55 protein-coding genes (2 of these 55 cut by a window edge) are annotated in these 56,041 nt (G+C 68.0%); 26 read left to right on the top strand and 29 right to left on the bottom strand.

Annotation, left to right across the window (positions count from 1 at the left end; translation table 11 throughout):
- Window positions 1-691 carry the 3' portion of a DUF5131 family protein gene (locus ACIRG5_RS30060; RefSeq protein ID WP_402910639.1) on the top strand. The gene continues 59 nt to the left of window position 1, outside the view, so the window shows 691 of its 750 coding nt (coding positions 60-750); its start codon lies beyond the left edge, outside the window; it ends in the stop codon at window positions 689-691.
- 3 nt (window positions 692-694) lie between these two features.
- Here the strand turns inward: ACIRG5_RS30060 and tcmP are convergent, their stop codons facing one another.
- On the bottom strand, window positions 695-1,837 hold the full coding sequence (gene tcmP / locus ACIRG5_RS30055) for a three-Cys-motif partner protein TcmP (RefSeq protein ID WP_402910637.1): 1,143 nt from the start codon (window positions 1,835-1,837) through the stop codon (window positions 695-697).
- A 128-nt stretch (window positions 1,838-1,965) separates the two neighbouring features.
- Window positions 1,966-2,301 (bottom strand): hypothetical protein, encoded by a 336-nt coding sequence (locus ACIRG5_RS30050; protein ID WP_402910634.1) that lies wholly within the window; start codon window positions 2,299-2,301, stop codon window positions 1,966-1,968.
- A gap of 416 nt (window positions 2,302-2,717) precedes the next feature.
- Here ACIRG5_RS30050 and ACIRG5_RS30045 point away from each other — a divergent pair, with 416 nt between their 5' ends.
- The 4 genes from ACIRG5_RS30045 (at window position 2,718) to ACIRG5_RS30030 (ending at window position 10,035) form a co-directional block, all read left to right on the top strand.
- A complete protein-coding gene (locus tag ACIRG5_RS30045; RefSeq protein ID WP_402910632.1) occupies window positions 2,718-4,145 on the top strand; it encodes an AAA family ATPase in 1,428 nt (475 codons plus the stop codon).
- The gene (locus tag ACIRG5_RS30040) at window positions 4,142-6,916 is read left to right on the top strand and encodes a hypothetical protein (protein WP_402910629.1); all 2,775 of its coding nucleotides are present in this window, start codon (window positions 4,142-4,144) and stop codon (window positions 6,914-6,916) included. Before ACIRG5_RS30045 ends, ACIRG5_RS30040 begins: the two co-directional genes overlap by 4 nt.
- A gap of 2 nt (window positions 6,917-6,918) precedes the next feature.
- The gene (locus tag ACIRG5_RS30035) at window positions 6,919-8,286 is read left to right on the top strand and encodes an esterase/lipase family protein (protein ID WP_402910626.1); all 1,368 of its coding nucleotides are present in this window, start codon (window positions 6,919-6,921) and stop codon (window positions 8,284-8,286) included.
- A 645-nt stretch (window positions 8,287-8,931) separates the two neighbouring features.
- The gene (locus ACIRG5_RS30030; RefSeq protein ID WP_402910625.1) at window positions 8,932-10,035 is read left to right on the top strand and encodes an MrcB family domain-containing protein; all 1,104 of its coding nucleotides are present in this window, start codon (window positions 8,932-8,934) and stop codon (window positions 10,033-10,035) included.
- Between the two features lie 55 nt (window positions 10,036-10,090).
- Here ACIRG5_RS30030 and ACIRG5_RS30025 read toward each other — a convergent pair whose 3' ends face one another.
- The 5 genes from ACIRG5_RS30025 to ACIRG5_RS30005 all read right to left on the bottom strand — a co-directional run bounded on the left by ACIRG5_RS30025 (window position 10,091) and on the right by ACIRG5_RS30005 (window position 15,108).
- Complete coding sequence (locus tag ACIRG5_RS30025; protein WP_402910622.1) at window positions 10,091-10,951, bottom strand: tachylectin-related carbohydrate-binding protein; 861 nt, start codon at window positions 10,949-10,951, stop codon at window positions 10,091-10,093.
- Window positions 10,952-10,967: 16 nt separating this feature from the next.
- A complete protein-coding gene (locus ACIRG5_RS30020) occupies window positions 10,968-12,335 on the bottom strand; it encodes a hypothetical protein (RefSeq protein ID WP_402910619.1) in 1,368 nt (455 codons plus the stop codon).
- A 19-nt stretch (window positions 12,336-12,354) separates the two neighbouring features.
- Entirely contained in the window at window positions 12,355-13,404 is a 1,050-nt protein-coding gene (locus ACIRG5_RS30015) for a hypothetical protein (RefSeq protein WP_402910617.1), read from the bottom strand.
- 283 nt (window positions 13,405-13,687) lie between these two features.
- On the bottom strand, window positions 13,688-14,371 hold the full coding sequence (locus ACIRG5_RS30010) for an SDR family NAD(P)-dependent oxidoreductase (protein ID WP_402910615.1): 684 nt from the start codon (window positions 14,369-14,371) through the stop codon (window positions 13,688-13,690).
- Window positions 14,368-15,108 (bottom strand): inositol monophosphatase family protein, encoded by a 741-nt coding sequence (locus ACIRG5_RS30005; protein WP_402910612.1) that lies wholly within the window; start codon window positions 15,106-15,108, stop codon window positions 14,368-14,370. The genes ACIRG5_RS30010 and ACIRG5_RS30005 overlap by 4 nt, the downstream gene beginning before the upstream one ends.
- Before the next feature lie 116 nt (window positions 15,109-15,224).
- Here ACIRG5_RS30005 and ACIRG5_RS30000 point away from each other — a divergent pair, with 116 nt between their 5' ends.
- Window positions 15,225-16,064 carry an SGNH/GDSL hydrolase family protein gene (locus ACIRG5_RS30000; RefSeq protein WP_402910609.1) on the top strand — a complete coding sequence of 280 codons (840 nt, stop codon included), beginning with the start codon at window positions 15,225-15,227 and terminating at the stop codon, window positions 16,062-16,064.
- A 40-nt stretch (window positions 16,065-16,104) separates the two neighbouring features.
- On the opposite strand, the gene ACIRG5_RS29995 is transcribed toward ACIRG5_RS30000, so the two are convergent.
- From ACIRG5_RS29995 to pqqA, 6 genes are all read right to left on the bottom strand, one after another.
- The gene (locus tag ACIRG5_RS29995; RefSeq protein WP_402910606.1) at window positions 16,105-17,250 is read right to left on the bottom strand and encodes a PucR family transcriptional regulator; all 1,146 of its coding nucleotides are present in this window, start codon (window positions 17,248-17,250) and stop codon (window positions 16,105-16,107) included.
- 18 nt (window positions 17,251-17,268) lie between these two features.
- The gene (pqqB, locus tag ACIRG5_RS29990; RefSeq protein ID WP_402910603.1) at window positions 17,269-18,150 is read right to left on the bottom strand and encodes a pyrroloquinoline quinone biosynthesis protein PqqB; all 882 of its coding nucleotides are present in this window, start codon (window positions 18,148-18,150) and stop codon (window positions 17,269-17,271) included.
- Entirely contained in the window at window positions 18,147-19,226 is a 1,080-nt protein-coding gene (pqqE, locus tag ACIRG5_RS29985; RefSeq protein WP_402910600.1) for a pyrroloquinoline quinone biosynthesis protein PqqE, read from the bottom strand. Before pqqE ends, pqqB begins: the two co-directional genes overlap by 4 nt.
- A complete protein-coding gene (gene pqqD, locus ACIRG5_RS29980) occupies window positions 19,219-19,497 on the bottom strand; it encodes a pyrroloquinoline quinone biosynthesis peptide chaperone PqqD (protein WP_319980320.1) in 279 nt (92 codons plus the stop codon). Before pqqD ends, pqqE begins: the two co-directional genes overlap by 8 nt.
- Window positions 19,494-20,189 (bottom strand): pyrroloquinoline-quinone synthase PqqC, encoded by a 696-nt coding sequence (gene pqqC, locus ACIRG5_RS29975; RefSeq protein ID WP_093602629.1) that lies wholly within the window; start codon window positions 20,187-20,189, stop codon window positions 19,494-19,496. Before pqqC ends, pqqD begins: the two co-directional genes overlap by 4 nt.
- 88 nt (window positions 20,190-20,277) lie before the next feature.
- On the bottom strand, window positions 20,278-20,400 hold the full coding sequence (gene pqqA, locus ACIRG5_RS29970; RefSeq protein WP_063758378.1) for a pyrroloquinoline quinone precursor peptide PqqA: 123 nt from the start codon (window positions 20,398-20,400) through the stop codon (window positions 20,278-20,280).
- 290 nt (window positions 20,401-20,690) lie between these two features.
- On the opposite strand from pqqA, the gene ACIRG5_RS29965 reads away from it, so the two are divergent.
- Complete coding sequence (locus tag ACIRG5_RS29965; RefSeq protein ID WP_402910595.1) at window positions 20,691-21,725, top strand: PQQ-dependent sugar dehydrogenase; 1,035 nt, start codon at window positions 20,691-20,693, stop codon at window positions 21,723-21,725.
- A gap of 159 nt (window positions 21,726-21,884) precedes the next feature.
- Here ACIRG5_RS29965 and ACIRG5_RS29960 read toward each other — a convergent pair whose 3' ends face one another.
- From ACIRG5_RS29960 to ACIRG5_RS29950, 3 genes are all read right to left on the bottom strand, one after another.
- Window positions 21,885-23,033: a polysaccharide deacetylase gene (locus ACIRG5_RS29960; RefSeq protein WP_402910592.1), complete on the bottom strand. Its 1,149-nt coding sequence runs from the start codon at window positions 23,031-23,033 to the stop codon at window positions 21,885-21,887.
- A 70-nt stretch (window positions 23,034-23,103) separates the two neighbouring features.
- Window positions 23,104-23,811 carry a class F sortase gene (locus ACIRG5_RS29955; protein WP_402910590.1) on the bottom strand — a complete coding sequence of 236 codons (708 nt, stop codon included), beginning with the start codon at window positions 23,809-23,811 and terminating at the stop codon, window positions 23,104-23,106.
- Window positions 23,796-25,184: a collagen binding domain-containing protein gene (locus ACIRG5_RS29950; RefSeq protein WP_402910588.1), complete on the bottom strand. Its 1,389-nt coding sequence runs from the start codon at window positions 25,182-25,184 to the stop codon at window positions 23,796-23,798. Before ACIRG5_RS29950 ends, ACIRG5_RS29955 begins: the two co-directional genes overlap by 16 nt.
- 320 nt (window positions 25,185-25,504) lie before the next feature.
- Here ACIRG5_RS29950 and ACIRG5_RS29945 point away from each other — a divergent pair, with 320 nt between their 5' ends.
- The 3 genes from ACIRG5_RS29945 (at window position 25,505) to ACIRG5_RS29935 (ending at window position 27,141) form a co-directional block, all read left to right on the top strand.
- Window positions 25,505-26,311 (top strand): Bax inhibitor-1/YccA family protein, encoded by an 807-nt coding sequence (locus ACIRG5_RS29945; RefSeq protein WP_402910586.1) that lies wholly within the window; start codon window positions 25,505-25,507, stop codon window positions 26,309-26,311.
- 69 nt (window positions 26,312-26,380) lie between these two features.
- Entirely contained in the window at window positions 26,381-26,719 is a 339-nt protein-coding gene (locus ACIRG5_RS29940; protein ID WP_402910584.1) for a HEAT repeat domain-containing protein, read from the top strand.
- A gap of 11 nt (window positions 26,720-26,730) precedes the next feature.
- Complete coding sequence (locus ACIRG5_RS29935; RefSeq protein ID WP_402910581.1) at window positions 26,731-27,141, top strand: GNAT family N-acetyltransferase; 411 nt, start codon at window positions 26,731-26,733, stop codon at window positions 27,139-27,141.
- On the opposite strand, the gene ACIRG5_RS29930 is transcribed toward ACIRG5_RS29935, so the two are convergent.
- From ACIRG5_RS29930 to ACIRG5_RS29920, 3 genes are all read right to left on the bottom strand, one after another.
- Window positions 27,138-27,347, bottom strand: coding sequence for a hypothetical protein (locus ACIRG5_RS29930; protein WP_319980312.1), 210 nt, complete (start codon window positions 27,345-27,347; stop codon window positions 27,138-27,140). The two genes, ACIRG5_RS29935 and ACIRG5_RS29930, sit on opposite strands and share 4 nt — an antisense overlap.
- A 163-nt stretch (window positions 27,348-27,510) precedes the next feature.
- On the bottom strand, window positions 27,511-28,731 hold the full coding sequence (locus tag ACIRG5_RS29925) for an acetyl-CoA C-acetyltransferase (RefSeq protein WP_402910579.1): 1,221 nt from the start codon (window positions 28,729-28,731) through the stop codon (window positions 27,511-27,513).
- A 91-nt stretch (window positions 28,732-28,822) separates the two neighbouring features.
- Window positions 28,823-29,695: an SGNH/GDSL hydrolase family protein gene (locus ACIRG5_RS29920; protein ID WP_402910576.1), complete on the bottom strand. Its 873-nt coding sequence runs from the start codon at window positions 29,693-29,695 to the stop codon at window positions 28,823-28,825.
- A 118-nt stretch (window positions 29,696-29,813) separates the two neighbouring features.
- On the opposite strand from ACIRG5_RS29920, the gene ACIRG5_RS29915 reads away from it, so the two are divergent.
- From ACIRG5_RS29915 to ACIRG5_RS29905, 3 genes are all read left to right on the top strand, one after another.
- Complete coding sequence (locus ACIRG5_RS29915; RefSeq protein ID WP_402910573.1) at window positions 29,814-31,184, top strand: cystathionine beta-synthase; 1,371 nt, start codon at window positions 29,814-29,816, stop codon at window positions 31,182-31,184.
- A 92-nt stretch (window positions 31,185-31,276) separates the two neighbouring features.
- On the top strand, window positions 31,277-32,374 hold the full coding sequence (locus ACIRG5_RS29910) for an RDD family protein (protein WP_402910571.1): 1,098 nt from the start codon (window positions 31,277-31,279) through the stop codon (window positions 32,372-32,374).
- A 112-nt stretch (window positions 32,375-32,486) separates the two neighbouring features.
- The gene (locus tag ACIRG5_RS29905) at window positions 32,487-33,632 is read left to right on the top strand and encodes a cystathionine gamma-synthase (RefSeq protein ID WP_402910568.1); all 1,146 of its coding nucleotides are present in this window, start codon (window positions 32,487-32,489) and stop codon (window positions 33,630-33,632) included.
- 68 nt (window positions 33,633-33,700) lie between these two features.
- On the opposite strand, the gene ACIRG5_RS29900 is transcribed toward ACIRG5_RS29905, so the two are convergent.
- Both ACIRG5_RS29900 and hppD read right to left on the bottom strand, forming a co-directional pair.
- Window positions 33,701-33,946 (bottom strand): hypothetical protein, encoded by a 246-nt coding sequence (locus ACIRG5_RS29900; protein WP_093602603.1) that lies wholly within the window; start codon window positions 33,944-33,946, stop codon window positions 33,701-33,703.
- Between the two features lie 54 nt (window positions 33,947-34,000).
- Window positions 34,001-35,182 (bottom strand): 4-hydroxyphenylpyruvate dioxygenase, encoded by a 1,182-nt coding sequence (hppD, locus tag ACIRG5_RS29895; protein ID WP_402910564.1) that lies wholly within the window; start codon window positions 35,180-35,182, stop codon window positions 34,001-34,003.
- Window positions 35,183-35,256: 74 nt separating this feature from the next.
- Between hppD and ACIRG5_RS29890 the strand changes: the two genes are divergently transcribed.
- The gene (locus ACIRG5_RS29890) at window positions 35,257-35,766 is read left to right on the top strand and encodes an Lrp/AsnC family transcriptional regulator (protein WP_402910561.1); all 510 of its coding nucleotides are present in this window, start codon (window positions 35,257-35,259) and stop codon (window positions 35,764-35,766) included.
- A 29-nt stretch (window positions 35,767-35,795) separates the two neighbouring features.
- On the opposite strand, the gene greA is transcribed toward ACIRG5_RS29890, so the two are convergent.
- Both greA and ACIRG5_RS29880 read right to left on the bottom strand, forming a co-directional pair.
- Window positions 35,796-36,290: a transcription elongation factor GreA gene (gene greA / locus ACIRG5_RS29885; protein ID WP_177320718.1), complete on the bottom strand. Its 495-nt coding sequence runs from the start codon at window positions 36,288-36,290 to the stop codon at window positions 35,796-35,798.
- A gap of 186 nt (window positions 36,291-36,476) precedes the next feature.
- Entirely contained in the window at window positions 36,477-36,899 is a 423-nt protein-coding gene (locus tag ACIRG5_RS29880) for a DUF4307 domain-containing protein (RefSeq protein WP_360037976.1), read from the bottom strand.
- Between the two features lie 96 nt (window positions 36,900-36,995).
- On the opposite strand from ACIRG5_RS29880, the gene mca reads away from it, so the two are divergent.
- Complete coding sequence (gene mca, locus ACIRG5_RS29875) at window positions 36,996-37,865, top strand: mycothiol conjugate amidase Mca (RefSeq protein WP_319980303.1); 870 nt, start codon at window positions 36,996-36,998, stop codon at window positions 37,863-37,865.
- 2 nt (window positions 37,866-37,867) lie between these two features.
- Window positions 37,868-38,185, top strand: a complete 318-nt coding sequence (locus ACIRG5_RS29870) for a hypothetical protein (RefSeq protein WP_402910557.1) — start codon at window positions 37,868-37,870, stop codon at window positions 38,183-38,185.
- Between the two features lie 382 nt (window positions 38,186-38,567).
- On the opposite strand, the gene ACIRG5_RS29865 is transcribed toward ACIRG5_RS29870, so the two are convergent.
- Genes ACIRG5_RS29865 through ACIRG5_RS29850 form a run of 4 tightly spaced genes read right to left on the bottom strand, consistent with a single transcriptional unit; the run spans window position 38,568 to window position 43,739 of the window.
- Window positions 38,568-39,326 carry a DNA polymerase beta superfamily protein gene (locus tag ACIRG5_RS29865; protein ID WP_402910555.1) on the bottom strand — a complete coding sequence of 253 codons (759 nt, stop codon included), beginning with the start codon at window positions 39,324-39,326 and terminating at the stop codon, window positions 38,568-38,570.
- Window positions 39,323-39,937: a DNA polymerase beta superfamily protein gene (locus ACIRG5_RS29860; RefSeq protein ID WP_402910553.1), complete on the bottom strand. Its 615-nt coding sequence runs from the start codon at window positions 39,935-39,937 to the stop codon at window positions 39,323-39,325. The genes ACIRG5_RS29865 and ACIRG5_RS29860 overlap by 4 nt, the downstream gene beginning before the upstream one ends.
- Window positions 39,934-42,402, bottom strand: coding sequence for a polynucleotide kinase-phosphatase (locus tag ACIRG5_RS29855; RefSeq protein ID WP_402910551.1), 2,469 nt, complete (start codon window positions 42,400-42,402; stop codon window positions 39,934-39,936). The genes ACIRG5_RS29860 and ACIRG5_RS29855 overlap by 4 nt, the downstream gene beginning before the upstream one ends.
- The gene (locus ACIRG5_RS29850) at window positions 42,402-43,739 is read right to left on the bottom strand and encodes a 3' terminal RNA ribose 2'-O-methyltransferase Hen1 (RefSeq protein WP_402910549.1); all 1,338 of its coding nucleotides are present in this window, start codon (window positions 43,737-43,739) and stop codon (window positions 42,402-42,404) included. Before ACIRG5_RS29850 ends, ACIRG5_RS29855 begins: the two co-directional genes overlap by 1 nt.
- Before the next feature lie 55 nt (window positions 43,740-43,794).
- On the opposite strand from ACIRG5_RS29850, the gene ACIRG5_RS29845 reads away from it, so the two are divergent.
- From ACIRG5_RS29845 to ACIRG5_RS29830, 4 genes are read left to right on the top strand one after another with little or no spacing between them, the layout of a single operon-like run.
- The gene (locus ACIRG5_RS29845; RefSeq protein WP_402910547.1) at window positions 43,795-45,771 is read left to right on the top strand and encodes a thioredoxin domain-containing protein; all 1,977 of its coding nucleotides are present in this window, start codon (window positions 43,795-43,797) and stop codon (window positions 45,769-45,771) included.
- Between the two features lie 53 nt (window positions 45,772-45,824).
- Window positions 45,825-46,379 carry a hypothetical protein gene (locus tag ACIRG5_RS29840; protein ID WP_402910545.1) on the top strand — a complete coding sequence of 185 codons (555 nt, stop codon included), beginning with the start codon at window positions 45,825-45,827 and terminating at the stop codon, window positions 46,377-46,379.
- Between the two features lie 10 nt (window positions 46,380-46,389).
- Window positions 46,390-47,193 (top strand): hypothetical protein, encoded by an 804-nt coding sequence (locus ACIRG5_RS29835; RefSeq protein ID WP_402910542.1) that lies wholly within the window; start codon window positions 46,390-46,392, stop codon window positions 47,191-47,193.
- Window positions 47,190-47,723, top strand: coding sequence for a hypothetical protein (locus ACIRG5_RS29830; protein ID WP_402910540.1), 534 nt, complete (start codon window positions 47,190-47,192; stop codon window positions 47,721-47,723). The genes ACIRG5_RS29835 and ACIRG5_RS29830 overlap by 4 nt, the downstream gene beginning before the upstream one ends.
- 6 nt (window positions 47,724-47,729) lie before the next feature.
- On the opposite strand, the gene ACIRG5_RS29825 is transcribed toward ACIRG5_RS29830, so the two are convergent.
- Window positions 47,730-48,668, bottom strand: a complete 939-nt coding sequence (locus ACIRG5_RS29825; protein WP_402910538.1) for a DMT family transporter — start codon at window positions 48,666-48,668, stop codon at window positions 47,730-47,732.
- A gap of 47 nt (window positions 48,669-48,715) precedes the next feature.
- Between ACIRG5_RS29825 and ACIRG5_RS29820 the strand changes: the two genes are divergently transcribed.
- Window positions 48,716-50,068, top strand: a complete 1,353-nt coding sequence (locus ACIRG5_RS29820) for a PLP-dependent aminotransferase family protein (RefSeq protein ID WP_402910536.1) — start codon at window positions 48,716-48,718, stop codon at window positions 50,066-50,068.
- Here the strand turns inward: ACIRG5_RS29820 and ACIRG5_RS29815 are convergent.
- Window positions 50,065-50,217 (bottom strand): hypothetical protein, encoded by a 153-nt coding sequence (locus ACIRG5_RS29815; RefSeq protein WP_402910534.1) that lies wholly within the window; start codon window positions 50,215-50,217, stop codon window positions 50,065-50,067. The two genes, ACIRG5_RS29820 and ACIRG5_RS29815, sit on opposite strands and share 4 nt — an antisense overlap.
- Window positions 50,218-50,307: 90 nt before the next feature.
- Here ACIRG5_RS29815 and ACIRG5_RS29810 point away from each other — a divergent pair, with 90 nt between their 5' ends.
- The 5 genes from ACIRG5_RS29810 to ACIRG5_RS29790 all read left to right on the top strand — a co-directional run.
- On the top strand, window positions 50,308-51,837 hold the full coding sequence (locus ACIRG5_RS29810) for an ATP-dependent DNA ligase (RefSeq protein WP_402910532.1): 1,530 nt from the start codon (window positions 50,308-50,310) through the stop codon (window positions 51,835-51,837).
- A 121-nt stretch (window positions 51,838-51,958) separates the two neighbouring features.
- A complete protein-coding gene (locus ACIRG5_RS29805) occupies window positions 51,959-53,224 on the top strand; it encodes a GNAT family N-acetyltransferase (protein WP_402910529.1) in 1,266 nt (421 codons plus the stop codon).
- A 60-nt stretch (window positions 53,225-53,284) separates the two neighbouring features.
- Window positions 53,285-54,724: a GuaB1 family IMP dehydrogenase-related protein gene (locus ACIRG5_RS29800; RefSeq protein WP_402910527.1), complete on the top strand. Its 1,440-nt coding sequence runs from the start codon at window positions 53,285-53,287 to the stop codon at window positions 54,722-54,724.
- 4 nt (window positions 54,725-54,728) lie between these two features.
- A complete protein-coding gene (locus ACIRG5_RS29795) occupies window positions 54,729-55,682 on the top strand; it encodes an ATP-binding cassette domain-containing protein (protein ID WP_402910524.1) in 954 nt (317 codons plus the stop codon).
- Window positions 55,679-56,041, top strand: partial view of an ABC transporter permease gene (locus tag ACIRG5_RS29790; RefSeq protein WP_402910521.1) — the start only. 408 nt of this gene lie beyond the right edge of the window; only the first 363 of its 771 coding nucleotides appear in the window; its start codon is at window positions 55,679-55,681; the stop codon falls past the right edge of the window. Before ACIRG5_RS29795 ends, ACIRG5_RS29790 begins: the two co-directional genes overlap by 4 nt.

Here is a 56,041-nt window from a genome sequence, read left to right as displayed (position 1 = left end):
CTGCGACCGGGTTTCCCTGGGCTGCGACAACTGCTACGCGTTGACGCTGGCCAAGCGGCTGAAAGCAATGGGCGCCGACAAGTATCAGAACGATGGCGACCCACGAACCTCTGGACCTGGCTTCGGAGTTGCGGTCCACTCTGAGTCGCTCCAGGAGCCCTATCGCTGGCGCAACCCGCGGACTGTCTTCGTGAACTCCATGAGCGATCTCTTCCACGCGAAGGTGCCGCTGGGCTTTGTGCGCGATGTCTTCCAGGTGATCGCCGAGACCCCGCGCCACACCTACCAGGTGCTCACCAAGCGATCCGTGCGCTTGAGGAAGGTTGCGGACAAGCTCGACTGGCCTGCAAACCTATGGATGGGAGTGTCAGTCGAGAGCGCGGCCGTTCTGTCGCGTGTGGAAGACCTGCGAGCAGTGCCGGCAGAGGTTCGCTTTCTCTCCTGTGAACCGTTACTCGGCCCGCTCGGCGACATCAACCTTGATCGAATCGACTGGGTCATCGCCGGAGGAGAGTCTGGGCCTCGTTATCGCCCGATGGAGCTGGCTTGGGCGCGTGGCATCCGTGATGCTTGCCAAGACGTTGGCGTGCCGTTCTTCTTTAAGCAGTGGGGTGGAAGGACGCCGAAGGCGCTGGGGCGCGAACTTGATGGACGCCTCTGGGAGGAGATGCCCGGTGCTCTTGCGCTTTGAGGTCTAGCCGATTAGCCAGTCTCGGAGTTGCTTCGGCTTCGCATCCACTGCGACACCCTCATCCTGTAATTCGCGCATCGCCTTGCGCACTGTCTTCTCCAGCGCGGTCCCGTAGAAGCCATCGAACACCGCTGTGGTGTGGTCGACCAGCTTCTGCCTGTGGCCCTGTGCCGCCAGGGCCCTGAGGTTGTCCTTGATCTTGAGCAGCGATGTCTCGGTCTCGGACTCGATCTGGTCTGCAACCATGTCGAAGAGCATGCCTTCGACTTCTTCGTCGCTGGGGCCTAGGGCGTCGAGCCACTTGTGGCGGGCTCTCGCAGCGGCGTCTGCGAAGACCCAAAGCCCGTAGTTCATCCTCGTGAGGAAGACGAGGTGGTACACGGGTTGGTGGTGTGCCTTACGGCGTACCGGGGCTACAACGGCCTTCATCCGACATGCCTTAGCGATGCGTCGTGCGTACTCGTCAACGACTGCCTCGGCGGCTGACTCCCAGTCAGGGGTGGGTGAGGCAGAGTGCGCCTTCAGCGCCGTTTCTTGCCACCACTCACCGCCACACATCGCGTTCATCACAGGTACCGCGTCGTGATCTGTGAGTCCCTTGGCGACCGCACCGGCAGCTCGGCGAGTCAGCTCTGCGCTGATGTTGAGCAGGGCTTCGGTCCGCGGCCAGTCGGTGCGTCGGTCATGACCAAGGATCTTGGTCAACGTGTCGAACGGGAGGTTCGCTCCGCACGGGTCGAGGAACAAGAACAGCGGTGCGCCGGTCGCCCGCGCAAGCACCTGCCGAATGTAGTCCTGGATGACTCCGTGGTTTGCCTCGACCGTGACACCCCGCTGTCGGTACTCGTCGGCGACGGATGCCAAGAGAGTGAAGTCCTTCTTGGACCGCTCGACGAGGAACACCTCAACCTTTGTTGAACTTCTCGCTGATTCGGCAGCACGAAGCAGATGCTCGGCCGACGCGGGTCGGCCGTCCTCGTAGCGGCCGCGGCCAGCGAAGCCGTCCAGTAGTACGGCGCGTCGGTCAGGCACCTTGGATGCGGTCATCACGGCAAATGGGATGACGTAGCCGTCGAGGATCGCGTGTTTGAAGACGGACTGCGCTTTCGGGGTGTCGAGCAAGCCAGACGACGTGCCCTTCGACATGGCGCACCACCTTCACCCGGAGTACAGGCCGTTGAACACCTCTTTGACCATGACACGACGTCGGCGGTCTGTCGTTCGATCCCGCAAGGGATCGCCCGACAAGTGCAACCGATGCGTCGATTACTTGCTCACACGTTCGAGTGGTTCTGAATCGTCGGTGCTGTGCAGCTGTTCTGGGCGCGGCCCTCTTCCTTCCAACGGCGGAGCAGTTTCTGGCCGTAGTTGTTGGTTCCGGCAACGTGATCGAGTTCGGCACCGCTTGGCCACCGGCCATGGGCGCGCTGCGTCTGGAAGTAGGCCCGCATCTGGTCTTCAGCGGTTGGCTCACGGGTCTGGGCCATGTCCGAGCCGTCGTACTGGAGCGCGAACGCCCGGCCGTGGAGAAACGACGCGTACACCGCGCCTACTGCAACCAGTCCGGTGCACGAGCATTGGATCCAAAGCGACCAGTCCTGGCGCTTCATCGGGCGCCACCGTTACAGCGCCGACGGCGATGCGTCATCGGAACGGTGGCGGATATCTGCAGTTCACGCCAGGTGCGTGCAGGGAAGGAAGTAGGGCGCACCGTGTTGGGGGCACTCCGTTTCACCTCAATTGATCATCGCTGACCTGGCAAGGCCCAGCCAGGCATGATCTTGTTGCCGTTGGTTTCCACGTTGCGAAACAGCTGGCCGTTCTCGATGGCTGGGCGATTGCGTCAGGTGACTGGCGAGGCATTCGTTATGCCATCCAGGTAGTGACGGTTGGGCCATTTGGGTAGTTGTGGATACCAATTGCCCCAGATGATCTTACGCAGCGTAACAACCCTTGTGATGTGTTCGACCTTGTCGGCACGCGACGAACGAGGTTGTTCGTCCGTGCGAAGGCAAGGGGGTGCGTCGTGGCCCAGCCGCCCAGCCGGTTCGTGGCCGTGGGAGTCGGTGCGTACACGCTGATGGACGTGCTCGAGTATCCGGTGCCCGGCATCACGGCCATCTGCGAGTACCTGAAGACCGCCGGTTTCGATGGCGAACCGCTGACCGACCCGGACGAAGCGACCGTGCGCGATCACCTGTCGCAGATCCGCAGCGCCATGCAGGACGACGGCGGCGTGCTGATCGTCATGTGGACCGGTCATGGCGTGCCTGCCGCCGGCGACCTGTTGCTGCTGACCACGGAACATCGCGGTGATGGCTCCAATGGCTTGTCCGCCAACGAGGTTGCCCGCAAATGCGCCTTCTCGGGTGCCAACCAGATGTTGCTCATCCTCGACGCGTGTCACTCCGGTCTGGCGGTGCACAACGCCGCGGCCGTCGTGTCCGCGGTCTTCAACGAAGTGCAGCCGCGAGGCGACCGGATGTGGGCCGGAGTGCTCGTGTCGTGCTCGGCTGCCGGGGAGGCGACGGCCGGGGTGTTCGGCGGGCGGCTCCACTCCCTGCTGAGCAACGGCCCTGACGCGGACAATCCCGAGCTGCACCGGACCTGGAACGAGCGCAACAGGATGATCCCCGGTGACGAGCTCGGCTACGCGCTGCTCGCCGACTGGAACAACGAGGACCAGGTGCCCCAGTTCGTCCAGGTCGGTCGCCCAGGTGAGCTGGTGATCAATCCTCGGCACGACCGCAACGCCCCTTCCCAGGTCGTCGAACACCTGCTCAACGCCGCGTACGGCACGCTCCTCAAGACCGACCGCCGAGCCTGGTTCACCGGCCGCACCACGGAGGTGAACCGGGTGGTGGACTGGGTCACCGCGGCCACCCCTGGTGTGTACGTCGTGACGGGGTCGGCAGGGACCGGGAAGTCCGCGATCCTCGGCCGGGTCGCCTGCATGTCCGACCCCAAGGAACGCGGGAAGCTGGTCGAGTTCAGCCCACCGCGGGAGCACCGCGATCCGGGTGAGAACTCGGTGCACGCCAACGTGCACGCCAGGGGCCTCAACGCGGACCGGATCGCCGACCTGCTCAGCACGCAGCTGGTGGCCGGGGAACACATCGATCCGCCACAGGGGGAACGCCGCAGCGCTGCCGAGCTCATCGGTGTGGTGCAACAACTTGCGCGGCCTCTTGTCCTGATGGTCGACGGTCTGGACGAGGCGCGCGGCGAGGCGTTCACGATCGCGGTCGCGCTGCTCACCCCGCTCGCCGGCTGCTGCACGGTGATTGTCTCGACCAGGGAGCTCAAACCCGTTAATGGCGGCAAACCGCTCGTGACCACCCTGGCCCCGCTGCACACCCTGGACCTCGACGAGCCGGAGTTCCAGGAGAGCGGTAAGCAGGCTCTGCGCGAGTACATCGCCGCCCGGTTGCTGGAGGACGGTGCGAGCCGATGAATCCCGAAGCCGTCGCGGCCTACATCGCCGAGAAGATGTCGCCAACGGAGAGCAAACCGTTCCTGCTCGCCCGCGTCGTCACCGACCAGCTCAGGGAACACCCGGTCGACACCGGAACGCCGAACTGGCAGGACAACGTCAACCTGTCCATCGAGAGCGCGTTCGAAGCGGACCTGCAGTGGGTCGATCCGGACGGTCTCGCCGAGCCGATGCTCACCGCACTCACCTGGGGCTACGGCGCGGGCTTCCCGGAAGAGGAGTGGATTGCCGTCGCCTCCGCTCTCGTGGGCCGCGAACTGGGCAGGGCCGATGTCACCAGGGTGCTGTACCAGTTAGGGCGGTACGTCATCCAGGACAGTGAGGTGGGGTACGCGGTGTACCGCATCGCGCACCAGACCCTCGCCGACCACCTCAGGCCCCCTTTTCGACCGGACGAGCGGAAACCGTTCGACCTGATGGCAGTGCGAGTGGCAGCCGCATTGACCGAGCGGTACGCGCTTCTGCTCGATTCGGGGCTTCCGCCGACCCAGCCCCGGTATCTGCTGAAGTACGTATGGCGGCACTGTGCGGCGGCCGGTCAGGAAGGCCTCGACGGGTTGCGTTCACTCTCCGGCCGCTCACCGCTGCTGATCCCGGACCTTGCGCTGGCCAGCGCACTCGTCGCCGAGATGTTCACGCGCGTACATCGACCCGCGGATGCCATCGAGCCGTTGCTGAGTGCAGTAGAGCTGTACGAAGTGCTGGCGAAATCGGGCGACCACGCGCATGCGGCCGACCGTGCGAATGCCCTGGACAGACTCGGTCTGTTGCACCGGGATGTCGGCGCGCCCCTACAGGCCGTCGACTACGGCCTTCGAGCGGTGCTGGCCTACCGCGAGCTGGTCGAGACCGGGTCGGTCGCGGTCACGGCGACCGACACGCTGACGAAGACACTCGCGTCGCTTCACGAACGGCCTGAGGTGGGCCTTGCTCAGCTCGAACCGCTGCGGAAACCCCTCTACGCATCAGGCGCCTTGTCGAAGGCGCGCGCTGCCGGCGGCCACCACACCTACCTGTCGCACCTCGGGGACGCGCTGGTGCACCTCAGTGATCACTACAGCAGCGCGGGCAAGCCGCTCGACGGGCATGGCTGTGCCGAGGAAGCGGTGGCGACGGTCCGCGGCCTCCGCACTAGTCAGGGATACCTCCCATTGCGCGCCAAGGCGTTCAGCACGCTCAGCAGGCGATGTGTCGAGATCGGGCAGTTGGAGGAGGCGGTGCGGGTGGCCCGATCAGCTGCGGTGGTCTACGGCCGGCTGGCATCGGCGAACACCGCCTACCGCACTGACCTGGCGAAGGTGTTGTCCGAGCTGAGCGCCACCTACCAGGACCTCGGAGATGCGCACAGCGCGCTCAGGTACGCGCGGCGGGCCGCGGACATCCAGCAACAGCTGGCGGACGACGACTCGACATACCGGCCGCAGCACGCCGCGACACTGATCAACCTGAGCAAGGCCCAGGTATCGAACAACAAACAGGGGGTAAGGCCCGCCCAAGAGGCAGTCCGGATCCTCACCGCTCTGGCGGTCGAGAACCCGGTGCACCGGCCGAGCCTCGCCGCGGCGCTGCTACACCTGAGCAGCTGCTACCCCACGGAGAACCGGCGAGGGCTGCGGGCCGCTCAGGATGCGGTCATGCAGTACCTGGATCTGGCGACGGAGAACGTCGTGTTCGTGCCGAGCCTCGGCGACGCATTGATCAGCCTCGAGCGGTACGACTCTCCTGATCTGGTTGCGGCCGCATGGGACCAGGCCCTGGGCGAGTTCCACGGCGACCACGCCGCGACCCTGTTGCTGAGGCGCTGCACCGCGGCCGAGCCCGGCGCGTTGCACACGATCCCCTGGTTCCTCGCGGCGTTGAACAACGCGACTAGCCACCCACTCGTCGCACAACTCCACGAAGTGGCTCGGAGGCACCATGACATCGGTCGTGACAGCTGGGAAAGACGGTGGCGCGAGCATGCACGCGAGCCTGCGCCCGCCTGGCTGACCGTCGACCGGACGCTGTTGCGGGAAGCGGTCGAATGGGTGTTCACGCCGACATACGTGACGGAGAAGCAGTACCTGGCCGACCATCCGCGCCTGCTCAAGGCGGAGGCGGACATCGCGGTGGCCGAGGCCGCGCTCCAGGTCGACGAACAGGAAGCCGAACGGCTGCAAGCGGTGCGGGCGAGCGCGAACGTCGTGGGGGTCATGGCTGCCTACGAGCCGGTCCTGTTGGCCGGCCTCGTCGACACGTTCATCGCCGCACCGGTCGAGGTGCAGCGGCAACTGCTGGCTGAACATCGTGACCAGCTGCGGAGCCCCGAGGCGCAGTCGTTGATCGGAAGTCGGTCGCAGGCGGACTCCCGCGTTCTCGCCGAACGCGCGATGAGCCTGATCGTGCTGTCGGAGGACGAGGAACTGCTCGACCTCGCGTTCCAGGCGCTTTTCCTGCCCGCGGAGTTCCCGCGGGTGATGCACGAGCTGGCGCTCAGCCCTGAGATCACCGGAGAAGCCCTCGGCTCGATGGCTGTGTGCGGCCTCAGCTCCGCCATGACCGAGAACGAGCAGTCGATCATGGCCTGCTACCTGGTCGTCGCCATCATCCTCAGCGGTGGCGAGAACGACGCCTGGCGCGTGGTCGACGCGACGAACGGGAAGGAGCGTGCGCTCTGGCGTTCGCTGATACCCGAGATCGCCCACGTGCATCCCGAGATCGAACGCATGCGGGACTGGTTGGGAGTGGGTTGACCATGAGCAATGACCTCGTAGTCGTGTTGCCTGGCATCCTCGGCAGCACATTGCGCAGCAGGGACGGCCTGGTGTGGGCACCGTCCTCCGGAGCCGTGCTCAATGCGATCAAGACGTTTGGCAGGAGCATCACCAGGCTTCGGGTGTCGGACGGTGTCGGGGACGGTCCGGCGGATGACGGGGTCGAGCCGGTCGCGCTCATGCCTGACTTCCACGTGCTGCCCGGCGTCTGGACGCCGTTGAAGGGCTACGACAAGCTCGTCGAGCGCCTTGAGAACATCGGCTTCACCGAGCGGGCGGGCAACCTGGTCCTGTTCCCGTACGACTGGCGACTGTCCAACCGATACAACGCGGGACGGCTGAAGTCGGTGGTGCAGAACGCACTCGGCCGACACCGCGAGCGGCATCCGAACGCGAAGGTCGTGTTCGTCTGCCATTCCATGGGAGGGCTGATCGCGCGGTGGTATATCGAGAAGTGCGGCGGTCACGAGGTCACCGCGAAACTGATCACTATCGGCACGCCGTACCGCGGCGCGGCCAAGGCTCTCGGCCAGCTCGTCAACGGCACGGACCTCAAGATCGACCGGCTGAGTGAGGACTTCACGAACTTCGCGAGGAGCATGCCGTCGCTGCATCAGCTCATGCCGGAGTACGCGTGCATCGAGGGCCCAGAGCACTATCTGCGCACGACCGAGGTCGACCTGCCTGACCTCAAGACACTGATGGTCGCCGACGCCATGAAGTTCCACCAGGAACTACATGCCGCCGAGAAGGCCAGGCAGGCGAGCCTCGACAGCACACACGCGATCCTCGGGGTCAGGCAGCCCACGGCGACCACGGCGCAGCTCGTTGGTGGGCGAATCATCCCGCTGCCCACCTACAACGGCGAAGAGCTGTTCGGTGATGCGACCGTGCCGTTGGTGGGTGGCGCGCGGCCGGACGTCGACCTCGACTCATCGCGGTTGAAGCGGGTTGTGGAGCAACACACCAGCCTTCAGGCCGACCGCGCGGTGCTGGACGAGATCGAGGGCATCATCACCGCGAAGAAGATCCAGGTGATGGGCGTCGCCGATACGAAACCGCGGGTCACCGTGCCCGACTTGATGATGTACCCGGAGAAGCTGCCGGTCAGCATCGACATGGACGAGAAAGAGCGGCGCGGCCTCAAGATCACCGTCAAGGACGAGCACGGTGCGGACGTACGGGTGCGGACGCCGAGGGTCACCTCCACCCACATCGAGACCGAGTTCGACGGTCTTGCACCCGGTGCGTACACGGTCACGGTGGGTGGGCTGGCGTTCGGATCGCCGGTTGTCCCGGTGACCGGTGGCGTGCTCGTGGTTGATCCGCAAGAGTTGATCGCGGACTGAGCAGACAGGTCAGCGACCTTACTCATTTGTAGTGACTGTCATCGCTGCCGGCATCCAGCGCACGTTGCCGGCGTAGCCGAGGTTCGGTCAGATCGCCGCGGTTATCGCATCAGCGCGTATCGGAGCGCGAATGCCCAACCGTGACGCGCACGCCGCGCCTAGCGCGACCAGTCCGGTGCACGCGCATTGAAGCCAGAGCGACCAGTCTTGGCGCTTCTGGGGACGCCACCGCTACGGCGTCGACGCCGATGCGTGATCGGAACGGTGGCAGATACCTGCAGTTCACGGCGGGTGCGCGTAAAGGAGGGACTAGTGCGTACCGTGTCGGGGGCACCAATGTTCACCTCGTACGGACCATCCGCTGACCAGGCACGACCCGGTCAGTGGATGATCTTGTAACTCCCGGTGACGCGCGGCCGCTGTCAGGTTTTCCGCGGTCATCTGTGCCCAAGTGGTGCCGTGGGTCAGCGGCCATCACTGCCTGTGCTGGTGATCACAACTGCGGTGGAACGTCGTTGGCGAGTTACGCGGTGCGAGTGCTGCCAACCCATTCAGGTAACACCCGGACGGGTTACATGCGATCTTGTGGTCACTGATAGTCCAACGGTCGGCCTCGGTCGTCGTGAGGGTGGTGGCCCGTTCCCCATGCGTGAGCTTCTGCGCGATGTCCTGCTGCTGCAGTCCGAGTGGACTTCCAAGAACACGCCCGCGATGGAGAAGCGCGGTCGGTTGATCCGGCACGACGTGGCGAGCTGGCTTCGCGAGCGGTTGCCCGCGATCGAACGTGCGGCGCCGGTCGAGATCGACGACTGGGACGTGGAGGCGAAGGACGCCACGGGAGCCAAGTCCGAGATCCCGTGGGCTCGGGTGCATTCGGTCGGTCGCTCGCCATCCGCGACCAGGGGGTGGTACGTCGTCTACCTGTTCGGGGCGCAGGGCGATCGCGTCTACCTGTCGCTGATGCAGGGCGCGACACGTTGGGAGAACAGCGGATTCCCCACCCGTCCCCGGCAGGAGCTTTGGCAGCGGGCGCAGTGGGCGCGAGACGTGCTGGCGACCCGGTTGCACGCACGCGCGGACCTCGTCGAGTCGATCGAGCTCAAGGCACGCAGGTCGAATCTGGGGCGGGCGTACGAGGACGGAAACGTCGTCGCGTTCGAGTACTCGTTGGAGGAGCTGCCTTCTGACGATGTGCTCGCCGACGACCTGGTATTCCTCGTCTCAGCCCTCAGCGAGTTGTACGAGCTCGTGGAACAGGCTGTCGACCTTCCCGGCGAGACGGCTCCCGAGATCGCCGACGCCGAGGTCGGGGCCGAGCGGCTGGCCGGAAAGGCGCGGCGAGGGCAGGGGCTTCGGCTCGACGCGTCGGAGCGCATCGCGATCGAACGTCGAGCTGTCGCCGTCGCGACGCGGTACCTCGTGGAGCAGGGATACAGCGTCAAGGACGTCGGGGCCACCAAGTCCTACGACCTTGACGCCCGACGAGCAGGCGAGCGGTTGTACGTCGAGGTCAAGGGCACGACGACGGCGTGGACGGCCAGCTCCGAGGTCATCTTGACCAGGAACGAGGTCGATCTTCACCGGCGTGAGCATCCGAACACCATGCTGCTGATCGTCAGCCGCATCGCGCTCGACCGCTCGGTCGCTCCGCCGGTGGCGTCGGGCGGCGTGCTTCGGGTGATTCACCCCTGGCAGGTCGAGGAACCCAACCTGACGCCGATGTCCTACCGGTACCTCGTCGGAGAGTGACGCGAAAAGGCCCGCCCTCAGCGCACAAGCCGAGGGCGGGCCCAAGTCGGGCAGGTCAGTTCTTCTTCACCTGGTTGAGCCGCGTGATCACGGCCCCGCCGTCCTGCATCCCGAACGAGTTGCAGGCGGTGTCCCAGGGGAAGCGGCTGCACGCGTTGCTCTGCACGACGACGTCCTGCTCGCTGTTCCACCCGTTGCCGATGATCTTGGCGTTCTTCCACGCGTTGGTCACCGGGTTGTAGCTGTACCAGAGCAGGTTGCCGTTGTTCTGGTTCACGGCGTAGAACGTCTCGCCGCCGGCCGAGCTGAAGTTCTTCAGGTTCTGCCACCCCGTCGTGACGGGGGAGGCCGGCGTGAACCACGTGGCGGTCGCGGCGGACCAGAAGTTGATGTAGTAACGGTACATCGCGCCGGCGGCGTTGCGCGCGTAGACCACGCCACGGCTCGTTGCGACGATCGCGTTGTACTGGGTCAGGCCCGTGGCGAGCAGGGCGCCCTGCACCGCCCACTGCTGGGTGGTGAAGTTGAAGTAGTGCGCCTTGAGGTTGCCCGCGGCGTCGAGGGTGTAGATGACGCCGTCCTCGTCCACCGAGATCCGGTAGCGGGTGTTCGCCGCGGTGTGCGACCAGCCCTGGCCGAGGACGAGGTACTGGCTTCCGTTGAGGTCGTCCCAACCGGTTCCGTTGTAGTGCAACAGTCTCAGCTCACCGGTGGTGGTGATGCTGAACATCCAGCCGCTCGGGCCCGCGAGTACGCGGCCCTGCCAGCCGGCGCCGACCTGGTAGCTCTGGCCCCAGGCGAAGGTGCCGGTGGTCGGTGTCATGTGCTCGAACAGGAAGAGGTCGCCGGTCGTGCCGCACGGGTAGACCGGAGTCAGGCCGTAGCGGGCCGACAGTGTGGTGCTGGGTCCTGGCATGTCTTCGATCCACCCCTCAGAGGTTCAGCATGGCTGTGCTGGCGTCGAGGACGACGCGCTCGGTCGTCCCTGGTGCGGCGGGGCCGCTCGGGCTGAACTTCAGCGGTGCGGGCCAGGGGTAGAAGGTCGTCCACGTGGCCTCGCCGGAGATCTCGGGGTTGTCGATCCAACCGGCTTCGTAACCCCAGCGCACCGCGCCGCCGTCCTGCAGGATGCCGTTGGCCGCCACGTAGCCCTCGGTCTCGTTGGCGTAGGCCATCACCCACAGATTGCCCGGGGTCTGGTTCCGCAGCTTCACCGCGTATTCCGAGAGAACCTCGTGCGACATCGCGAAGATGTTGAGGCCACCCATCTTCCAGCGCTGGATGGGCATCGGGAACACACGGGGAAGGCCCACGCCCGCGATCTCCTCGAGCATGACCTCGGCGTGGCGGTAGGCGAAGTCGCTCGGGGGGAGGTTGTCGAGCCGGTCGCTGTAGCTGTTGCGAGCGCGGATCACCGCGGCCGGGTCGCCGAGGTCCACGGTGAGCGGGAGGCTGAGCTCCTCGTAGTACGTGCTGATCGGGCCGGTGACGGCGGTCCAGCCGCCCGAGTTCACCATCGCCACGACCGCGTTGCCGAGGATCGTGCCGAGGTTCGTGACCTGGCCGGGGCTGTGCGGGTCGTTGGGTTCCTGGTCACCGGCGGCGCCCTGGAAGAACAGTGCCTGCACGCCGAGAGCGTTGCTGATCACGTCGGTGGCGGCACCGGGGAAGTCGCTGCAGAAGTACCTGTCGTTGCCCCGTGCCACGGCGTGGCAGGCGTATCCGAAGAGGACGGTGTGCAGGCCGTTGTCGCTCGTGCGGCGGGCGATCAGCGCGTTGATCGTGGAGAGGACGTTGGGCTCCCCGGTGCGGTTGTAGCCGATCGACGCGTTGCCTTCCTTGTACCACAACGTGACCTGCGTGCGGGCCATCGCGAGGGTCTGCTCCACGAGCTCGATCATCTGCGCGATGAAGACGTCGGTCGTGTCCTCGATCGCGCTGACGTCCGCGGGCGTGAGGCTCATCATCACGTAGGGATTCGGCCGTGTGGTGCCGATGAACGGGCCGGAGTGGGTGTGGCTGCAGATGATCAGGAAGTTGCCGTCGTGGTCGTCCACCAGCGGCGTCACGCCGGACCTGATCGCCTGGTGGACGTATCGCGGGATGCTGACGACGTCGATGCGGAGCATGACCTTGGGCCCGGCGCCGTCGTCGATGACGATGCACTGGGCGCGCAGCCTGCGGTCGACCAGGCCCTGGTTGCCGCGCGGCGCGCCGCCGTAGCCGGCCATCCAGAGGCTCGGGTAGGGCGGGTAGGCCGGGGTGTAGTCCAGGGTCTTCACGGACATGGAGATGGGCATCGTGGATTCCCTCCGGCGCTCAGGCGGTTTCGACGAACGCGACGGAGGTCGGCGTGTTCGAGTTGGGGGTCGACAGCGAGCTGTCCGGCTTGCCGGAGTCCGTGTCCGCTGAGATGACCTTGCGGTTCTTCTTGTCCAGCACGAACGCGCGCCCGCCGTCCTTGCTCATCGTCAGAGGACCGTTCGCCTTGCCGTTGCCCTCCTTGGTCCTGACCTTGTTGGAGTTGATGTTCACCGTCACCAGCTGGGAGTCGGTGGCGCGGCCCGTGTAGAGGCTCACCACCGCGAACGTCCCGTTCGGATGCACGGCCAGACCGCAGGGCACGCCTTCGAGCTCGGTCGAACCGGTCTTCCCGCCGCGCAGGTCGAACGTGATCAGCTCACGCGACGACGCCACGTACAGGCTCTTGCCCTTGGGGTCGATGGCGAGCTGCAACGCCGACTTCTCGGTCTTGAACGAACCCGACACGGCGTCCTTCGCGGTGTCGATGATCGTGATGCCCTTGGCCCGCTCGTCCCCGACGAACAGCTGCTTGCCGTCCGGCGTCAGCGCCAGCGTGCGCGGCAGCAGACCTGCCTTGATCAGCGCGCGCACCTCGCCGGTCGCCGTGTCGACCACGGCCACGTGGCCGCTGGAGCCCCCGGCGCCGCTGGACCCGGTCGCCACGTAGACGGTCCTGCCGTCCGGCGAGACGACGAGCTCGTTGGCGAACCCGCCGACCGCGACCTCGCTGGTCACCCGGCCGCCGTCGACGTCCACGACGCTCAGTCCCGGCCCGAAGACCGTCCCCACGTAAGCGCGCAGACCGTCGGGCGAACCCACGATCCCGTTCGGCTGGCCGTTGACGGCGACGATCCTCTGTTCGCCGGTCAGGCTCGGGTCGGTCAGCTGCAGGATCCCGTTGCCGAGCCGATCCACACTGCCGATCAGAAGCGTCTTGCGGCCGGCCGCGGGTGCCGCGTTGGCGGCTCCGGCGAACAGGCTGTGGCCGACGACGCCCACGGCGGCACCGCCGAGTGCGGCGGTCAGGAGCGTGCGTCGGGAAACTGCTCGGTACTCAGATGTCATGTCGTCCGTCCCCCTCTGGTCCAGTGCGACTGGTTGAGGTTTCGACGGGAAGGACGTGCCTGTTATCACTCTGGGTAGGCAAATTTTGACATGTGACCGAGTTGAGACATTTCATAGCCGATGGATACGGACCGTGTGCACTGAGTTACTTATCGCTTGTGACCTGGTTTTTTATCGCCTATCGATGAACACTTCCGGTGGGGTCTTTGTGCCCTGTCGGTTCTGTACGAACTGATGTAAAACGCGTGCGCGGCTACTTAGTGTGACACGAAGGTGACTGCGGTCACCAGGTCGGCCGTGCGGTCACTCCTCCGTCCACCACGAGGTCGTGCCCCGTGATCCACCGAGCCAGGCCGCTGGCCAGGAACACGCACGCGTCGCCGACGTCCTCCGGTGTGCCGAGACGGGTGAGCGGTGCCGCCGCACGCCACCGGGCAACGCCCTCCGGCCACTGCTCCTCGATGCCCGGCCGCGCGATCAGGCCGGGCGAGACCGTGTTGATCCGGATGCCACGCGGCCCGTACTCCAGCGCGGCCGCTCGCGCGTGCATGATCAGACCGGCCTTCGAGGCCGCGTAGTGCGCGTGGCCGGGAGCGGGTCGAGTGCCCTCGATCGACGCGATGTGCGTGACGGAGCCGCCGACCGGGAGGTGCGCCACAGCGGCCTGGGTGACGGCGAACGGGGCCGTCAGGTTGACGTCCACGACGAACCGCCACTGCTCGGGAGTCATGTCCGGCAACGGTTCCACGGGTTGGACGCCGGCGTTGTTGACCACCGCGTCCAGCCTGCCGTGCCGCGCGACGACGTCGTCGACCACGCGCTGAGCCGACGTGCGCAGGTCGCCGTCCTCGACGCCCCGGTGGCGGACGACGCGGGCGCCCGCGGCCTCGAACCGGAGCGCGATGCCGGTGCCGATGGGGCCGCCGGTGCCGGTGACGAGCACGACCTTGCCGCTGAGATCGATCACGAGACGATGCCTTCCATTCGTTCGGCCAGCCAGCCGACGATCTCACCCCGGCCGGCGACGAAACCGTTCGTGCCGATCTCGCGGAACTCCCCGCCCGCCTCGCGGACCAGGACCGCGCCCGCCGCGACGTCCCACGGGTGGATGCCGATGTTCGCCGCCGCGTCCGCCCTGCCCGTCGCGACCCACGCGAGCGACAGGGCCGTCGAGTAGACGCGGCGCACGTCCGCAACAGCGAGAAGATCGCTCAGGAGTTCCATCTCGCCCTGGTACGGGCTGCCGGGCAACGGGATGTCGGTCAGCACCAGCGGCCGCGGGCTCGTGCCGGGCGGGATCGTGAGGCCCGTCGAGGTGACGCGGAACGGGACGCCGACGGCCGCCGTGAACAGCTCGTCGCGGAACGGGTCGAGCACGCAGCCCGCGACCAGCGAGCCCTCGACGGCGGCCGCGACCGAGATGCACGACAACGGGATGCCGCGCACGAAGTTCCGCGTGCCGTCGATCGGGTCGACGTACCAGGTGAGCGGGGCGGACGAGCTGCCCAGCTCCTCACCGACAACGGCCGAGCCGGGAGCACCGGAGACCAGGGCGGCCCGCAGGAACGCCTCCACCTCCAGATCGGCCGTGCTGACCTGGTCGAAAGTGCCCTTCGACGACACGTCGACGCGCATGTCGCGCAGCAGTTTGGCGCCGTCCACGCAGGACTGCGCGGCCAACGTCAGGAGTTCCCCAGGAGTCACGGACCCATTGTGATCGGTCACAAACACGACCGGATGACTCTGGGCAACGTCCCACCCGCACAAGTGACCTGAGCCACCACGATGAGCAGACCTGACAACGGCGTTGGAGGATCGGAATGCGAATCGTGGCCGGGTTGGCTGTCGTGGCGATGTTGGTCGCCGGAACAAGTACCGCGCAGGCGGACACCCTCGACTACGTGGCCCTGGGCGACTCGGCGGCGGCCGGTCCGCTGATCCCGAACCAGGACCCGGCCCTGTGGTGCCTGCGCAGCGATCACAACTACCCGCAGATCGTCGCGAATCTGCTCGGCGCGACGCTCACCGACGTCACGTGCTCGGGTGCGAAGACCGACGACTTCGCGGGCCGCCAGTTCGGGTTCGTCAAGCCGCAGTACGACGCGCTCAAGCCCACCACCGACCTGGTGTCGATCACGATCGGCGGCAACGACGTCGGCCTCGTGCAGACCGCCCTGGGCTGCATCAACCTGCTCCCGGAACCAGTGGGTCTGTCCTGCAGGGACCGGCTGACGGCAGGCGGCGACAAGGTGGCCGCGGACATCGCCAAGTGGGCGCCCGAGTTCGGCGCCGCCCTCGACGAGGTCAAGCGCCGGGCACCGCACGCCAAGATCCTCGTCACCGGCTACGGCACCTACATCCGCCCCGGCGGCTGCTACCCGGTCCAGCCGATCTGGGCGCGCGACAGCGACTACCTGCAGGCCTCGGTGAACCTGCTCAGCACCACTGCCAAGGCCGAGGCGGAGAAGCGCGGCGCGACCTACGTGGACCTCGCGGCGGTCAGCGTCGGCCACGACACGTGCGCCAAGCCCGCGGACCGCTACCTGGAGGGCCTGATCCCGACGACGATCGCGGCGCCCCTGCACCCGAACGCGGCCGGCATGAAGGCCTTCGGCACCGCGGTGGCGAAGGCAACTGATCTTGTCGGACCCGCTGCGTAGGTTATGACGCAGGGGTTCCCAGCCAGGGGGTACCCCTGCGTCAGCTCGCCCTCCGCGCCGCCAGCGCCGCCGCGAGCAGCGTGACGTGCTCGATCCGCGTCGGATCCAGCCCGGTCAGCTCCGCGACCCGCCGCAACCGGTAGTCCACGGTGTTCGGATGCACGTGCAGCTCCGAAGCGGCCGGCCGCCGAGACCCGCGTCGCAGATAGACCTCCAGCGTCTGCACGAGTTCCTCGGTCAGCGGCCCGACGATCGCCGCCAACGGTCCGAGGGCCGCGCTCGGCCGGGACAGCTGGTACTCCAGCAACACGTCGGCGAGCCGGTAGAGGCCCGGACCCGACCGCACCGCGACGGCCAGGACCTCGCGCGCCAGGACCGCGGCGGCCGCGACCTCGGAGGGTGAGGCCGCGACCGCCGCCACCGTCACCGGCGTCCCCGCCGAACGCGTCACGTCCGCGACGATCCGTTCCAGCGGCGGGTCCTCACCCGGCAGCAACGCGAGACCGCCATCGGGCGTGAGCGACGACAGCACCGGCTCGCGGCTGTGCCGTTCCAGCTCGGTCCGCAGGCGGCGCAGCTTCCGCCGCCCGGCGACCGCCGCGTCCACCCCGTCCAGCAGCTCGTCCGGATGCGGCGGGATGTGCAGCGCCAGCACGACGTACGGCCCTGACGCCTCAACGGTTCCGGAGAGCAGACCGGTCAGCAGCGTCGCACGCGCCGAGCGTTCGTCGTCGAACATCGTCTGCCGCTCGTCGAGGTACCCGGCGCTCACCACGGGCGTCACGAGCTGCAGGTACCGCAGCGCCAACGCGTTCAGCGCGAGCACGTCCGAGACCTCCTCGGGACGCGCCTCGGGCACCAGCGTCTCCCACACGACCTGGATGCCCACGTGGTACGCCGTGAGCACCACGTCGATCGGCACGCCCTCCTCGGCCCGCCGCGCCGCCGACTCGCGCAGGAACCGCAGTTCGTCGGCCGAGGGCAACTCACCGGTGGCCAGCACGGCCGCGAACGCGCGCAGGGCGTGCTCGGTGACGCGGAAGATGTCGCCGTCGAGCTCCTCCGCGGGCAGCTGGGCGTACGCGGGCACGCGCTCCACCAGCGAGGCGATCACCTGCCGCACGAACGACGGCATCTCCGCGACGAGTCGCGCTGCCAGCGGCCGGCCACCGATCACGTAGGACATCCGGTGATTGTGGCCGATCTACAGCTCGATCACCGTGCCGTCCAACGGAACCTCGACACCGGCCTCGCGGACCTTCGAGAACTCCGGCGACGACGGGTCGAGCACCGGGTTGGTGTTGTTGAGGTGCGTGTAGATGCGCCGCACGGACGGGAACCGCCGCAGCTCGGGCAGGCTCGCGGACATCGGCAGGTGACCCATCGCCGCCTGGCCGGACGAGCTGCCGGTCGCCGAACCCATCTCCGAGGCCGCGTAGAACGTGCCGTCCAGCAGCACGCAGTCGGCCCCGGCCACCACCTCGTCGAAACCGGAGGGCCACGACGCCAGACAGGGCGCGTAGACCAGCACACCGCCGGAGACGAGATCCTCGAACCGGTACGCGACCACCCAGTGCCCGTCCACAGTGGACGAACGGGCGTACTTCGGTCGCTTGCCGCTGATCGGGATCGCCGACACGCGCATCCCGCCGAGCGAGAACGACTGGTCGGCCTCGACCTGACGCCACGCCACCGGCGCATAGCCGTCGATCACCGTGCGCAGGTCGAACTGGTCCTGCAACGCGTGCAGGACCGGGCCGGGAGCCCACACCGTCAGGCCCGCGCCCCCTCGCAGGGTCAGCAGCCCGAGGGTGTGGTCGAGCTCCGCGTCGGTGAACAGGGCGCCGCGCAACGGGGTGTCGCGCGCGCCAGGTCCGGGGTTGAGGAACGAGCACGTGGCGATCTGCGTCCGGATGTCCGGCGAGGCGTTGACCAGCCACCAGTCCGTGCCGTTGCCGCTGATCGCCAGGCAGTCCTGGGATCGCGACGGCAACGCGCCGGAACGAGCGCGCACGCACAGGGCGCACGCGCAGTTCCACTGCGGGAAACCGCCACCTGCCGTCGTGCCGAGCAGAACCGCCTTCACCGCATCTTCCTCATCGCCATCGCGGGCAACTCGACCGGTGCCATCTCGGTCTCCAGGATCAGGTCCACAGTGGACCGTGCAGGGGACAGGGAACACACGGGATCAGTCGCGGCGGCGTCGCCGGTCAGCTGGAACGCCTGACAGCGGCACCCGCCGAAGTCGATCTCCTTGCGAGGGCACGAGCGGCACGGGTCCCGCATCCACTCGAACCCGCGGAAGGCGTTGAACGACGGCGAGTCGTGCCAGATGTCGTGCAACGAGGAGTCGCGCACGTTCTCGATCGTCAGCGACGAGATCACCGTGGCGGCGGGACAGGGGAGCACGTCGCCGTTCGGTGCCACCGTCAGCTGCCGCGCGCCCCACCCGTACATGCAGGGTTTCGGGTGGGCCTCGTGGTAGTCCGCGATGACGTAGACGATCTCCATCCGTCCGCGCAGGCGTTCCTGCGCCGCGGCCACGATCGGATCGGCGATGGCGAGCTGTTCGCGAGTGGGCAGCAGCACCGCGCGATTGCGCAGCGCCCAGCCGTAGTACTGGGTGTTGGCGAGCTCCAGACGCTCGGCGCCCATCTGTTCCGCCATCGCGATGATGCCGGCGATGTTGTCGAGGTTCTGCCGGTGCAGCACGGTGTTGACCGTCAGCGGCAGGCCCTCGTCGAGAACGTGGGCCGCGGCCTCGATCTTCCGGTCGAACGCCTTGATGCCCGCGATCCTGTCGTTCCCGGCGCGAGTCGCGTCCTGAAGAGAGAGCTGCACGTGATCGACACCCAGGGAAGCCAGCTCCCGCAACCGATCGCGCGAGAGACCGACTCCCGACGTGACGAGGTTGACGTAGCAGCCGAGGCTGTTCGCGTGTGCCACCAACTCGGGCAGGTCCGGCCGCAGCAGCGGTTCGCCGCCCGACAGGTGGATCTGCAGGCAGCCCAGCGACCGGGCCTGGTCGAACACCCGCCGCCAGTCCTCGGTCGACAGCTCGGCGTCGCGCCGCACCAGCTCCAGCGGGTTCGAGCAGTAGCCGCACTGCAACGGGCACCGGTGCGTCAGCTCGGCCAGCAGGCCGAAAGGAGCCTCAGCCATCGACGTCCACCACCCTTCGTTCGACCATGCGGGCGACCAGCGAAGCGATGTCCTCGGGCTCGACACCGTCGTACTCGTCCGCCAGCACGACGGCGATGTCCCCGACGGATCGGACGCCGTCACACAGCGCCACAACGGAAGCCGCGGTCTCGTTCAGCACCAGCACGCCCTCGGGGAACAGCACGACGTGCGCCTCCCGGATCTGGTCGTAGGTGCACTTCACGCCACGCCGGATCCGCGGCACCGCGTCCAGCGCGACGGCGGTCGTCACGGCCTGCCCTTGCCCGAGTAGTAGTCGACGGCGTCCAGCACGGCCCGCAGCACGTCGCACTTGAACGACAGCGCGTCGACAGCGGCCAGCTGCTGTTCGCGGGTGAGCGAATGGGCGACGACGATGTCCACAGTGGCCTGTCCTTCCCCTGCGACCGCCTGGATGCGGTTGGTGAAGTACGCGAAGCCCTCCTCGGCGATCCACGGGTACTGCTCCCGCAACGCCGCCAAACGCTTGCGCATCAACGCCCCCGAGAACATCTCGGTGAGGCCGGAGGCGATGGCCTCCACCCACGGCTTGGTGCGCGCGAAGTTCACGTAGGCGTCGACGGCGAAACGCGTGCCGGGCAGCACGTGGCGTTCGTCGAGCACCTCCTCCCGCGTCAGCCCCACGGCTTCCGCGAGGCGGATCCAGTTCTCCGCACCGCCCTCGCCCGGCTGCGTGCCGTCGTGCCAGACGATCCGCTCCCGCCACTGACGGCGAATTTCCGGCGACGGGCAGTTCGACAGGATCGCGGCGTCCTTCTGCGCGATGCAGCGCTGGTAGTACCAGCGGTTCGCGGCCCAGGCCTGCAACTCGTGCTTGCTCAACTGACCGGCGTGCATGCGCAGGTGGAACGGATGGCTGTCCCAGTACCGGGGTGCGAGGGCGCGCAGCTCGGCGACGAACTCCGCGGGAGAGACGGCAGTCATGGTCGGAAACTCCTCGGTCTACCACGAACGACGCGCGGGAGCCGGGGTTCCCGGCGCGAGCTGGGGAACCCCGGCGCGAAGCCTGACGTCAGCTGCGAGCCGCGTAGGCGGTGACCTCCATCGGCGTCTCGAAGTCGCGGAAGTCCGGCTTGACCCACTCGCGCCTGACCTCGGGAAGCTTGGTCTCGGTGGTGGTGACGGCAACGTTCATGGCGCAACTCCTCGGGTGTCCTGCCCGCAAGCCCGGGGTGGGCGAGCAAGCGCTTTCCGTGGGGGCGCGGCGGCTGACCACACGGTAGGTGGTCAGGCCAGGCACGGTCTAGACCGTACATAAAGTTCCCTGAAGTCATCGGGTGGATCGCGGCGTTTCACCTGCTCGGAGTCGGTGCGTGTGCCGGAACATCGGGTCACCGTTGCGGGTGCCTGCGATCTGTGATTGCGTAAATACGCCCTGCAACACCGCCGCCGCCCTAATCCACGAGCGGACCCGAAGGAGAGCACATGCGTGCTCGTCGTATCGCAGCCGTGGCGGCCTGCACTGCCGTGGCCGCGTCCCTCTGCGTGATGCCCGCCTCTGCCCAGGACGATCCCTCCGTCCTGGCCGAACGGACACTCGCCACGAAGCTGGACATCCCGTGGGACATCGAGTTCCTGCCGGACGGCAGTGGCATCTTCACCGAGCGGGACACCAGGAAGATCAAGAAGATCAAGGGCACGACCGTGACCGAACTGGACACGGTGGAACAGGCCCAGACGACCGGCGGTGAGGGCGGACTGCTCGGCCTCGCCGTGTCGAAGAGCTTCGCGACCGACAACTCGGTCTTCATCTACTACTCGACGGCGAGCGACAACCGCGTCGCCAAGTTGCAGCTCGGCGGTACACCGCAGCCGATCGTGACCGGAATCCCCAAGAACCGCTACCACAACGGCGGCGGCCTCGAATGGGGGCCGGACGGCTTCCTGTGGGCCACCACGGGCGACGGCCAGAACACCGCCAACGCGCAGAACTGGAACTCGTTGGGCGGCAAGGTTCTCCGCTTCGACACCGCGGGCAAGCCCGCTGCCGGCAACCCTCGCGCCGGCAGTGTGGTCTACTCGATCGGTCACCGCAACGTCCAGGGCATCACCTGGATCGGGAACACCGCGTACGCCACGGAGTTCGGCAACAACACGACCGACGAGATCAACCGGATCGAGGCCGGCAAGAACTACGGCTGGCCGACGTGTGAGGGCAACTGCAACACCGCGGGCATGACGAACCCCGTCAAGACGTGGTCCACCAGCCAGGCCGGTCCGACCGGCATCGCCTACTACAAGAACGCCCTGTACGTCGGCGCGGTCACCGGCAAGCGAGTGTGGAAGATCCCGGTGAACGGCACCACGCTCGGCACTCCGCAGGCGGTGTTCACCGGCTACGGCCGGGTGCGCGCGGTGACCACGGCGCCGGACGGCACGCTGTGGCTCGGAACGTCCAATCAGGACGCCAACGGCTCGCCGGGCGCGAACGACGACCGGATCATCTCCACCGACGGCTAGTGGTGTGGCTCGGAACGTTGCCGGGGGAATTCGCGGTCAGACGGGTGCGTCGTGGTGCCGCCCCCACGTCCTCGTACTGGTTGTACGGGGGCGTGGGGGCGGTGCCGCGAGGTGCCCTGCTGAGCGTGGATCACCTCGCCGACGTTCCGTGACGCGCCACTAGTTTCGGGCGGCGGGCATCCGGCGGAGCTGGTCCAGCACCGCCGGATCCTGCAGCTGCATCCACTGGATCACCTCGGTGTAGGTGGCGCACACCGTCTCCGGCTTGTCGCACACGAACTCCATGAACTGCTCCATCGCCGTCGAGAACGCGTTGCCGTTCCACTCGTTGAAGTGGTTGCCGACGACGATCGGCGCGCGGTTGCCGTTCAACGCGGCCTGGTGCACCGACTTGTAGGTGTCGAGGACGATCTGGGCGAAGTCGGCCGCGCGCTCCGGCTGTTCCTTGGCCTGGTTGAGCGAGTACCAGAGGTTGAAGTCCATCATCACGACCTGCTTGCCCAGCCCGGGCACGCGCACCTCGGGCATCGGGAACTCGTACAGTCCGTTCTGGACGGTCGGCCACTGCACGCCGAGAGCGACCTTGCTGGTGTCGTAGACGAGCCCGTGCGAGGCCATCGCGGGGAAAGCCTGGTCCCAGTTGCCTTCCAGGCACGGCGTCCGTCCACCTCGGACGGCGTCGGCGGGCAGGTTGAGGCCGGCGGCGCGTGACTTGTCCACGATCTGCTTGAACTGGTCGAGCTCCGCGTTCCAGGCCGCCGTGTCCCACTTGTCGACCGACGGCTGGGAGCCGTTCGAGCAGAAGTGGCCGTTGTAGTGCGTGCCGATCTCGTGGCCGTCGGCGATCACCTGGTTCAGGTAGCCGATGCGGGCGGTGATGTCCTGCCTGGTGCCGCCGAACGAGATGTCGGACAGGCCGCGCTTGAGTCCGGCGGGTGGCTGGTACTGGACGCCTTCCTGGTCCGCCAGCATGTAGACGCCGGACAGCAGGCCGGTGACGTGCGCGTTCTTGGCTTTCGCGATCGGCAGGATCTTGTCCCAGTGCTGCTTCGACACCGCGCCGTCGAAGGAGAAGAGCACGAACTGCGGGGGCTTCTCACCGGGCGCGAGCTTGTGCATCCACGACAGCTTCTGCATCTGTTCCTGGGTGGCCGCGGGCACGGTCGGCGTCGGCCCCGCGTCCTTGGGAGCGGGCAGTCTCGGTGCCATCGGCAACGGGCCGGAGTCCGCCTGAGGCGTCTGCTCCTTGTGCGACCCCAGGGTCATCACCATCGCCAGAACCAGCCCCAGAGCCAGGCCCGTGGTCAACCATCCCCACCGCTTCACACATTAGGAGACGACTGATCACCCGAACGGGTTGCGCGAGGTGCGCGATTGGTCACTGAACGGGTTCGGCGATGACCACTCGGTTCGCTTCGTACCCCTGCTGGCCGCCCACCCAGGTGCCACCGCAGGTGACCAGAACGAGCCGGTGCGGGCCACGCGGGCCGAAGAACTCGACAGCGCGCGCCGGGAGCTCTTCCTTGCGGACCGTCTCGATCTGCTTGATGCGGAACTTGAACTCCTTGCCCCCGCTGTCGGCGATCACGACCTCACGGCCGTTCTGCGCCTGCCACAGCTCCGCGAACGGGCCCTTCGCGCCCTTCCAGTCGACGTGCCCGGCCAGCACCGTCGCGCCCTCGGCACCCGCGAGCTCGGTGCCCCACCAGGTCGCCTCGCCGATGCCGTCGGGCACCGGCAGCACGCCGTCCTTGACCTCCTTGCGCACCAGCGTGGCCGAACCGCCCGAGGGCAGCCGGACGGAACCCGGACCGGCCTTGGGCGGCGCGGGCTGCTGCTGCGCGGTGGGTTCGACCGGCCTGGCGTTCGCCGTGTTCGCCCCGCCGAGCAACCCGGTGAGGTCGGGACCGCGGCCGGTGCTCAGGCTGTCCGCCACCGGTCCCGGTCCGACGACCGGGATCTCGTCCGCGATCGCGTGTCCTTTGAGGACCTCGGTCTCGGACGTGGTGACCAGCACGCTGGCGGCGGCGATGCCCGCCACCAGCGTGCCGGTCAGAAAAGCCCTGGGACTCACTGCCTGCGCCACACCAGGAAGCCTGCCAGCGCCGCGCCGAGCAGCACCAGTCCACCCGCCGTCAGCATCAGGCCCGGACGCAGTTGCGTGTCGAACGACGCGGTCGCGACCGGCGTCTGACCGTCGGCGCCGGCGGGAATCGTGCTGGGCACGACCGGCTTGTTCGGCTTGTTCACCAGTTCGAGCGCGAGCGTCTGACCCGCCGCGACCGTGCCGCACGAGACAGGCGGCGCCTTCGGGTCGAAGAACTCCTCGTAACCCTTGGGGGCGGCCACCTCGACGAGGCAGATCTCCTGCGGGGTGCGCAGGTCCGGCACCTCGACCGTGCCGTCGGGGCCGGTCTGCAGCACCAGCGGCTTGCCGTCGGTGCCGACCAGGTCCGTGTCGTCCTGCTTCTTCGCCGCGGCCGTCTGGTCCTTGGCCGTGACGCGCAGCGCGACGCCCGCGATGGCCTTCTTGGTCTCGGAGTCGATCTTGGTGATCTTCACGGCGCCGGGAGCGGTCTTGGCCTGGCCGTTCGCGGCGGCGTTCAGCTTCGTCTCGCCACCGGTCGTGACCATGCGCTGCATGTTGTCCGTCTGGATGGGGAAGTGCACGACCGGCTTGGGTGCCGGGGCGTCCGCCACGGCCGCGATCGCGGGCTTCGGGCCCGTTGGGATGATCTTCACGGCCGCCGCCTTGCCGTCGGCACCCGTGGTGGCCGTGCCGCTGGTCTTGCCGTCGGCCAGCTTGGCGTCGGTCAGCGTGAAGTCGATGGGAGCGTTCGTGACGCCCTTGTCGTCGGCCTTGACCAGAGACAAGGTCCAGGTGGACTCCGTGTCGATGATCAGCGGTTCCTTCGGCGCGATGGCACTGAGCGTCCACGGACCGCGGTTGGCCGCGGCATCGTCCTGCAGGCGCTTGACGGTGTCCATGACGGACTGCGGCAGCCGCGCGGCGTAGAAGGGAGCGTCGTAGGCGAGGAACTTCGCGTCGGTCGTGTCGAGCCGCACCGCGCCGTCCGGAACCGACGTCCAGCTGTGCAGCAGGTGCGCGAGGGCCGCGGCCTCGTCCGGCGACTTGGTCGTGGAGTAGCGCAGCAGCAGGTAGGAGATGTTCGCCGCGATCTCCGGAGCGAGCTTCTTGCCCGCCTTGGTGAGCAGCTCGTCGCCTTCCTTGTAGCCGACGGTGCTGTCCGGCGCGGGGAGCGCGTACTGCACGCACCACACCTGCTTGTCCTGCCAGATGTATGACCCGTGCCACTCGCTGCCCGGTGTGGCGTTGGGCTGGAGCCCTGACGCGTTGTGGCCGATGCCCTTGACGCCGACCGCTGACGCCGTCGCGGGAACGGTCAGGAGCGCGAGCCCCGAAACCATCGCCACGGCGGCCAGACGTTTCCAGCCCATGATGAATCGTGATCCCCTCTGACCTGTGTAGATCCCGCGTGCGAGCTTGTCGGTCCCCCAGACCGGGGACAAGCCGCCACGAGGAGGAAGTGTCTCGCTACTGAGCGTGTGAACGTGATTGGAATGTGACGGGCCTTACGTCCTTCGGGTCAGACACGCCGCGACACGCCGTAGTCGCATAACGCTCTGGAGTTGGCGCAGTATTTGCGCACGTGTGATCGTCGTCGGGGGTAAAGTCGCCTTTACCGATGGGGAACATGGCACCGAGCGTGCTCGTTGAACCCAGTGACGGCGTAAAGCAACGCCACAGGAGGATCCAGGTGCGCTCGAGCAGCAACCCGGCCTTCCGCAACCTGCCGACCGGCGGCGGGTACGGAGGCTACGCAGGCTTCGGCCAGCCAGAGCAGGCCGGTTACCAGCAGGCCCCGCCGCCGCTGACCAGCGAGCGGCCGATGACGATCGACGACGTCGTCACCAAGACGGGCATCACGCTCGCCGTGGTGGCCGTGACCGCGGTCGTCACCTACCTCATGCAGGCATGGGTCCTGCTCTTCCCGGCCGCGATCATCGGCCTGGTGCTGGGCCTGATCATCTCGTTCAAGCGCGTGCCGAGCCCGCCGCTCGTCATCGCCTACGCGGCCGTCGAGGGCGTCTTCCTCGGCGCGTTCAGCGGGATCATCGGCGGCATGATCGACCGGTGGACCCAGAACCCCGGCCAGGGCGTCGTGGTCATCGGCCAGGCCATCATCGGCACGATCGGCGTCTTCGCCGGCATGCTCGTGGTCTACAAGACGGGCGCGATCCGCGTCACGCCGAAGTTCACCAAGTGGATCACCGGCGCCATCATCGGCGTCGCGGTCCTCATGCTGTTCAACCTGATCATGAGCTTCTTCACCGCCGGCGGTCTCGGCCTGCGCAACGGTGGCACGCTCGCGATCATCTTCAGCCTCGTCTGCATCGGCCTCGCGGCGTTCAGCTTCCTGATCGACTTCGACGCCGCCGACCAGGCGATCCGGGCCGGCGTGCCGGCCAAGTACGCGTGGCAGATCGCGTTCGGTCTCACCGTCACCCTGGTGTGGCTGTACACCGAGATCCTGCGCCTGCTGTCGTACTTCAACTCGGACTGACGCTTCGGGTGTTCCGGAGGGGCGTTCCGCTGCGGCGGGGCGCCCCTCCGGCGTTGCAGGGGAGACGGGATGACGAAGAGGTTCGACGAGGCCATGCGGTTGATGCGTCGCCACAACGGGCAGGACCGGGAGGACGGCTTCGCCCTGTTGCGGCCGCACGCGGCGGAGCACCTCGACGAGTTGATCGAGGCCTTCAGGGCCGAAGAGGACGACCGCGGTTTGCGTGCCTGGCTGCTGGAACTGATCGGGGATGCCCGCTCGCCCGAGGCCTTGCCGATCCTGGTCGAGCACTTGGACCACGAAGACGAGTCGTTGGCGGACTGGGCCGTCCACGGACTCCAGGCGCTCGACACGAAGGAAGCGCGGACCGCCCTCTATCGTCATCGCGCGAACAACGCGCACAACTGAGGGGGAATTCAGTGGACTCCGCATACCGGCTCGTCATGGAACCGCCGTCAGTCGACGACTACCTGCGGTTGCGCGAGGAATCCGGACTGAGCGCGCGAACTCGTGAAGAAGCGGAAAACGGCATCAACGGCGCATGGGCGAGCGCCAGTGTCATTCACGTGGAATCAGGCGAAACCGCCGGCATGGGCCGCGTGCTCGGTGACGGCGGCTGGTACTTCCACGTCATCGACATGGCGGTGCTGCCGCATCATCAACGCAAAGGCATCGGCGACGCGATCCTCACCGCGTTGCTGGACCACGTCCACGCGCAGTCCCCGAACGCGTACGTCAACCTGCTCGCCGACCCGCCCGGCCGTCGTCTCTACGAACGGCACGGCTTCATCGAGAGCGCACCGGCGAGTGTCGGCATGCGGCGGGTCTAGACCCGCCAGCGGACGTCGGGCAGTTCGGTGCCCACCTTGATCAGGCAGGTCGTGCAGAGCGCTCCCGCCTGCGCGCGCGACACCCGTTCGTCGGGCACCGAATGTTCGCAGACGGCCTCGTAAAAGCTGCGCGAACCATCGGCCTGGTCTCGGGAGAAAGCATGGCATTGCAGGTCATATTCGCTTTGCCACCACACATAGGGCATGTCCGACCCCTCCTTGCTCATCGGTAGGGACGGACTTCCCCTCGCCTGATGACGCCATAGCGCGATGATTCAACTCATCGGCAGAAAGGGCGCAGGCAAGTAGCTCCGTTCGGGTGATACGGAGCCACTTGCAAGCGTCAAATTGCAGATCTTGAACGAAAGTTCAGCTCAGGCGCTCGATGACCATCGCCATGCCCTGGCCGCCGCCCACGCACATGGTCTCCAGACCGAACTGCTTGTCGTGGAACTGCAGCGAATTGATCAAGGTCGTGGTGATGCGCGCGCCGGTCATGCCGAACGGGTGGCCGACGGCGATGGCGCCGCCGTTCACGTTCAGCCGGTCCAGGTCGATTCCGAGGTCCTGGTAGGACGGAATCACCTGGGCGGCGAACGCCTCGTTGATCTCCACCAGGTCGATGTCGGAGACCGACAGGCCGGCCAGCGCCAGCGCGCGCTTCGAGGCCTCGACCGGGCCGAGGCCCATGATCTCCGGCGACAGGCCGGAGACGCCGGTCGACACGACGCGGGCGAGCGGCGTGATGCCGAGTTCGCGGGCCTTGGTGTCGGACATGATCACCAGGGCCGCGGCGCCGTCGTTCAGGGCGCAGCAGTTGCCGGCGTTGATGCGGCCGTCGGGGCGGAAGACGGGCTTCAGCTGGGACACGGCCTCATAGGTGACGCCGGCGCGCGGGCCGTCGTCGGACGAGATCACGGTGCCGTCGGGCAGCGTGACCGGCGTGATCTCGCGGGCCCAGAAGCCGTCCGCGATGGCCTTCTCGGCGAGGTTCTGCGAGCGGACGCCGAACTCGTCCATCTCCTGGCGCGAGATGCCCTTGAGCAGTGCCAGGTTCTCGGCGGTCTGGCCCATCGGGATGTAGACGTCCGGCACGACGTCCACCGAACGCGGGTCGACCCACTCCGAGGCACCCGACGCCGCGACGGAAGCCGTGCGCGCCTCGGCCTCGCCGAACAGCGGGTTGTGGGTGTCCGGCCACGAGTCGGAGCTGCCCTTGGCGAACCGCGACACGGTCTCGACGCCGGCGCTGATGAACACGTCACCCTCGCCCGCCTTGATGGCGTGCAGCGCCATGCGCGTGGTCTGCAGGGACGAAGCGCAGTACCGGGTCACGGTCGTGCCGGGCAGGTTGTCGTAGCCCAGCAACACGGACACGACGCGCGCCATGTTGAAGCCCTGCTCGCCGCCGGGCAGGCCGCAGCCGAGCATCAGGTCGTCGATCTGCGCGGGATCGAGCTGCGGCACCTTGTCCAGTGCCGCGCGAATCATCCGCGCCACCAGGTCGTCGGGCCGCACGTCCTTCAGCGAGCCCTTGCCCGCACGGCCGATGGGGGAGCGGGCGGCGGAGACGATCACGGCCTCAGGCATCACGAAACTCCTCGTTGAGAGTCAAGGTTGCCGTCGAGCCTAGTTAACGTCCGCTCACCCCGGCCAGCGCGAGTGACGAGAATTCCGAAACTCATGCGTGCCGCTTCTGCAGCCATCCCGGCACGCGTGAGGGCCGCACCGCCAACGCCGCCGCCGACCGCAACGGCAGAGCGGGCGCGACCCAACCGGGCCACAGCCCCGCCACCTGGCACAACGGCGCCAGCAGCACACCTGCCGCCGCCTCGTAGCCGACGGAACTGGGGTGGAAGCGGTCCGAGCTGAACATGTCGGCGTGCCGCGCCATGAACTCCGGCGCCAGCAGGTTCGCCAGCGACACCGGCACGCCACCGGCCTGTCGCACCGCGGCGGTCTGCGCGGCCGCGAGACGCAGGCTGTACTGGTGCCCGACCATCCGCAACGGCTGGGGAATCGGCCGCACGATCCCCAGGTCGGGGCACGTGCCGACGACGACGCCGCAGCCGATCGCGCGCAGCTTGCGCACCTGTTCGGCCAGCAGCCGCCCCGACTCGCCGGGGCTCATCCGCGACGTCACGTCGTTCGCGCCGATGATGATCAACGCGACCTGGGGTGCGTCCAGCACGGCCGCGTCGACCTGCGGCACCAGGTCACGGGTGGTCGAGCCGCTGATGGCGTACGTCGACAGGCGCACCGGCCGTTCGGCCTCCTCCGCCAGCGCCTGGGCCAGCAGCACGCCCGGCATCTGCGAGGGATGGGTCACACCGACACCCACCGCCATCGAGTCGCCGAGCACCGCCAGCCGCACCGGATCGCGGCCGTCGTCGAGGTACACGCCGTCCGGCGCGGGCCACAGGTGCTCCAGCACGCCAATGGCCGTCCGGGCACGTCTTCCCTGCTCCGTGAGCAGTCCCACCAGTGCGCCGGAGAGGCCTCCGAGCGTCGCGGCGGTCATCGCCACAGCACGCAGCGTCCTGAGTCCGATCATCCGCAACACCCCCTTTCCAGTGGAATCGTCGGTTCCGCTGTTCGAATTAACCTCCGCAGCCACTAGAGCTAGGCTTCGTCCCGCTATCTCGGAGAGTGGGAGCAGGGAGTAGATACCGGTGGAGTACGTCGAACACGTCGTCGATCTGGTCGGCAACACGCCGCTGGTCAAGCTCAACTCCCTGACCACGGGGATCAAGGCCACGGTGCTGGCGAAGGTCGAGTACCTGAACCCCGGTGGCAGCGTGAAGGACCGCATCGCGCTGCGGATGGTCGAGGCCGCGGAGAAATCGGGTGAACTTCAGCCCGGCGGCACGATCGTCGAGCCGACCTCGGGCAACACCGGCGTCGGGCTCGCCCTGGTCGCGCAGCGCAAGGGCTACAAGTGCGTGTTCGTCTGCCCCGACAAGGTCAGCGAGGACAAGCGCAACGTCCTCAAGGCCTACGGGGCCGAGGTCGTGGTGTGCCCGACCGCCGTCGCACCCGAGCACCCCGACTCGTACTACAACGTCTCCGACCGGCTGGTCCGCGAGATCCCCGGCGCGTGGAAGCCCGACCAGTACTCCAACCCGGAGAACCCGGCGAGCCACTACCACCAGACCGGCCCCGAGATCTGGCGCCAGACCGCCGGCAAGATCACGCACTTCGTCGCGGGCGTCGGCACCGGCGGCACGATCTCCGGCACCGGCCGCTACCTCAAGGAGATCTCGGACGGCGCCGTGCAGGTCATCGGCGCGGACCCGGAGGGCTCCGTCTACTCCGGCGGCACCGGCCGCCCGTACCTGGTCGAGGGCGTCGGCGAGGACTTCTGGCCCGAGGCGTACGACAAGACCATCTGCGACCAGATCGTCGAGGTCTCCGACGCGGACTCGTTCGACATCACCCGCCGCCTCGCCCGCGAGGAAGGCCTGCTCGTCGGCGGTTCCTGCGGCATGGCGGCCGCCGCCGCCCTGCGCATCGCGAAGGACCTGCCGGAAGACGCCGTCGTGGTCGTGATCCTCCCGGACGGTGGCCGCGGCTACCTGTCCAAGGTCTTCAACGACCGCTGGATGGCGTCCTACGGCTTCCTGCCGCCCGACTCGACCGGGGCGACCGTCGGCGACGTGCTGCGCCGCAAGGGCGGAATGCTCCCCGACCTCGTGCACGCGCACCCCAACGAGACCGTGGGTGACGCCGTCGCGATCCTGCGCGAGTTCGGTGTCTCGCAGATGCCCGTCGTCAACGCCGAACCGCCCATCATGGCGGCCGAGGTCGCGGGCGCGGTCAACGAGCGCGACCTGCTCGACGCCCTGTTCACCGGCAAGGCCCAGCTGTCCGACCGCCTCGACAAGCACATGTCGCCGCCGCTGCCCACGCTCGGCGCGGGTGAGCCGGTCGGCATCGCCATGAACGCGCTCTCGAGCGCCGACGCCGCCCTCGTGCTGGAGGACGGCAAGCCCGCCGGAGTCGTAACTCGTCAGGACATTCTGGGGTTCTTGGCTGGTCGCTGAGCGTAGATGCCGGTGCGTCCGATAGCGTGACGCCCCAGATCATCATCAGTCTTACTCGTACCCACGGCCCAGCCAAGGGGGTTGGAAACCGGATGAACGCTCCGCAGCCGCCAGGAAACCAGTTCGGCGGTCAGCCGCAGCAGGAGCCCAACGCGGACGCCACGCAGATCGTCCCAGGAGGTGGGCAGCCGGCAGCGGCCAACCCGAACCCGGACGCCACGCAGGTCGTCTCGCCTGGTCATGCTCCCGCCGCACCGCAGCAGAACGCGGACGCCACCCAGGTCGTCAGCCCCGGGCAGGTGCCGTCGGCAGCTCCCGGTTCGGGTGGCTTCCCGGCACAGGGACCCGGCTCTGGCGGTTTCCCCGCCCAGCCGCCCCAGTACGGCGCTCCGCAGCAGCCCTACGGTCAGCCGCAGCAGCCTTACGGTGCTCCGCAGTCCAACCCGTACGGCCAGCCGCAGCAGCAGCCCTACGGTCAGCCGCAGCAGCCCTACGGCGCTCCGCAGTCGAGCCCGTACGGGCAGCCGCAGCAGCAGGCCTACGGTCAGCCGGGCGGCTACGGCCAGCCCGGCTACGCACCGGCGCCTCCCACCGGTTACGCCGAGTGGGGTCCGCGCGCCGTCGCGGGCCTGATCGACTACGCCGCGCCCGGCGTCGTCGCGGCGATCATCGTCGGTGTCTTCGCCGGCATCGGCGCGAGCACGGGTGACGCGTCGACCGGCGGCATCTTCGTGCTGCTGGCCTACGTCGTCGGTTACGGCGGGTTGTTCGGCTTCTTCATCTGGAACACCGTTCTCAAGGGCGGTTCGACCGGACAGTCGCTGGGCAAGAAGGTCGCCAAGATCAAGGTCGTCAAGGAGGACACGCAGCAGCCGCCCGGCGGCGGCACCGCGTTCCTCCGCCTGCTCCTCAACTACGCGTTCGGTCTGCTCTGCGGCGTCGGCTCGCTGGTCAACTACCTGTCGCCGTTGTGGAACAAGCCGAAGAACGAGACGTACTCCGACAAGATCTGCGGCACCGTCGTGATCAACTGGCCGGACACCGCGTCCTACGGCGGCGGTGGCTACGGCCAGCCGCAGCAGCAGGCCTACGGTCAGCCGAACACCGGTGGCTACCCGCAGCAGCCCCAGCAGGGCGGCTACGGCCAGCCCCCGCAGCAGGGCTACGGCGGTCAGCAGCAGGGCTGGTAGTCCAGCTCGGCAGCTCTTCGACCAGCCCCCGGCCGTGATGGCCGGGGGCTGGTCTGTTTTCACTGCTTGGACACTTGCGGTCGGCGGCCAGATGGGTGAGTACCCTTCGAACATGAGCACCCCATACGGCTTCGCCACCAGGGCGATCCACGCCGGTCAGGACCCGGACCCGACCACGGGTGCGGTGAACGTGCCCATCTACGCGACCTCGACGTACGCCCAGGACGGCGTCGGAGGCCTGCGTGAGGGCTTCGAGTACTCGCGCACCGGCAACCCGACCCGCCGCGCACTGGAGACGTGCCTCGCGTCGCTCGAACGCGGCCGCTACGGCCGTGCGTTCTCCTCCGGCATGGGTGCGACCGACGCGGCGCTGCGCACGTTCCTCAAGCCCGGCGACCACATCGTCATCCCGAACGACGCCTACGGCGGCACGTTCCGGCTGATCGACAAGGTCTTCTCGCAGTGGGGCGTCACCCACTCGCCGGCGCCCGTGTCCGACGTGGACGCGATCCGCGCCGCGATTCGTCCCGAGACGAAGCTCGTGTGGATCGAGACGCCCACGAACCCCTTGCTGAACATCGGCGACATCGCCGCCATCGCCTCGGTCGCGCACGAGTCCGGCGCCAAGCTGGTCGTGGACAACACCTTCGCCTCGCCTGCCCTGCAGACGCCGCTGGAGCTCGGTGCGGACGTCGTGCTGCATTCGACCACCAAGTACGTCGGCGGTCACTCCGACGTCGTGGGCGGTGCCCTGATCACCTCTGACGAGGAGGTCGACGCGGCGTTCGGGTTCCTGCAGAACGGTGCCGGGGCTGTTCCCGGGCCGTTCGACGCCTACCTGACGTTGCGCGGGATCAAGACGCTGCAGCTGCGGATGGAGAAGCACTCCGACAACGCCGAGCTCGTCGCCGAGGCCCTGACCCGGCACCCTCGCGTGAAGAAGGTCATCTACCCCGGCCTGGAGTCGCACCCCGGCCACTCCGTCGCGGCCAAGCAGATGAGCCGGTTCGGCGGGATGGTGTCGTTCATCGTCGACGGTGGCGAGGAGGCGGCTCTGGAGGTTTGTGCCCGGACCAAGCTGTTCCTGCTGGCCGAGTCGCTGGGTGGCGTCGAGTCGCTGATCGAGCACCCCGGGAAGATGACGCACGCGTCTACCTCCGGGTCGTTGCTGGAGGTGCCGGCGGACCTGGTTCGGGTGTCGGTGGGCATCGAGTCCGGTGACGACCTGGTGGCTGACCTGCTCGAAGCCCTGGGCTGAGCTTCCTGAAACGCACGCGGGGGCCTTTCGTACTCCATGAGAGTACGAAAGGCCCCCGCGTGCTGCTTCTACGGCTTCTTCGAGCCGCCGAACCTGTCCACGTTCTCGGCCTCGGCTGTCGGAGCCGACGGTAGGTCGGCACCGTTCACACAGCCGCCGACGAACTGGATCGCGTCGCCGGTGCGGACGAAGCGGCCGGCCTCGTCACAGCCTGCGTGCGCCACGGTCAAGAACGCCGCGCCGGTCAGTGCCACAGCCGTGGTCACGGCTCCGACCAGCGGAATCACCGCGGCCACGCGTCGCGCGAATGCCATGCCACCTCCACCCGATGTGAGTCCCCCGTAAGGCAGCCTACCGGGGTATCGGCGTCAGAGGTTGCCGCGTCGCTCCTGTTCGCGCTCGATCGCCTCGAAAAGGGCCTTGAAGTTGCCCTTGCCGAAGCCCAGCGAGCCGTGCCGCTCGATCAGTTCGTAGAAGACGGTCGGGCGGTCGCCGATCGGCTTCGTGAAGATCTGCAGCAGGTAGCCGTCCTCGTCGCGGTCGACCAGGATGCGGTGTTCCTTCAGGACCTCGATGGGAACGCGGACCTCGCCGATGCGCGCACGCAGCGCCGGGTCGTCGTAGTAGGAGTCCGGCGTTTCGAGGAACTCGACGCCCGCGTCGCGCATGGCCGTGACGGTCTTGATGATGTCGTTGGTCGCCAGCGCGATGTGCTGCACGCCCGCGCCCTCGTAGAACTCCAGGTACTCGTCGATCTGCGACTTCTTCTTCGCGATCGCAGGCTCGTTCAGCGGGAACTTGACCCGGTGGTTGCCGTTGGAGACGACCTTCGACATGAGCGCCGAGTAGTCCGTGGCGATGTCGTCGCCGATGAACTCCGCCATGTTCACGAAGCCCATGACGCGGTTGTACCACTCGACCCAGTAGTCCATCTTGCCGAGCTCGACGTTGCCGACGCAGTGGTCGACGGCCTGGAACAGGCGCTTCGGGGCGCCTTCCGGACGCTTCACGGACGAGCTGCGCGCCACGTAGCCGGGCAGGTAGGGGCCGTCGTACTTCGAACGGTCGACGAGCGTGTGGCGGGTCTCGCCGTACGTCGCGATCGCGGCGAGGCGCACGGTGCCGTGTTCGTCGGACACGTCGTGCGGCTCTTCGAGGACGGTCGCGCCCTGCTCGCGGGCGTGCTTGATGCACTGGTCGACGTCGCCGACCTCCAGTGCGAGGTCCACGACGCCGTCACCGTGGCGGCGGTGGTGGTCGAGGAGGTCGGAACCGGGCGTGACGCCGCCGTTGATCACGAAGCGGGCCGAGCCCGACTTCAGCACGAACGACTTGTGGGTGCGCTGGCCGGTCTCGGGGCCCGCGTAGGCCACGAGCTCCATGCCGAACGCCACCTGGTAGAGCCACGCGGTCTGCGTGGCGTTGCCCGCGACGAACACCACGGCGTCCATGGAGCGCACGGGGAAGGGGTCCTTGGTCGCGTCGTAGTCGACCAACCCCACGAGCTGCCGGAGCTGGTCGTAGCTCACGTCGTCAAGCTGCTGCGTCATGTTCATCAGCATGATTCGACCTAGCAGGATGAGCAACAGTCAGCGATTTCACAGGACAGTTTGTATAGTGATCTATGCTCTTGGATCAGCAGAGTGAGCACTCTGACCAGCCCGTGGACGAACTGGACGCGAAGCTGCTCCTGCTCTTGACGGACGAGCCCCGTCTGGGCGTCCTCGAATGCTCCCGCCGGCTGGGCGTCGCGCGGGGAACCGTGCAGGCCCGGCTCGACAGGCTGGTCGAGCGAGGCGTGCTCACCGGGTTCCCGCCGGCGCTCGACCTCGGCGCGATGGGCTACGGGCTGACGGCGTTCGCGACGGTGGAGATCGCGCAGGGGCGCCGTGCCGAAGTGTGTGAAGGGCTGGCCGCGATCAGCGAGGTGTGCGAGGTGCACGCGACTACGGGCCAAGGCGATCTGTTCGTGAGAATGGTCGCGAGATCGAATGCGGATCTGCAACGCGTGGTCGATCACATTGTCGACGTGCCTCACGTTCGTCGTTTGTCGACCTCTATTGCTTTGTCAACGCCAGTGCCTCCACGCGTGCGGCCGCTTCTGGAACGCGTGAAGGGGCGGCCACCGAGGTGACCGCCCCTTCGCACGTTTTTGTGGCGTGACTACGCCTGGTAAGGAACCGCGGAGATCAGCGTGACCTTCTGCTGCTTGCCGTTCGGCAGCTCGTAGGACACGGTCTCGCCGTCCTTCGCGCCGTTGAGCGCCTTTCCGAGCGGCGAAAGCGGGGAGTAGACCTCCATCTCGCCGTGCGCGCCCTCCTCGCGAGTCGCCAGCAAGAAGGTTTCCGCCTCGTCGTCGCCTTCGTAGCGGATCGTGAGCACCGTGCCCGGCGCTGCGACACCCTTGGTGGTGGGAGCCTCGCCGACCTTGGCGGCCTGGAGCAGTTCGTGCAGCTGGCGGATGCGCGCCTCCTGCTTGCCCTGCTCCTCGCGAGCCGCGTGGTAGCCGCCGTTCTCGCGGAGGTCGCCCTCTTCGCGACGAGCGTTGATCTCGGCAGCCATGACCGGGCGGTACGCGATAAGTTCGTCCAGCTCAGCCTTGAGCCGGTCGTAGGCCTCCTGGGTCAGCCAGGTCACCTGGGTGTCGCTCACGGTCACCAACTCCTCGTCTTGCTCTGGTGCACACGTGTCACCAGATAGTTCCCGGGCCGCTGGCCCGGAACGGAAAAACACGGCCCGCGCCGGGGCCGTGCTTGAGCGGCAATAGTAACACGGAGACAACGTTCAGCGACGGCGATTTGTTCCCCATCTCGCCGTTTAAACCGCAGATCACCCGCTTGGCCGCTAGCTCGTGGACAAGTAGGCGGGAACCTGGTAGGAGCACCCGAACACCTCGCCGGTGACCGGCGGCTTCGAGGTGCGGAGAACTGTTGTCTCTACGACGACGTCATTTCCCGGCGGCACCAGAACTTCGCGTCTACCCGCTTCGTCCCCGTCTTTGGACCGGGCCCGAATGATGCAGACGGCAGCGCGCTCAGGTTGATCGCGGGAAACCTCGAAACTGACCTTCACCTGGTCGTCGTTGAGGAGGATGAACGCGGTCTGCTTGGCTTCGATCGGTTTAGTGCCGAGATTTCGGTAACCGACGAAGGCGATCAGGGCACCCACCGCGACGGCTACAGCGAGTAACGCCCACCGCGTCCACTTGGCCAGCGGCTTGCGGCTCTGTTTGCTGTAGCGCCCCTCGGGGAGCACGCGCTGTGCCACTTGTCCGCGCCCTCCTGAGCCTGTGGGGAACAATGGTGCCCGGCGTTCAGTTGATGAGTGTCGCAGGACCGTTCACACAGGAGGACCACGGGGGTCATGGCCGAAAAGCTGCGCCTTATGGCAGTGCACGCACATCCCGACGACGAGTCGAGCAAGGGCGCGGCCTCGATGGCTCGCTACATCGCGGAAGGGCACGACGTGATGGTCGTGACCTGTACCGACGGTGGTGCGGGCAGCATCCTCAACCCGGCGATGGACAGGCCGGACGTGCTCGAGAACATCATCGAGGTCCGCCGCGAGGAGATGGCCCGCGCGGCCAAGATCCTCGGCATCCAGCACCGCTGGCTGGGCTTCAAGGACTCGGGCCTGCCCGAGGGTGACCCGCTGCCGCCGCTGCCGGAGGGGTGCTTCGCCCTCGTGCCGCTGGAGGAGTCGGTGCCGTCCCTGGTGGAGGCCATCCGCGACTTCCGCCCGCACGTCGTGGTGACGTACGACGAGAACGGCGGCTACCCGCACCCGGACCACATCCGCACGCACGAGATCTCGATGGCGGCCCTCGACGCCGCCGCCGACGCCTCGTACCAGCCGGAACTGGGTGAGGCGTGGGAGCCGCAGAAGGTCTACTACGGCCACGGCTTCTCGCGCGCCAAGATCGTCGCGTTCCACGAGGCGATGGAAGCGCGCGGCATCGAGTCGCCGTACACCGAGTGGCTCGCGAACTGGAGCACCGACCGCCCGGACGTGATGGACCGCGTGACCACCCAGGTCGAGTGCGCGGACTACTTCGACGTCCGCGACGAGGCGCTCAAGGCCCACGCCACCCAGATCGACCCGACCAGTCGCTGGTTCGCCATTCCGATGGAGCTGCAGCGCGAGATCTGGCCGACCGAGGAGTACGAGCTCGTGCGGTCGCAGGTGGACTCGACTCTGCCGGAGAACGACCTGTTCGCCGGAGTTAAGGTCTAGGGGTGCTTTCCCCAGACTTCTCCCTCGGCAGCACGGTGGCGCTGGTCGCCGTGCAGCCGTCGAACACGAACGACGGCAACGACAAGGGCGGCCAGGGCGAGGACTTCGGCAAGTCCTCCCCGGTCGGCCTCGTCCTGCTGATCGTCTTCTTCATCGCGGTCTTCTTCCTCGTCAAGTCGATGAACAAGCACATCAAGGGCTTGCCGGCGTCGTTCGACGAGCCCGCCGAGGGTGCCGCGCCTGCCGCGGAGCCTTCTGAGTCCGCGGACGAGTCGTCGGCTTCTTCCAAGGCTGCGAAGGCTTCGAAGAAGAAGGACTGACCTCGCGGACCGCGGGGCGAACGACTCGCTCGAATCTTCATGATCGCGAGTTGTCCACAGGTTTTGACTTGCTGACCTGCGGAGATGCTTGAGCGCGCTAGCTTGTGGATTGGCGGGAACGCAAATCGTGTTTCCTTCGTTCCGCAAGAGGAGGAAGCGCGGGGGCGAGGGTCAGGACAGGTGAGCTCGACCAGGCCAGCTCAGCCGGGCCCGTCCAGGCCAGCTCAGTCAGGCCAGCTCAGTCAGGCCAGGCCGGCCCACCTCGGCCAAGCTGATTCAGGCGAGCGAGGCCGACGCGAAGCCAGCCAAGCCGAGCTGCTGGGACCTGGCCAGTCGAGTCAGGCGAGCGGAGGTGGGCAAGCCGAGCGCGATCGACCTGAAGTCAGCCCAGCCGAGTCGAGACCACGAAGTCGTGGACCTCGTCGAAGGTCGGCGGCTCCACCGGCAGATCGCTGGTCTCCCGCGCCTGCCGCAACTCCTCCTGCCAGTGCGTGAGGTCCGCCTCCAGCCGTTCGGGAGCGGGTCGCCCCGGCACCCCGGCCAGTGCCCGGTGCTCGCCGAGGATCTTGGCCTCGATGAGGCCCGGCAGGTAGTCCGGGCCGTCCAGCTTCTCGATCAACGTCGGCAGGTGCGCGTTCACCTCGCCGGTGCGCAGCAGGTGCACGCCGGTCAGCAGCGCGCGGAACGTGTAGAGCAGCGGCTTGATCTCGGCGGTCTTCTCGAACAGCCGCCATTGCGTCGCGGCGAATCCGCGGTAGTGGTGCCCGTGCCGTGAGGTCAGGCATCCCGCGGCGAGGTCGGCCAGCTTGCGGTGCGCGTCCGTGGTGTGCACGACCAGCGGTGAGAGCAGCTGTTCCAGCACGTAGCCGTTGGGGCGGGTCAGCAGGCGGCAGAACTTCTGCACGTCGTGCGTGACCAGGTCGATCTCGACGCCGTCGCGCACCCACATCCGTTCCTTGGTCTCCGGGCCATGCCGCAGGCCCAGGATCTCCGCGAGCGGCAGGACGTGCACGCCGCGCAGATCCACGTCCGAGTCCCGCGACGGGAAGCCGTACAGGTGCGCGCCCGAGACGGTCGCGAACAGCAGGCCGTGCGACTGCTCGGCGACCACCTCGCTCAGGTCAGGTACCTGGTAGCTCACAACATCCTCCTGCGCACCGATACCAACCAGTCCTCCACCCGCGCCCTGTCCGGATCTTCCGGTAGTGGGCCTTCCACGCACGCGATCTCGTCGCCGAGCCGGTGCGCCCACGCCACGGCGTCGTCCCACGCCATCGAGCCGTCGCGGATCGCGAGCAACGAGCGGTCCGCGGCGATGTCGTAGCGGCCGGTGCGAAGCAGGTTCAGGCCCACCAAGCGCAGCCGCACGACGTGCATGAGCTGCTTCGGCTTGAGGTTGCGACCCGCGCGCGACAGCTGCATCTCCGTCGCGCGCGTGAACGCTCGCACGGCGTAGCGGGAGAGGAACGCGGGCAACAGGTCCCGCAGCTCCTCTCCCATCGGCGTGCTGATCTCCACCAGCGGGCTCACCAGCGTCTCGAGCACCGTCGGGTTCGACTTCAGGCCCAGCCGGCAGAAGTGCTCGACCTCCCAGCTGAGCTGCTCAGGAGACGGGCCCTCGACCGACGTCGGCGGCTTCTCCAGGCGCCAGAACGCCTCCGTGGGCGCGACGAACACACCCCGTCTGTCCACATCGGACTCGGGTGTCGCCAGCCCGTAGGCGTGCGACCCGATCACGGCTTCGAGGATCACAGTCGTGGGTCCACCGGTTCCGACTCCAGCGCGAGCACGCCGAAGACGCACTCGTGCACGCGCCACAACGGTTCGCCGCGCACGAGACGTTCCAAGGCCTCGATGCCCAGGACGTACTCGCGCAGAGCGAGACCACGCTTGCGGCCGAGCGAGCGCTTGCGCAGCCGTGACAGGTTCGACGGCGTCGTGTAGTCCGGGCCGTAGATGATCCGCAGATACTCGCGCCCGCGCACCTTCACACCCGGCTGCACGCGTCCGCCGAGGTTCGCCAGCGGCTTCACGACCATGCCCTCACCGCCGTCCGCGGTCAGCTCCTCCCACCAGCTGATGCCCGCGGCCACCTGCTCGGGGTCGCTCGTGTCCACCACGAGGTGCCGGGTCCGCTGGAACAACGGCCCCTCCAGCTTCGCCAGCGTCTCCAGGTGCCACAGGTGCGAACGGTCGTGGAACGTCTGTCCCTCGGCTGCGAGCAGCTGGAACGGCGCGATGCGCACGCCCTCCAGCCCGTCGGTGGGCCAGCAGTACCGCTCGTACGCGGCGCTGTAGGCCTCCGCGTTCGAGGCGCGCTGTGCCGTGCGCCCGAGCAGGTCGCCGACGTCGACACCGCGTGCCACAGCCGCTGCCAGCGCGTCGACCGCTACCGGCAGAGCGCCGTTCGCCGCCGCCCCGACCGCCGCGTACTGCTCGCGGATCAGCCCGGAGGCCTTGGCGTTCCACGGCATCAGCTCGGCGTCGAGGAGCAGCCAGTCCGTGGCGAACTCGTCGAACAGGCCGGAGCACGCCGAACGCACGCGGTCCAGCAGTTCGGTGCCCAGCGCGCCGTCGAAGAACGCACGCCCGGTGCGCGTGTAGATCGCACCACCTTCCTTGCGCACCAACAACACCGCACGCGAGCCCATGTGCTTCTCCTCGCAGATCACCTGCGTGACACCGGCCGCGAGGTAGTCGGCGAACGCCTCCGACGGGTGCTCCAGCACGTCGTCGCGCTGCGAGGTCGCCACCGGCGCCATCGTCGGCGGCAGGTACAGCAGGTCGTGCGGGTCGATCGCGAACCGGCTCATGACCTCCAGCGCCGAAGCCGACTGCTCCGCCCGGATCGTCACGGCACCGATCAGCGCCGTGTCGATCCGGCGCAGACCGGTGACGTCGGTGAGCGCCAGCACGTCCGGCGCGCGCTCGACGGCCTTCGGCGGGAACGGCGCGTCGCTCTCGTACCAGACCTGATGTGCCTTCACGGAGACGGTTTCCCTCTCCGGGTAGCGCAACGCCGTCAGCTTCCCGCCGAACACCACACCCGTTTCGAGGCACATGGTGTTGTTGATCCACTCGGCCTCGGGCACCAGAACGTGGCCGTACAGCACCATCGCCGCACCGCGGTAGTCGTTCGCCCACGGCAGGCGCACCGGCATCCCGTGCGCGTCGGTCTCGCCGGTCGTGTCACCGTACAAAGCGAAACTGCGCACCTTCGCGGACGCACGGCCGTGGTAGCGCTCGGGCAGGCCGGCGTGCGCGACGACGAGGTTTCCGCCGTCCAGCACGTAATGCGCGACCAGGCCGTCGCAGAACCTCGTCGCGGCCAGGCGGAACTCCTCCGACTCGTGCGCGAGCTGCTCCAGCGACTTCTCCAGCCCGTGCCGGACCGTCACCTTGTGCCCGCGCATCGCCCGCACGAGCTTTTCCTCGTGGTTTCCGCGCACGCTCAAGGCGTGTCCGGCCGCGACCATGCCCATGACCAGGCGCAGCACGCCCGGGGTGTCCGGCCCGCGGTCCACCAGGTCGCCGACGAACACGGCCTTGCGGTCGCCGGGCGGCACCGCGTCCACGGCACGGCCCTCGTCGTCCCGAACCAGGACGTACCCGAGCTCGACCAGCAGCTCCTCCAGCTCCGCGCGGCAGCCGTGCACGTCACCGAACACGTCGAACGGCCCGGTCTCGTGCCTGAGGTTGTTGAGCAGGCGCTCGTACACGATCGTCGAATTGTCCACATCGGACTCGGACCGCAGCACGTGGACGCGCTTGAAGCCCTCCTTGCCGAGGAACTTCAACGAGCGCCGCAACGCCGACCGGTGCCGCTTCACGACGTGCGCGCCGAAGTCGCGGTCGGGACGCTGTGCGTTGCGCGCCAGGCACACCTCGGTCGGAGTGTCGAGGACGATCGCGACCGGCAGCACGTTCGCCTTCTTCGCGACCTCGATCAGCTTGGCGCGGTCCGGCGCCTGCACGTTGGTCGCGTCGATCACGGTGACGCGCCCGGCCTCCAGCCGCTTCGACGCCACGTAGTGCAGCACGTCGAACGCCGCTGCGGACGCCGACTGGTCGTTCTCGTCGTCGGACACGAGCCCGCGGAAGTAGTCGCTCGACAGCACCTGCGTGGGCAGGAAGTGCTTGCGCGCGAACGTGGACTTGCCGGAACCGGAGGCGCCGACCAGCACGACCAGACACAGGTCAGGGATCTTCAGCTCCATCAGCTCACATCTCCCAGGCTGAACACGGCCATCTGGGTCGGCGCGCCGCGTTCGGCGTCCTCCGGCCCGATCGGCACGTACCGCACGGTGTAGCCACGTCGTTCCGCGACGCCGTCCGCCCACGCCGCGAACTCCGCCCGAGTCCATTCGAAACGGTGGTCGGAGTGCCGCATCTGCCCTTCCGGCAACGTGTCGAACAGCACGTTGTACTCGACGTTCGGCGTCGTCACCAGCACGGTCGCCGGCCGCGCCACGGTGAAGACCGAGTGCTCCAGCGCGGGCAGGCGCGACGGGTCGACGTGCTCGACGACCTCCATCAGCACCGCCGCGTCGTAGCCGGCCAGTTCGGTGTCGGCGTACGTCAAAGCCGACTGCCGCAACGTGATCCGCTCGCGCTGACGGTCGCCCATGCGGTCCAGGTGCAGCTTGCGCGCGGCCTCCTGCAACGCCTTCGCGGACACGTCGACACCGTGGATCTCGGTGAACTCGGGCTCGTTGACGAGCGCGCGCAGCAACGCACCCCCACCGCAACCGAGGTCGAGCACGCGCTTGGCCCGCGCGTCCTTCAAGGCCTCGATCACGGCCTCTTTGCGTTGCACGGCAAGGGAGATCTTCGGTTCGGCCAGCGCGTTGTCCAGCTCCTCCGGCTCGACCTCGTCGACGTCCGCGAGGCGTTCCAGCGCAGAGGTGATCAACGGCCGCTTGCGCGCCAGGTACCGAGTGGTGATCAGCTCCTTGTCCGGGTGCGTCGCCAGCCAGCCGTCACCGGCCTTGAGCAGCTTGTCGACCTCGTCGGCCGCGACCCAGTAGTGCTTGCCGCCGTCGAGCACGGGCAGCAGCACGTAGAGGTGCTTCAGCGCGTCACTGAGCTTCACCGTGCCGGTCAGCGTCACATCGCCGAAGCGCGAATCGCCGTGCCCGGAGACCGTGACGTCCCAGCCCAGTGGCGTGAACAACCGGTCCGCGAGCCGGTGCGGCAGCGCGGGAATGCGGACGACCAGCGGAATCGGCGTCGCGGCGAGCTCGGGGTAGCTCTCGCTGCGGCCGTTCATGGCCGTGCGGAACACGCTGCCGAGCGCGACCGTGAGCAACGACCCGGCCGCGTACGGCCTGTCGTTGACGTATTGGGTGAGCGTGCTGCCAGGACCTCGCACGAGCGCGATGGGGTCGACCTCCAGCAGGAGGGCGACCGTGCATTCCTCGTTCGTCGCCTTCGGGTAGAAGACGTGCGCGATGCCCGAGTTCGTCGTGAAGGACTGAGCCCGGTCGGGATGCTTGTGCAGCAGGTGGCCGAGATCGGTCGCCGGCTGGTGAGTCGTGGTCATGGTGAGCAACACGAGCCTGAGTCTGATCGAGATTCGGCCTCTGCGCTGCTCATTTAGTGTGGTTCGCATGACTAACCGGCTTGCGGACGCGACCAGCCCTTACCTGCTGCAGCACGCGGACAACCCGGTCGACTGGTGGCCGTGGTCCGCGGAGGCGTTCGAGGAGGCACGACGGCGCAACGTGCCGGTGCTGCTGTCCATCGGCTACGCGGCCTGCCACTGGTGTCACGTGATGGCGCACGAGTCCTTCGAGGACGCGGAGGTCGCGGCCTTCCTGAACGCGCACTTCGTGTCGGTGAAGGTGGATCGCGAGGAACGCCCGGATGTCGACGCCGTGTACATGGAGGTCACGCAGGCCATGACCGGCCAGGGCGGATGGCCGATGACGGTGTTCCTCACGCCCGATGCGCGGCCGTTCCACTCGGGCACCTACTACCCGCCGTCGCCGCGGCCGGGCATGCCGTCGTTCACGCAGCTCATCGAGGCCGTGTCGGCGACGTGGGCGGAACGGCCGGGCGAGATCCTGGAGTCCGCCTCCGCTGTGGTGGAGGAGATTTCGCGCCACGCGGCACCGCTGCCTCCGTCCGCTGTGGACTCGGACGCGCTGGCCGGCGCCGTGGTGTCGTTGCTCGGCGAGTTCGACCGGCGCCACGGCGGATTCGGTGGCGCGCCGAAGTTCCCGCCGTCGATGGCGCTGGAGTTCCTGCTGCGCCACCACGAACGCACCGGCTCGGTCGAGGCCGTCTCGATGGCGACCGCGACGGCCGACGCGATGGCCGACGGCGGCCTGTACGACCAGCTGGGCGGCGGGTTCGCGCGGTACAGCGTCGACGCGTCGTGGGTCGTGCCGCACTTCGAGAAGATGTTGTACGACAACGCTTTGCTGCTCCGCTTCTACACGCACCTGACGCGGGTGACGCGTTCTGAACGCTACGAGCGGGTCGCGCGCGACACGGCTTCGTTCCTGCTGCGGGATCTGCGCACGGCCGAGGGCGGGTTCGCGGCCTCGCTCGACGCCGACGCCGAGGGCGTCGAGGGTCTGACCTACGTGTGGTCGTTCGAGGAACTGGGCGACGCGGCGGCCGCGTTCGGCGTGACCCCCGAGCCGAACTTCGAGGACGGCAGGTCGACGCTGCGGTTCGTGTCCGAGCCGGGGGAGGAGGTGCGGGCCGCGCTGCTGGCGGTGCGCGCCGGAAGGCCGCAGCCCGGCCGGGACGACAAGGTGATCGCCTCCTGGAACGGCATGGCGATCGCCGCGCTGGCCGAGGCGGGCGCGTTCTTCGGTGAGCCGTCGTGGATCATGGCGGCCTCGGAGGCGGCGTCGTTGCTGGCCTCGGTGCACGTGGTCGAGGGCAGGCTGTTGCGGACCTCTCGCGACGGCGTGGCGGGGCCGTCGTTCGGCGTGCTGGAGGACTACGGCTGCCTCGCCGACGGCCTGCTGGTGTTGCACCAGGTCACCGGCTCGATCAGGTGGCTCGATCTGGCGTGCGGCCTGCTGGACACCGCGCTCTCGCGGTTCGCCGTTCCTGACTCACCTGGTGCCTACTACGACACCGCCGACGACGCCGAGACGCTGGTTCGCCGTCCCGCCGACTCGACCGACAACGCGTCGCCTTCCGGTGCGTCCTCGCTGGCCTCGGCCCTGGCGACGGCGTCCCTGCTGGCGGGCGCCGATCGTTCGTCGCTGTACTTCACCGCCGCGTCGGACGCCGTCACGCGGGCCGGTCTGCTGGCCGCGCGGGCACCCCGGTTCGCCGGCCACTGGCTGACCGTCGCCGAGGCGTTGGTGGCCGGCCCGTTGCAGGTGGCCGTAGTAGGTGCCGACGACTCGCGCCGTGCGTCGCTGTGGGCTGCGGCGGTGGCTCATGTGCCGGGAGGCGGCGTCGTCGTGGCCGGTGAGCCCTCGTCCGTGCCATTGCTCGAAGACCGGCCGTTGGTCGACGAAGGCCCTGCGGCCTACGTGTGCCGTGGCTACGTGTGCGACAGGCCTGTCGTATCGGTAGATGCCCTGGTCACTTCGCTGACGGCGAACACCACCACCTGATTGCAGGCGTAACGTCGGTTACAACGTAATCAAGTAATCAGGGGTTGGTCGTAATGGGACGTGGATGGCGAGGACGAGGCGGGTGGCAGCAGGCTGACCTGCCCTCGGCCGACGACGCGGCGGCGTGGTTCGCGGGAAGGCTCCCGGACGCGTGGTTCACCGGCGCGCCCGAGGTGATCATCGACCGCGAGGAGATCACGGTCGTCGGTACGCTGCCCGCGCTGGAGGGCGAGTTCGACGACGCCTCGCGCGCCGCGGCCGAGTCGGGCCGCATCTCGCGCTGGCGTGAGGACACCCGCGAGGAACGCATCGAGATCGCCCGCCAGGCCGAGCACCGCTACGGACGCAAGGTCGCGTGGGGTGCCGTGCAGGGCGGCACGCGCGAACTCTTCACGCACCTGGCCGTGCCGGTCATGACGCGCCTGCGTCAGCCGGAACGGCAGGTGCTCGACACGCTGGTAGCCGCTGGCGTGGCCCGCTCACGGGCAGACGCTCTGGCATGGGCCGTGCGCCTGGTCGGCGAGCACGCGGACACGTGGCTCGACGAACTGCGTGACGCCATGTCGAAGGTTGACGATCTCCGCTCGCAGGGGCCTGATCTGGCCTAACCTCCTGCGTGTGGATCTGACGTCGGTCGCGGAAGCGGTCGTCCAGGACGAGCCGGGCGCGTTCGAAACGTTCATCAACGAGGCCCAGGGCCGTTCGCCCGACGAGATGTCGGCGGCGGCCCTGGTCCTGTCTTCGTCGCCGGACGTTCAGGTCAACGAGTTGCTCGGCAACCTGCTGTTCTACATCGGCGCGTGCGATGCGTTGGAGCCGTTGGTTCTGCGCGTGGTGGAAGCTTTCGAACGCGGCGACGGCGAGGCCTGGGAGCGCGCTCTTCTGCTGCCCCTGCAGGACGAGGACGTCCGTGCCGGCCTGCCGTACCGCGAGCGCCTTCTTGCCGCGGTGCCAACCGATTCGTGGCTGTACGGCCTGCTGATGGTCGTGGACCTCGAACCGCTGTTGGTGCTGCATCGGCCCAGTGGCACCGGTTTCGAGGTGACGATCGGCGGCCTCGGCGACAACTTCCAGCTCCACACGCTGCTCGCGTACCGCCTGGTCCCCGAGCACGTGCCCGGCGAACCGCCGCTGGACTCCTGGGTCGAGGCGGCGTCGGTGGGCCCGGACCTCCAGCCCGAGGGCGGCATCCGCGGCCAGTTCGAGCTCTCCGACGGCTTCGGCGACACGATCTGGAACGAGGGCCGTCCGTCCGGCATCCCGCTGTTCGAGGGCCGCCGGGTCGTCGTGCTGGGCCCGCCGCCGTACCAGCGGTCGTGGAACACGGGTCGTCTCTACCCGATGATGACGCCCCTCGTCGACATCACTCGCGTGCTGCCCGCCGACGAAGCGGCTTCCTGGCTCGCGAAGATCAGCTCGTGAGCTTTTCCAGTGACAAGAGGAAAGTCCTCGACGACTCGCTCCCGTTGGGCCGTCGTGTGACGGCGTTGTGCTACTGCCTGAACCGCTACAGGCCGATCGGGTTCCACGCGTCGTTGAGCTTTCTTCGTTGCGTGGCAGGTGACTTCACTCGCGATCCGGTCGCGCTGCCGCGGGCGATGGACCTGCTGACCGCCAGCTATGCCGCCTGGCAGGCCGAACTGCACGCTTATGGCGTGCTCCGGCGAAGGGCCAAGCAGTTGGGCTATCGGGTGCCGCACCCGTCCGCGCCCAACCCGAACCGGCCTTCGCACTGGTACGGCGCACCGCGCGAGGCCGCCCTTCACGCCGTGTGGGTCTGGTACTCGAAGGGCGACTCCGAGGACATCGACGTGCACAGCCTTGCCGTCGCCTTGATCGAGCGCGGGCGGTTCACAGCGGAGCAGCGGGAGATCTTCGACCGGGTTCTCGCTGAGCCCGGCGAGTCCCGGGCGATCGTCCGGCAGATGGCCGTCGTGGTCGCGAACTCCTGAAGATTCTTACGGCACAACGACTTGCGCGGGAGTGTCAGACCCGTTCGCTATTGTTGAATTTGGGGGTACCCGGCCCGCGTCGTGTGTGTGGTGGGCTTCCGTTGGTTCGTGTGTTCCAGTTGGTTCGTGCGTTCCCCTCCGGAGCCCGATGACGCACCCGAGTGCGACCGTGGTGACACCGGCGACGGACACGAGTGTGAGTTCCTGTGCGCCGAGCAGTACGGACGTTGCCAGACCGGAGACCGGCATCAGGCCGATGAGCACTCCCGCGCGGTCGGAACCCAGGCGGTTCACGGCGAAGTACCAGAGTCCGAAGGCCAGCGCGGTCACCACCACGGCCAGCAGCGCGAGAGAGAAGCCCTGCCTGGCGTTCGGCATCTGCCAGCCGCCGACGAACGTGCCGAGCACCGCGCCGATCACCGTCGCCAGGATGCACGTCCAGGTGGCCACGCCGAGCACGCCAAGGCGCCGTACGACTCCCACGGCGAACAAGGTGAAGCAGACCTCGCCGGCCATCGTGATCAATGCGAGCGCAAGGCCCGGGCCGTGCCACGAGCCGCCGCCGGACAACAGCACGATGCCTGCCGCCACCACCACGGCGCCCACTACGGCCGATGCGGTTCGTTGGCGGGAGAGCAGTGCCAGTGCGATGGGGGCGCCGCCCATGACGGCGGCGACGAAGCCCGGTTCCGCGTACTGCTGGGCGGCGATGAGCACGGCGTTGAAGCCAAGCATGCCCGTGACGACCACACCGAGCAGCGGCGGGATGTCACGCCACGACGGCATCGGCAGACGGCGTGCCACCAGCAGCAACACGGCCGCGCCGAGGGCGTAGCGCATGGCCTGGCCGGTCAGGACCGGGTAGCCCTCCAGCATTCCCGTGATCGGAACGGACGCTCCGACGATCGTTGCCGCTGTCGCTCCCGCGGCCACCCCGAGTTTCATGCTCACCACCCTTGCGCTGAACTGGTCCAGGTTTAAGCTCCACTTCGATGGCTACGAACTGGACCACTTTTCGCGAGCTGCTGTTGCCGGGGCATCAGCGGCGGCGCGGGGTGGAGGTCGAACTGCGCCGGGCGATCCGGGACGGGCGGCTTCTGCCGGGCACGCGGCTGCCGTCGAGCAGGGACCTGGCCGCTCAGCTGGACGTGGCGCGCGGGACGGTGACGTCGGCGTACACGCAGCTCGTCGCGGAGGGGTATCTCACCAGCCGGCGCGGGTCGGGGACGACGGTCGCGAGCCTCGGACCGGCCGGCGTGTGCGGCGTGCCGGAGCCGCCGCCGCGGTGGCGGTACAACATGCGGCCCGGCCTGCCCGCGCTGGGAGCGTTTCCCCGCGCCGAGTGGGTGGCGGCTCACCGCTCAGCGCTCGCCGAGCTCCCCGACGAGGACCTCGCCTATCCCGACCCGGCCGGTTTTGTGGGGCTGCGCAAGGAGATCGTCGACTACCTCTCGCGGGTGCGGGCGGTCGTCGCGAAGGACGCGGTGATCACCAACGGCGCGGCGGACGGGTTGCAGCTCACCGCCCGGATGGTGAACGGCAGCATCGCGATCGAGGAACCCAGCCACTTCGGCGGCGAGAACATGCTGCGGTCGCACGGACTCGACACCGTGCCGGTTCCGGTGGACGACAAGGGCATCCGGGTCGACCTTCTGTCCAAAACGGACTGCAAAGCGGTGCTGGTCACCGCGGCACACCAGTTTCCGCTGGGCGTGGTGCTGCATCCGGAACGGCGGCGGGCGCTCGTCGACTGGGCGCGCGAGCGGGACGCGTTGATCATCGAGGACGACTACGACGCCGAGCACCGGTACGACCGGCCGGCCCTGGGGGCGTTGCAGGCCCTCGCGCCCGAGCACGTGGTGTACCAGGGCACGACGAGCAAGGTGCTGGCTCCCGCGTTGCGCCTCGGATGGCTCGTGGTGCCGGAACGGCTGCGCGAAGGCATCGTGCAACGCAAGCAGTACAACGACATGGGCACCGCCACGATCCCGCAGGCCGCGTTTGCGCACCTGTTGCGGACGGGTGGCTATGACCGGCATCTGCGCCGTACGCGCGCGCTCTATCGGAAGCGGCGGGACGCGCTGCTGGAAGCCGTTGCGGAGCATCTGCCCGCATGGCAGCCCATCGGTGTTGCGGCTGGTCTGCACGTCGTGTTGCGCATGCCTGACGGGACGGACGACCTCGCGTTGAAGAGCAGGCTTGCGGAGCGAGGCGTGCACGTCTGGGCGTTGGCGCAGTACACGCGCACGCCCATGTGGCCCGGTTTGGTGCTCGGTTACGCGGCGCTCACCCCTGACCGCCTGCGCGAGGCGGTCAGGGAGATCGCCGATGTCGCCGTGGCCTAGAGGATGTGCTCGCGGTCGGTGCCCATGATGTGCTCGCGAGGGTCGCTCATGATGTGCTCGCGGTCGGTGCCGTCGCCGGCCGCGCTGAGCGTCGTCACCGCGGCGGCGGCGAACAGCAGGGCGGCTGCGACGATCTTGAAAGCGTTCATGGTTCGGTAAACCCCCAGGTAGAACGGTTGGCGGGGCAGCCTAGCCCGCGCCTCCAGAAATTGTCAGTGCCAGCGTGCACCATTGAACACGTGCTTCTCTCCGAAGTGGTCGACACGTCAGCCGCCGTCGCGGCGACCCGGTCGCGCCTGGCCAAGGTCAAGGCGCTGTCCGCGTTGCTGCGCGCGGCGACGGCGGATGTGGTGGTCGCGGTGGTGTCGTTCCTCATAGGCACTCCGCGGCAGGGTCGCATCGGTGCGGGCTGGCGCACCGTCGTCGACCTGGCCGTGCCTCCGGTCGCGCGTGCCGGACTGACGATCGCCGAGGTCGACGCCGCGCTCGCCGAGGTGGCCGCGACGTCCGGCAAGGGCTCGGCGCAGCGCCGGATCGACCTGTTGACCGCGTTGTTCGGGCGGTCGACCGAGGCTGAGCAGGACTTCTTGCGCCGGTTGCTCACCGGCGAGCTCCGCCAGGGCGCGCTGGAGGGCGTGATGCTCGACGCGATCGCCTCCGCGGCGGACGTGCCGGGCGAGACGGTGCGGCGCGCGTTCATGCTGTCCGGCCGCTTACCCGAGACGGCGGTGGCCGCGCTGGACGGCGGCGCACCGGCCCTGGAGGCGTTCCGGCTGGAGGTCGGGCGCCCCCTGCGGCCAATGTTGGCCTCGCCCGCGGAGTCGCTGGACGAGGCGCTGACCGAGCTGGGCAGCGTCGTGGTGGAGCACAAGCTCGACGGCGCGCGCATCCAGGTGCACCGCTCCGGTGACGAGATCCACGTCTACACGCGCACGTTGCGCGAGATCACCAAGACGGTGCCGGAGCTCGTCGAACTCGTGCGCGGCCTGCCGTGCACGTCGGTGGTGCTCGACGGCGAGACGCTGGCGCTGACCGACGAGGGCAGACCCCGCCCGTTCCAGGAGACGATGAGCAGGTTCGGCGCGCAGGACGAACGCGAGCTGCTGCTGCACCCGTACTTCTTCGACTGCCTGCACCTCGACGGCAAGGACCTGCTCGACGAGCCGCTGCGCGACCGCCTCGCCGCACTGCGGCAGGTGGCGGGCGAGCACGTCATTTCCGGCGTGCTGGACCCGTCGCCGGAGGAGGCGGCGACCGTCGTCACGGCATCGCTGTCCGCGGGCCACGAGGGCGTGATGGTGAAGTCGCTGGCCTCGCCCTACGCGGCAGGCCGCCGCGGCAAGGCCTGGCAGAAGGTGAAGCCGGTGCACACGCTCGACCTGGTCGTGCTCGGCGTCGAGTGGGGCAGCGGCCGCCGCCGCGGCTGGCTCTCGAACCTGCATCTTGGCGCCCGCGACCCGGACGGCGGCCCGCCCGTGATGGTCGGCAAGACCTTCAAGGGCCTCACCGACGAACTGCTGAAGTGGCAGACCAAGGCCCTGCAGGAGATCGCCGCCGAGCAGAACGACTGGGTGGTCATGGTCCGCCCCGAGCTGGTGATCGAGATCGAGCTGGACGGCGTGCAGGTCTCGCCGCGCTATCCCGGTGGCGTCGCGCTGCGGTTCGCCCGCGTCGTGCGCTACCGCCCGGACAAGGACCCGTCGGAGGCGACGACCATCGAGGAGGTGAGGGCCCTTCTGCCTGCCGCACAACCGAATCAAGGCGACTGAGCCGGCTTCTCCGCAGGCAGCGCGGTCGTGACGCTCGGCGTCTGCGGGGCGCTGGACGAGACGTGGCCGCACCGAGCCGTCGTCGATGCTCGTGATGCCTGACCGCCGCTAGCGTGGCGGCATGGGGGAGAACCGGGAGTTCGGCCGCGTCTACGCCGAGCCGGACGACTTCGCGCAGTGGACGGAGCTGGATCGCGGCGCGACGGTGAGCTGGTACGACGGGCGGGTCCTCGGCGTGCAGGACTTCGGCATCACGATCCGCGTGGTCCTGCCGATCAGCCTCGACACCGGAGAAACGGTGCGGGTCGAGGTCTGGGTCGTCGTTGAGCTCGACGAAGGAAGCGAGGTCGCCTCCGAGCTGGAGAACGGCTGGCGCGGTGTGCCCGCCCAAGGCCTCCTGCTCAACGTGGTCGAGCCCTGGCCGGAGGTCTACGGCGCCCCGGTGACGTTCGCCGGAGAACCGGGAGAGTGGCTGCCCCGCATCACCGGTTCCGGGCACCCCGTCCTGCGGCGCGTGCTCACCGAGAAGTGGCCGGTCAGCGTGCTCGCGCTCGGGCGGTTCTGGTTCGAAAATCGCGTGCGGCCACCGGCGCCCGGCAATAGCGTCAAGCCAGTGACCGACGCTTCCGCGCTGCTCAGCGCATTCGACACCCAGGCCCGCTCCGCCGAGTGGGAGGCGTATCCCGACGCCGTGCAGGACGCGGAGGTGTTCCGGGTCGCCTGGGACCACCGCCGCGGTTTCGTCTCGGGCCCGCCCGACCTCCGCCTCGCCGGCACCGAACTGGACGCCGTGATCGCACGTCAGCGCGACTTCTTCGCCGCCCGCGGGCAGGCCGTCGAGTGGAAGACCTGGGGTCATGACAGGCCTGCTGACCTGCCGCGACGGCTGGAGGCGGCCGGGTTCGTCTCCGAGGGCCGCGAGACCGTGCTCGTCGGGCTCGCCGAGGAGATGGCGGGGCCGGTCCACCTCGACGAGCGGATCGTCCTGCGCGAGACCAGGGACGAGGCCGACCTGCATCGGCTCGCAGCCACGGCCACGGAGGTGTTCGAGCGCGACAGCAGCTGGCTCGCCGACTACCTGCTGGAGAAGAAGGACGACCCGAACACGGTCGTCGTGATCGCGGAGGCAGACGGTCAGGTCGTGTCGTCCGCGCGGCTGGAGATCGTGCCGGGCACCGAGTTCGGCGGTCTCTGGGGTGGTGGCACGCTTGAGCGGTGGCGGGGCAAGGGCATCTACCGCGCTCTCGTGGCGCACCGTGCGCGCGTCGCGCTCGAACGAGGTGTGAAGTACCTGCAGGTCGACGCCTCAGAGGACAGCAGGCCGATCCTGGAACGCCTCGGGTTCGTCGTGGTGACGACGACCACCGGCTACGTCTGGAAGCCGTGACGCGCCTGTCCAAGTGAGACCCGCTGCCCAAGTGAGACACGGCGCGTATCGTGGAAGCACGTGCGGTTCATCGAAGGGCATCGACCCTCTTACGACCTGACCTACGACGACGTCTTCCTCGTTCCCGGCCGCAGTGCCGTGGAGTCCCGGTTCGGCGTCGACCTCTCCACCTCGGACGGCACCGGGGCCACGATCCCCATCGTCGTCGCGAACATGACGGCCGTGGCCGGGCGGCGGATGGCGGAGACCATCGCGCGGCGGGGCGGACTTGTCGTCATCCCGCAGGACGTGCCCACCGAGGCCGTCGCGGAGATCATCGCGTGGGTCAAGGAGCGGCATCCCGTCTGGGACACGCCGTTGACGCTCATGACGCGTGACGCGGTGGCGGACGCCTGGAACCTGTTGCACAAGCGGGCGCACGGCGCGGTTGTCATCGTGGACGACGGTGGGCGGCCTCTTGGCGTTGTCGACGAGGCCGCGCTCACGGGCGTGGACCGGTTCGCGCGCCTTGGCGACGTCATGAACACCGACGTGCTGAAGCTGTCGCTCGACTCGCGGCCCCAGGACGTGTTCGACGAGCTGCACCACAGCGCGCACAAGATCGCGTTGGGCGTGGACGACTCGCTCCGGTTGAAGGGCGTGCTGACCGAGTTGACGGCGCTCAGGGCCGAGGTCTACCAGCCAGCCAAGGACGACGACGGCAAGCTGCGGGTCGCGGCCGCGGTCGGGGTCAACGGGGACGTGCGGGCCAAGGCCGAAGCGTTGATCAAGGCCGGCGTGGACGTGCTGGTCGTGGACACGGCGCACGGGCATCAGGAGAAGATGATCGCGGCGCTCAAGGCCGTGAAGGAAGCGAACCCGAGCGTGCCGGTCGCGGCGGGCAACGTCGTCACCGCGGAGGGCGTGCGGGACCTCGTCGAGGCCGGCGCGGACATCATCAAGGTCGGTGTCGGCCCCGGCGCGATGTGCACCACGCGGATGATGACCGGCGTGGGGCGGCCGCAGTTCAGCGCCGTCGCGGAGTGCTCGGCCGAGGCACGCAGGCTCGGCAAGCACGTGTGGGCCGACGGTGGCGTGCGGCACCCACGCGACGTGGCGCTGGCGTTGGCCGCAGGGGCCAGCAGCGTGATGGTCGGCAGCTGGTTCGCGGGGACCTACGAGTCGCCTGGGGATCTGCAACGCGATGAGCGCGGGAACCTCTACAAAGAATCCTTCGGAATGGCGTCGAAGCGCGCTGTGACGGCGCGGACGCGCAGCGACAACGCGTTCGACCGGGCCAAGAAGGGGTTGTTCGAAGAAGGCATCTCGACCTCGAAAATGAAGTTGGACCCGGTGCGCCCGAGCGTGGAGGACCTGCTCGATGCGATAACGTCCGGCGTTCGTTCGGCCTGCACGTATGCCGGTGCGAACTCGCTGGAGGAATTCCACGACAAGGCTGTGCTCGGCATTCAGTCCGCCGCTGGATTCGCGGAAGGAAGGCCGTTGCCAGGGGGATGGTGAAAAAGTGGACGAAGCGGTCTCGGTAAGAGATCTCCGCAAAGTCTATAAAACGGGACAAAAGCCTGCGGTGGACGGATTGAGTTTCGACGTCCGCCGCGGCGAGGTCTTCGGATTGCTCGGGCCCAACGGCGCGGGCAAGACGACCACGGTCGGTGTCCTCACCACGCGCGTCCGCCCCACCTCGGGGCAGGCGTTCGTGGAGGGCGTCGACGTGGTGGCCGACTCCAAGCGCGCGCGGCAGTTGCTGGCCGTCGTGCCGCAGCGCAACAACCTCGACCGGTCGCTCAACGCGAGGCAGAACCTGTTGTTCCACGCGGCTTATCACGGCATCGGCCAGAAGGAACGCCAGGCGCTCGCCGACGACATCCTCGAGCGGATGGGTCTCAAGGAGCATCAGAACGCGCTCGTCGACACGTTGTCCGGAGGCCAGGCGCAACGGCTGATGATCGCCCGCGCGCTGATGCACCGTCCCAAGGTCCTGTTCCTCGACGAACCGAGCACCGGACTCGACCCGCAGGCCAGGCTCTTCGTCCACGAACGCGTCGCCGCACTGCACGCGGACGGCGTCACGGTCGTGCTCACCACGCACGACATGGACGAGGCCACGAAACTGTGCGACCGCGTCGGCATCGTCGACCACGGCAAGCTGCTCACCCTGGACACGCCGGCCGAGCTCACGAAGAGCCTGCCCGGCAGCAACACCGTCAGCGTCACGGTGAGCCCGAACGGCAGCGAGCCCGCCAAGATCACCCAAGGACTGTCCGAAGTGGAGGGTGTGCAGCGGGTCGAGGACCTGAACGACGTGTTCCGCGTCTACACCGACAGCGACACCGCGATCACGTTGCCCGCCGTGCTGAACGTCCTGCGGGACCTCGACGTCACGGTCAGCGACGTCGCGATCGGCAAGCCCAGCCTGGAAGACGTCTTCATCCACCTGACCGGCAGGGAGCTTCGGTGAGCCAACTCAGGACGTTCCAGGCGATCCTGTGGCGCGACGTCTTCGTCACGGGCCGCGAGCTGCCGAGCTTCCTCGCGCAGGTGATCATCCAGCCGTTCTTCATCCTCTTCATCTTCGCGAAGGTGCTGGGGGACATCGGGTACGTCCAGGACGACTTCGCCCAGGTGTTGTTACCCGGCATCATCGCGATGAACGGGTTCCTGGGCGCGTTGCAGAACACGACGCTGCCGCTGGTGCTGGACTTCTCGTGGACGCGCGAGATCGAGGACCGGCTGCTCGCGCCGATCTCCATCCCGCTCGTCGCGGTGGAGAAGATCGTGTTCGGCGCGGTCCGCGGGTTCTTCGCGGCCGTGCTGATG

This window comes from Lentzea sp. NPDC102401 (genome assembly GCF_044765805.1).
GTDB classification, from domain to species: domain Bacteria; phylum Actinomycetota; class Actinomycetes; order Mycobacteriales; family Pseudonocardiaceae; genus Lentzea; species Lentzea sokolovensis.
Note: the sequence above shows the minus strand (reverse complement) of the source record. Positions and strands in the feature narration are given on the sequence as shown.

Bases quoted from the DNA above. Each gene is read 5' to 3' on its own strand.
- tcmP (WP_402910637.1), bottom strand. From the start codon at position 1,837: ATGTCGAAGGGCACGTCGTCTGGCTTGCTCGACACCCCGAAAGCGCAG.
- ACIRG5_RS30050 (WP_402910634.1), bottom strand. From the start codon at position 2,301: ATGAAGCGCCAGGACTGGTCGCTTTGGATCCAATGCTCGTGCACCGGA.
- ACIRG5_RS30040 (WP_402910629.1), top strand. From the start codon at position 4,142: ATGAATCCCGAAGCCGTCGCGGCCTACATCGCCGAGAAGATGTCGCCA.
- ACIRG5_RS30035 (WP_402910626.1), top strand. From the start codon at position 6,919: ATGAGCAATGACCTCGTAGTCGTGTTGCCTGGCATCCTCGGCAGCACA.
- ACIRG5_RS30030 (WP_402910625.1), top strand. From the start codon at position 8,932: ATGCGTGAGCTTCTGCGCGATGTCCTGCTGCTGCAGTCCGAGTGGACT.
- ACIRG5_RS30025 (WP_402910622.1), bottom strand. From the start codon at position 10,951: ATGCCAGGACCCAGCACCACACTGTCGGCCCGCTACGGCCTGACTCCG.
- ACIRG5_RS30020 (WP_402910619.1), bottom strand. From the start codon at position 12,335: ATGCCCATCTCCATGTCCGTGAAGACCCTGGACTACACCCCGGCCTAC.
- ACIRG5_RS30015 (WP_402910617.1), bottom strand. From the start codon at position 13,404: ATGACATCTGAGTACCGAGCAGTTTCCCGACGCACGCTCCTGACCGCC.
- ACIRG5_RS30000 (WP_402910609.1), top strand. From the start codon at position 15,225: ATGCGAATCGTGGCCGGGTTGGCTGTCGTGGCGATGTTGGTCGCCGGA.
- ACIRG5_RS29995 (WP_402910606.1), bottom strand. From the start codon at position 17,250: ATGTCCTACGTGATCGGTGGCCGGCCGCTGGCAGCGCGACTCGTCGCG.
- pqqE (WP_402910600.1), bottom strand. From the start codon at position 19,226: ATGGCTGAGGCTCCTTTCGGCCTGCTGGCCGAGCTGACGCACCGGTGC.
- pqqC (WP_093602629.1), bottom strand. From the start codon at position 20,189: ATGACTGCCGTCTCTCCCGCGGAGTTCGTCGCCGAGCTGCGCGCCCTC.
- pqqA (WP_063758378.1), bottom strand. From the start codon at position 20,400: ATGAACGTTGCCGTCACCACCACCGAGACCAAGCTTCCCGAGGTCAGG.
- ACIRG5_RS29965 (WP_402910595.1), top strand. From the start codon at position 20,691: ATGCGTGCTCGTCGTATCGCAGCCGTGGCGGCCTGCACTGCCGTGGCC.
- ACIRG5_RS29950 (WP_402910588.1), bottom strand. From the start codon at position 25,184: ATGGGCTGGAAACGTCTGGCCGCCGTGGCGATGGTTTCGGGGCTCGCG.
- ACIRG5_RS29940 (WP_402910584.1), top strand. From the start codon at position 26,381: ATGACGAAGAGGTTCGACGAGGCCATGCGGTTGATGCGTCGCCACAAC.
- ACIRG5_RS29930 (WP_319980312.1), bottom strand. From the start codon at position 27,347: ATGCCCTATGTGTGGTGGCAAAGCGAATATGACCTGCAATGCCATGCT.
- ACIRG5_RS29925 (WP_402910579.1), bottom strand. From the start codon at position 28,731: ATGCCTGAGGCCGTGATCGTCTCCGCCGCCCGCTCCCCCATCGGCCGT.
- ACIRG5_RS29920 (WP_402910576.1), bottom strand. From the start codon at position 29,695: ATGATCGGACTCAGGACGCTGCGTGCTGTGGCGATGACCGCCGCGACG.
- ACIRG5_RS29910 (WP_402910571.1), top strand. From the start codon at position 31,277: ATGAACGCTCCGCAGCCGCCAGGAAACCAGTTCGGCGGTCAGCCGCAG.
- ACIRG5_RS29905 (WP_402910568.1), top strand. From the start codon at position 32,487: ATGAGCACCCCATACGGCTTCGCCACCAGGGCGATCCACGCCGGTCAG.
- ACIRG5_RS29900 (WP_093602603.1), bottom strand. From the start codon at position 33,946: ATGGCATTCGCGCGACGCGTGGCCGCGGTGATTCCGCTGGTCGGAGCC.
- hppD (WP_402910564.1), bottom strand. From the start codon at position 35,182: ATGACGCAGCAGCTTGACGACGTGAGCTACGACCAGCTCCGGCAGCTC.
- ACIRG5_RS29890 (WP_402910561.1), top strand. From the start codon at position 35,257: ATGCTCTTGGATCAGCAGAGTGAGCACTCTGACCAGCCCGTGGACGAA.
- mca (WP_319980303.1), top strand. From the start codon at position 36,996: ATGGCCGAAAAGCTGCGCCTTATGGCAGTGCACGCACATCCCGACGAC.
- ACIRG5_RS29855 (WP_402910551.1), bottom strand. From the start codon at position 42,402: ATGGAGCTGAAGATCCCTGACCTGTGTCTGGTCGTGCTGGTCGGCGCC.
- ACIRG5_RS29845 (WP_402910547.1), top strand. From the start codon at position 43,795: ATGACTAACCGGCTTGCGGACGCGACCAGCCCTTACCTGCTGCAGCAC.
- ACIRG5_RS29840 (WP_402910545.1), top strand. From the start codon at position 45,825: ATGGGACGTGGATGGCGAGGACGAGGCGGGTGGCAGCAGGCTGACCTG.
- ACIRG5_RS29825 (WP_402910538.1), bottom strand. From the start codon at position 48,668: ATGAAACTCGGGGTGGCCGCGGGAGCGACAGCGGCAACGATCGTCGGA.
- ACIRG5_RS29820 (WP_402910536.1), top strand. From the start codon at position 48,716: ATGGCTACGAACTGGACCACTTTTCGCGAGCTGCTGTTGCCGGGGCAT.
- ACIRG5_RS29815 (WP_402910534.1), bottom strand. From the start codon at position 50,217: ATGAACGCTTTCAAGATCGTCGCAGCCGCCCTGCTGTTCGCCGCCGCC.
- ACIRG5_RS29805 (WP_402910529.1), top strand. From the start codon at position 51,959: ATGGGGGAGAACCGGGAGTTCGGCCGCGTCTACGCCGAGCCGGACGAC.